Below are 57,101 nucleotides of genomic sequence, written 5' to 3'. Positions count from 1 at the left end.
GGGCACGCGACATGCCCCCGGCATTGGCAACCATCTTTTCCTACCCCCCTGCCCCGGGCAATTTCGCAGCCTCCCTATTGGTGACGCAACCTGACGCAACACAGACGCAGTGTTGAAGCACTGCGGCGAGCTGCTGACGTTATTCGTATAACCCCCGATGAAAAACATGTAAGCCCCATTGACTTAGGGATTCGGAGTGATAGGTTAAATAAGCGGTTATACGTATAACCTAACAATCACACCCAACGTAAAGAGGTGATCAACCGTGAGTCGAGTCTTGTATCTATTCGGTGGCTGGCCCGGCCATTTCCCCTACGAAATTGCGGCATGGGCGCGCACCGTTTTCCAGGAACTGGATTTCGAGGTCGAAGAGTCCACCGACATCTTCACACTGGACAGGGACTTGACCGGTTATGACCTGATCGTGATCGGCTGGAACAACGCCGTCACTACCGAGACGCTCACCGCGTCCCAGGAAAACCGCCTGCTGCAAGCCATCGAAAGCGGCACCGGCCTGGTGGGTTGGCACGGCGCAGGCGCGGCGTTTCGCGCCAGCCTCAAATATCACTGGGTGCTCGGCGGCTCATTCCTCGAACATCCGATGGGCGAAGGCTTTCCCCACCCGTACCAGGTCAACGTCATCGACCACAGCCACGAGGTGACCCAGGGCGTCGAGGATTTCGAGGTACGGTCCGAGCAGTACTACATGCAGGTCGACCCGAACATTCATGTGCTGGCTGAAACCACCTTCGACGGCAACCCCTTCCCCTGGCTCAACGGCCATCGCAGCCCGGTGGCCTGGGTGCGTCAGTGGGGCCAGGGGCGGGTGTTCTATCACTCCATCGGGCACGACACCAGCAACCTCGCCGACCCGAATATCCGCCGCCTGACCAAGCAAGGCCTGAACTGGGCGACACGCGGGCGTGCAGCCAGTACCGCCGAGGCAACCCCCTCCGTTTCATCAACCCAAGGAGTCCTGTCATGACTAAATTGACCGGCAGCCAGATCGTGGCTCAAACCCTGAAAAACTATGGCGTCGAATACGTCGCCGGTATTCCCGGCCACGGTATCTGGACCCTGACCGACGCCTTCCTCGAAGAAGACTCCAAGCTCAAGTTCATCCAGGTGTTCCATGAGCAGAGCGCGGTGCATCTCGCCGACGGTTACTACCGGGTGAGCGGCAAGCCGATGGCGGCAGTGACGTCCATCGGTGCCGGCGCCGCCAACACGGTAATCGGCATGGCCACCGCGTTTACCGACTCCACCAGCCTGATGCTGATCACCGGCGGGCCACCCACTCACATGCGTGGCCATGGCTTGCTGCAGGAGCTGGAGCGCTACACCGACAACGACTTCCCGAAAATCGCCGAGGCCGTGACCAAGCGTCATTGGGTGGCGACCCGTGTTGAAGAGTTGCCGTTTATGATGCACCGCGCCTGGAGCGCAATGGTCACCGGACGCCCGGGGCCGGTGCACCTGGAAATCCCGATGGATGTGCAGGCCGAGGCCGCTGAAGTGACCCTGCATGCCCTCGAAGAGCGCACCCCGATCGGCAAATGCTTCCCGGACCCGGCAGCCACCGCTCGCGCAGTGGAAGAGCTGAAACTGAGCAAGCGCCCGGTGCTGGTGATCGGCGGCGGCGTGATTACCGGCGAAGCCAGCGCGGAATTGTTCGCCCTGGCCGAAGCCTGGAAGATCCCGGTGGTCACCACCTGGAACGGCAAGAGCGGCTTCCCGGAAGATCACCCGTTGTTCGCCGGCAGTGTCGGCCAGACCGGCACCCTGTGCGGCAATAAAGTCGCGTCCACCGCAGACGTGATCATCGCCGTGGGCTGCCGTTTCACCGACTGGTCGTCGTCCAGCTACGCCAAGGGCGTGACCTTCGCGATCCCGCCGTCGAAGCTGATCCACATCGACATCGACCCGCATGAAATCGGCAAGAACTACCCGGTGACCGTGGGCATTTGTGCCGACGCCAAATACGCCCTCGCCGCCATTGTCGAAAGCCTGAAAGGCGAGACGGTTGAGCGCGAAGAGTACCTGAGCGACCTGCGCGGTTATCAGGAAGAATGGGAAACCAAACTGGCGGGCCGTCGTGACTCCGATCGCTTTCCGTTCACCTCGCAACGCCCCCTCGGCGCGCTGCGCAAAGTGTTCCCGCGGGACACCATCGTGGTGGTTGGCTCGGGCAACACCCAGGGCGCGGTCAAGCAGACTTTCCCGGTCTATACGCCACGTACCCACCTGACCTCCGGCGGCTTCTCGTCCATGGGCTGGGCCGTACCTGCGGCCATCGGTGCGAAGCTGGCGGCGCCTGACCAGCCGGTGGTGTGCATCCTCGGGGATGGCGATTTCCTGATGACCTCCCAGGAAATTGCGATCTGCGTGACCAACAATATCCCTGTGGTGTTCCTGATCCAGAACAACGCCGGCTACATGTCGATTCGCGGTGGCCAGCGCAAGCAGACCAGCCGCCATATCGGCACTGAATTCAACCACCCGGACGGCACACCCTACAGCCCGGACTTCAAGGCGGTGGGCGAAGCCTTCGGCCTCAAATCCTACCGTGTGGAGCGCCCGGAAGACCTTGAGCCTATCCTGCAGGAAGCGCTGGATTTGAATGTGCCGGTGCTGATCGAAGTACCCACCGACCGCGATGCGGCTGGCCCTTGGGTGCCCGGCTGGTGGGACTTCCCGATTCCGGAATACATCACCGACGAACGCCAGGATGAGTACTGGCAAATCCGTAATTCCGAACAACACCTGTAAATGCCGGAGCGGCTCACATGAGTGATGCATTGATTTCGCATCATGCAGAGCTGAATCCACAACCGGGGGCGCCGCGCGAACCGCGCGCCCTCGACGTGGTGACACCTGATGCAGATGGCACGATCAACTGTGACGTGGTGATTATCGGCTCGGGCATGGGCGGTTCGACCTTCGCCCATGCCCTGCGTGACAGCGGGCTGGATATTGTGATCGTCGAACGAGGGGATTTCCTGCCCCGGGAAATCCAGAACTGGAGCGCTGAAGCGGTGTTCGGCCAAGGACGCTATCGCAATGCCGAACCGTGGCTGGACCAGGCCAACCAAGCATTTTCGCCGGGGGTGTTTTATTACGTCGGCGGCAACACCAAATTCTACGGCGCCATGCTGCCACGGTTTCGCGAGGCGGACTTTGGCGAGATCCAGCATGCCGAGGGCGTGTCGCCTGCGTGGCCCGTCAGCTACGCCGAGTTTGAACCCTGGTACGCCGAAGCGGAAAAGCTCTACCGCGTGCATGGCCAGGCCGGCATTGACCCCAGCGAACCCTGGCGTTCAGGACCCTTCCCGCAACCGGCACTCAAGCACGACCCGGCCCTGGTTGCGCTGGAACAAAGCATGCAGCGTGCCGGACTCAAGCCGTTCGTGATGCCGGCGGCGGTGGACTATGGCGATGGCGGCGATTGCGTATTGTGCTCAACCTGCGATGGCTATCCGTGCCTGGTGGAGGCCAAGGCCGACGCCGAAGTTTCTGCGCTCAGGCCCGCCCTGCGCAGTGGCAGCATTCGGCTGATGACTCGCACCACGATCCGGCAGCTGAACACCGATAACGATGGCAAAACCGTGACTCAAGCGCGGGGTCTGTTCGATGGACGCGAGGTGACACTGCGTGCCAAACGCTTCGTGCTGGCGTGCGGCGCAGTCAACAGTGCGGCATTGCTGTTCAAGTCTGCGAACGCTCAACATCCTCATGGCCTGGGCAATAGCTCTGGGCAGTTGGGGCGTAACTACATGGTGCACAACAGCACCTTCATGCTGGCGGTGGACCCGCGACGCAAGAACAACGTGACCTTCCAGAAAACCCTGGCCATCAACGACTGGTACAGCGCCAGCCCGCACAACGCATTCCCCTTGGGTAACGTGCAGATGCTGGGGAAAATCCGCGAGCCGATGATCAGTGCCATGCGGCCCTGGCTGCCGAAATTCGCTTCACGCTATATCACTGACCACAGCGTCGACCTGTACCTGACCTCGGAAGATCTGCCGACCCAGGACAACCGCGTCACCTACGACACGCAGCGCGGTGCGATCAAGGTTCACTGGACGCCGAACAACCTCAAGGCCCATGAAGGACTGGTGAGCAAGGCCACCCAAACCATGCGTGATGCAGGGTATCCGCTGATCCTCAAGGCGCGCATGGGCATCGCGACGAACTCCCACCAGTGCGGCACTGCCGTGATGGGCAAGGACCCAACCACCAGCGTGCTGGACCTGAACTGCAAGCTGCATGACCTGGAGAATGTATGGGTGGTGGACAGCTCGTTCTTCCCGTCGTCGGCGGCGGTTAATCCGGCACTGACCATCGCGGCGAATGCCCTCAGAGTAGCGGCACACTTCAAGGGGCAGCCCGGGTAAAGGTGGGAGCTGGCTTGCCTGCGATGCAGTCGACTCGGTCTGTCAGTGGTATTGAGTCGATGCCATCGCAGGCAAGCCAGCTCCTACAGCGATCCCTTAACAACGGGATCAGGCGTCTGCCTGCTGGATACTGCGGGTCGAGGTACGCACCACCAGCTTGGTGGCGAAAATCTTTTGCTCGGGCGCCAGCGGCGCATCAGCCGGGGCATTCAATTGCTCGGTCAGCATGCGTGCGGCGTACACGCCCTTCTCCACCATGGGTTGGGCAATGGTGGTCAACCCGAGCTGCACCGCCTCGGGAATATCGTCGAAGCCGATCACCGAAAGCGTCTGCGGCACTTGGCGACTGAGGGCGTGGGCGGTTTTCATGCAGGCAATCGCCATCACATCCGAGCACGCCACCACTGCCGTGACGTCGTTGGAGGTCAGCAATGTGAACGCTGCAGCCTGGCCGGACGTGGAATCCAGCCCACCGGCCTCGATCACGCTCAGGTCTTCAAACGCCAGGCCCGCGGCGGTGGCCGCCTCCACGTAACCGGTGAGGCGTTCGCGGACAATCCGCTCACTGGCACTTTTGAAGCGTTGCAGGTCAATCGGGCCGCGGTAACCATCCGGGTTGAGGCGGTCAATGATGACGCCGATCTTGCGGTGGCCCAGGTCCAGCAGATGCTGCATTTGCGTGCGAGCCGCACCGCGATCGTCGATGCCGACAAAAAACGAATTCTCGACCAGCGGCGAGTCGATCACCACGAACGGAATACTGTGCTTCACCACCGCCAGCACCGCCGGGTGATCATCGGGCAGGGTCGAGATAATCAGGCCATCCACCAGCCCGCGCAGGGCCAGGCTGCCGTGGCTAGCCGCCGGGCCCCGGCCTACCAGGCGGTTGTTGTTGAGCGGAAACAGTGTCAGTGCGACATTTTCCAACTCGCCCACTTCACTGATGCCGCGCAGCATGGCGATGGTGCACGGGTCGGCAAAGGCCAGGGACAACTTGTCCATCATCATCAACCCGATGGCGCCGATCTTGCCCGAGCGCAGGCTGCGGCCCAGCACATTGGGGCCCGGGTAGCCCAATGAAGCGGCCACCTCGAGGATATGCTCGCGCTGGGCCGGGGACAGTTTGGAAGGTCGGTTGTAGGCGTAAGACACCGCAGGCTGGGACACCCCTGCCGCCAGTGCTACGTCTTTCATTGAAACGGCCATCGCTTGCTTCCCAATCCTTTTGAAACCTCATGCGAGGTCATGAAAAAACAGGCGCTCAGTGTACCCGTTGAGGGGAAACCTTCGGAACCAGTCGTGTGGCACTGAACATGATTGCGACCATCAGCGAGGCAACCGCCAGCAGCGCCCAGGATAGATTCGTCGCGTGGGCGAACAAGCCGATCACCGCCGGGCCCATCAGGATACCCAGATAACCGAGGCTGGTGGCAGCGGCAATCGCCAGTTCCCCCGGCATGGTCTTTTGCGCGCCCGCCAGCGACAGGTACACCGGCGCGATGTTGGCCAAACCGATGCCGATGACCGCAAACCCCACCAGGTTCACCTGCCAGTTCGTCGCGAGCACCACCGTGAGAAAGCCCAGGATTACAATCAGGCCACCGCCCACCAGTACCAGCCGGGCGCCGAGCCTGAGCAGAATCCGGTCGCCACTCAAGCGCCCCAACGCCATCATCACGGCGAAGCAGGCGTAGCCCAGGCCTGCAATGGAAGGCTCGACATCACGCACCTGGGTCAGGAACACCGCGCTCCAGTCGAGAATCGCACCTTCGGCCAGAAACGCGAACAGGCACAGCACCCCCAGCACCAGGACTTTACGCGTGGGCCGCACAAAGATCGGGCTGCCCTCTTCGCCGCTGCGCCCGAGCATCTGGCGCCCGTAACTCAGGACAAACGCAGCCAGTGCCGCCATCACCGCGCTGCTGGCCAGCAACGGCGTGGCGCCCAGCCAGAGCAGCGCGGTGATCCCCGCCGCACTGACAATCGTGCCCAGGCTGAACAAGCCATGAAAACCCGACATCAAGGACCACCCGGTCGCACGCTCAACCATCACGCCCTGTACGTTCATCGTCACATCCACTGCGCCGCACCCTGCACCGAACACGGTCAGGGCAAACATCAAGCCCAAGAATGAATGTGTGGTCGCCAGCAGAGGCAGCGTCAGAAACACCAGGGCGATGCCGATGTGCATGGTAAAGCGGCAACCTTTGCGGGCGTTCAGGATGCCCGCCAGCGGCATCATCACCAGTGAGCCGAGGCCCAGGCACAGCAACAGGATGCCCAATGCGCCGTCGTCCACCCCGGCCCGGCTGCGCGCATAGGGAACCAGCGGCGCCCAGGCGCCCATGCACAGGCCGGACAGCAGAAACGTCAAGCGGTAGGCCGACATATGCGGCGTGGAGCACGGCAAAAACAACTCTTGAGACGACACGGAAACCCCAATACCTGAACAGTTGGAGTTATACGTATAACTTAAAACTCAAGCGCCAGCCACTGCCTTGTTACTGTTACATATTCTGGATTGATAAAGCATTGACAGCCCACAGGGTGCAGGTTTTACTTCCGCAAGGTTATTCGTATAACCCAAAATTGCATAACCACCCCACAAAAACAAAAGGGACCATGCAGCGTGATAAGCACTTTCCAGAAAACCCCGATCCCCCCGCGTATTCGCAAGGCACGTATCGCCACCTTTCTCGGCTTCATGATGATCGGCGCCATGATGTACATCTGGTCCACCGGTGTAAGCGTGTTCAGGACCCAGCTTGGCCTGACGGGAGAACTCGGGGACTCGAGTTTCGGCCTGATTGCCCTCGGGGTCGGGGTCGGCTCCGCAGCCGGTGCGCTGCTGGTCGGGCGGCTGCTGGACACCTTCGGCGCCAAGCCGGTAATTACCCTTGGCGCCCTCGCCTATCCCCTTTCGATTATCCCGCTGGGCTTCGTCAACGGTTTCTGGTTTGCGCTGTGTTTCGGCTCTGTGCTGGGGCTGTTGCGCGGCGCCCTGGATACCGCCTTGAATGCCCACGGCGTGCAGGTTGAACGGTTTTATCGACGCTCGATCATGTCCGGCTTCCATGCCTTCTATTCCCTGGGCGGCTTCCTGCTGGGCATGGCATGCAGTTGGCTGACCCGGTTCTACACCGACAGCGTGCTGGTGCCTTACACCGTACTGGGCCTGGCGATGTTCATTCTGGGCTGTGTGTTCAGCCGATGGTTGCTGGGCAAGCATGATGTGCCCGACGCCCAGCTCGACGACTGGCAAGCCGGCACCCAGTCCCGGGACGAAACCGGCAAGGGCCCTTCGGCCAAGACACTGCTGGTGATGATCGCTCTCGGCACCTTGCTGCTGGGCAGCATGATGGGCGAAAACGCAATTGCCGACTGGGGCCAGGAATACATTCGCCGGGAGTTCGCGACCACCACCTCGACCGCAGGCATGGCGGTCTCACTGTTCGTCGGTGCGTCATTCGTGGGGCGCCTTTTTGGCGACCGCCTGGCCGCTGCGTTCGGTAATGCGCAGGTGGTGTTTGGATGCGGTACGTTGTGCGTCCTCGGCATGATCACCACGATATTGGGCGGTACGGCCGTGACCGGCGTTGTCGGCTTCGCGTTGTTTGGCCTCGGCCTTTCGTGCATCGCACCGTTGATGATCTCCGCCGCCGGGCGCCGGGACCCGGCACATGCCGGGCGCAATATCGGCATCGTCAACTGCATCGGATTTTCCGGGATGCTGGTGGGCCCCGCCGTCATCACCGTCATCGTCAGCAACTTCGGCCTGAGCAAGCTGATGTTCTTCCCGCTGGTGATGCTCGGTTTGCTCGCGACGTTCGGCCCACTGCTGATGCGCGCGCCGAAGAAAACCGTTGCCCGCGGCAAAGCGCAAACCGAGGGGTGAGGGAGGCCCGCATCGTCACTGCACCGGCAGGAAATTCATCAGCAGCAAGCTTTGCGCGTAGTTGAGCCCGATGCGCCGGTAGCGTTCGTCGAGCATCTGGGTCAACAGGTCGAGGCGCGCGACGATCTTGCCGAACTCCACGGCAAAGCTGAGGTTGCTGCCCGCCTCCGAGATCTCGTTGGAGAACAGCAACAGCGAGCCATTGGCATCCTGGCGCTGACTGAGCAGCCAGGTGGCCTTCTCGATATTGCGCGCGGCATTGCTGACGAACTGCGGGTTGATCGAGTCCGTTATATAAAACTCGGTGCGCCCGCCGTGTGCCGTCACCAGCATGCTGCCGATCGCGTAGATGAAGGCGCCTACCCGGTCGCCGCGAAACTCCGGGCTCAGGGAATAGCTCAGCGCCGCCAGGTCGCGACGATCCCCCAGGGCAGGCAGCGGTTGCCGAAGTTCGATGGCCTGGCGGATTTGCCGGGCGGCGGTCACCGCGTCGGTGTAACCCGATTGACGCCACTGGTTGGGGTTGCGCAGGTAGAGCTTGCTCATCAGCAGATACAGGCTTTGCAGGTTGTCGCGCATGCTCAGGGTGGCCATGCGATCAACGCTGGTCTGGAAGAATTCATCGGGCTTGCCGTTGCTGAACTGCGTGGCAATATCGCGCCCCTGCTGCTGGCTGCAACCATTGGCGCAAAGCATCAAAACCGCAGCCAGCCACAGCGGCTGACGCATCCATCGGGTGATAAAAACAGGTAACGTGCGATCCATCGGCACCAGGTCTGGGTCTGCTGTCCACGCCGGAAATTAGTGTGGTCGGGACAGAGATAGATCGGAAGAACGGGAAAAAGTGCAGTGAGGGCGGCAAACCAATAATTTTTCCAGAGGTGCATCCACTTTGATCCTTGGTACGTAGATTCAATACCCTCACCCGGAGGGCACAAGCACCAAGGAGATACATTATGCACGCCATCTACAAAAAAATTGCTGCCGTTGCCTGCTTTACGATCCTCTCCGTCACCACATCCCTAAGTTTTGCCGCCGACACCGTAATGGTGGGCGGCGCGGCGATGTATCCGACGAAAACCATCGTCGAAAACGCAGTCAACTCAAAGGACCACACCACTCTGGTGGCGGCGGTCAAGGCAGCCGGACTGGTGGATACCCTTAACAGCAAAGGCCCGTTCACCGTATTCGCACCGACCAACGAAGCTTTCGCCAAGCTCCCCGCAGGCACCGTGGATACGCTTGTGAAACCTGAGCACAAAGCCGATCTCACAAAAATCCTGACCTATCACGTGGTGGCTGGCACTCATACCTCTGCACAACTGATGGCCGACGCCAAGAAGAACGGCGGTACCGTGATGTTGAAAACCGTGCAGGGTGAGTCGCTGACGATCAAGCTGCATGACGGCAAATTGTGGGTGGTGGATGCCAAGGGGGGCAAGGCCAGCATCAGCATTGCGGATGTGATGCAGTCCAATGGCGTGATTCATGTGGTTGACTCGGTGCTGATGCCGTAATCGTCGCTTGACACCGAAAAGCCCGAAGCAGTGTGCGTCGGGCTGATTCGGATGCTTCAGTTGTCGGGGTGTTCACTCGCGACAGAATCAGCCGTATCCACATCCGACATATCCTCTTCCAGAGGGGCGTCATCGTCCGGCGGTAGAGGCGCTTCAGGTTGATCGCGCCGAGGATCATGCCCGGTTTCATTGTCTGTACCGCGCGTTACGCCCTGCTGGGATACGTTTCCAGGGGCCTTCTCGTCAATTTCCATGCTGGCTCTCCGTTCTAGCGCGGGATGTCCGTGCTTGAACATGAGAAACGGTGCAGTGTCGCGAGTGCCGGACGATGGACGAACGGTGGGGATCAATTTCATAACGGCCCTAACGCTCCGAGAGACTCTATCCACCGCAGGATCGCGGGTTTCTCTGCTGGTTTTTCGCCAATGCAACACACCTCGGGGTCGGTGAGAGAACACCAGACAGACACCGGGTCTCCCACTCGCAAGCCATACGAGGCTTTACGAAGCGCCGTCGTTGACCAAGCGTCAACCGTCTCGTTGAGAGACTTGTGAAAGTGCTGCCCATTGACGCTATAGCTGAAGCTCATGAACTGGCGTCCGGCCCACGATGCCTCACGCCCGACGAAGGTTACGTAGCCAGGCACCACTTGCCCCGCGTCCATGGCGCTCATGAGTTCTCTCCTGAAAACAGCCCGGAAACACGTTTGTTTTTTGTGCTTTTACACTGTTATAGCTCAGAGGCCCGCAGCGCGACAGGTCCTTGGTCGCCGCCTACGGTGAGGCCTGAAACTGACTACCCTTTATATCTGACACACATTGACATATCGATAATTCTCGATATGATCGCGCCATGGACTTACTCGAAATATTCAAAGCCCTCTCAAACCAGACACGCCTCGAAATCCTGAAAGGTTTGAAGGACCCCGAGAAGAACTTCCCTGCACAAGATGAAGGGGACGTTCACACGGTGGGCGTGTGCGTCAGCAGTATTCAGGAAGGCATCGGGCTCTCGCAGTCGACGGTGTCCGGTTACCTGGCAACGCTGCAACGGGTGGGCCTGGTCGAAGTCAGGCGCATCGGCCAGTGGACTTACTACAAGCGCAATGAAGCCACCATCCGCAGGCTTGCCGAGATCATAGGGAAAGATTTGTAGTTTTTTTACCACAGAATATCGAGATTTCGCGATATCCCTTTTTGTCGAAACGAGGAAATGCAATGAAGGCGTTGATACTCAAGTCATTTGGCGGCCCGGAATCATTTGAACTTCGCGACGTTCCCAAGCCCGTTCCGCACACGGGGCAAGTCCTGGTCCGCGTACACGCAACCTCCATCAACCCGCTGGATTACCAGGTCCGACGTGGCGACTACGCTGACCTGGTGCCGCTACCGGCGATTACCGGGCATGACGTATCGGGGGTCGTTGAGGAAGTCGGGCCGGGGGTTACGTCCTTCGCGCCAGGCGACGAAGTCTGGTACACCCCGCAAATATTTGACGGACCCGGCAGCTATGCCGAATACCACGTGGCGGCCGAAGGCATTATCGGGAAGAAGCCCCCTGCCCTGAGTCACCTTGAAGCGGCAAGCCTGAGTCTGGTCGGCGGCACCGCCTGGGAAGCGCTGGTGGTGCGTGCAGCCCTCAGGGTGGGAGAAAGCATCCTGGTGCACGGCGGCGCGGGCGGCGTCGGCCATGTGGCGATCCAACTGGCGAAAGCCATTGGCGCCCAGGTGTTCACCACCGTACGCGACGTCAATGTCGAGTTCGCGCGAAGCCTGGGCGCGGACGTAATCATCGACTACGAAAAGGAAGATTACGTCGACGCCATCCTGCGGGAAACGGGTGGCCGTGGCGTTGATGTGGTGTTCGATACCATCGGCGGCACCACATTGTCCCGTAGCCCGGACGCGCTTGCGCAACTGGGTCGCGTGGTCACGATTGTGGACACGGCGCACCCCCAGAACCTCGTCCAGGCCTGGGGCAGGAACGCGAGTTATCACTTCGTTTTCACACGACAGAACCGCGGTAAGCTGGATGAAATGAGCGCACTGATAGCAAACGGTCAACTGCGGCCATACGTCGGCGCGGTCTATTCCCTTGCTGACATCCCGCTCGCCCATTCCCGCCTTGAAAGCCCCAACAACGGCATTCAAGGGAAAATCGCGATTGCCGTGTTTGCCGGCTTACAGGAGGATTGGCGCAACGGTGCCTGAGCTGATCGCACTGAACCACTTTTTTGGAGAGCACGGGTAAATGGCAGAACTGATGGAAAGGCTCGACGGCCCAAGGACCGCACAGCAGGAACTGTTCTACGACCTCGAAGATGCGACGGCCGTTATCGCCTGGTCGGTCAATCAATTGGCCACTATCGCCGGGGTCGCCAAATCACCCGACGAAGCAGTCGCCCTGATGAAGATGGGTGCACTGCTCGCGGCTCAGCAGGAAAAGCTCAGCGGGTACGCGGATGAGGTGAAGGCCGGAAGGATTGTGCGAGGAGAGGATCACTCGTGATAAATACGCTACGCACCCAACAGCCTTTCACATCCCTTTCACACTCGAGCGCTTATCGTCACTCCAGCTCCTAAGTGAACACCTTTAAGCCCGCACTCCCCATCGCGGGCTTTTCTTTGCCTGGAATTTGGTAAAAGGGATATCAAAACCTTCATCCAGTTTCATTTGTTGATGGCCTGGGCTGTCGCCTTAATGCTCCCACACGAACTCGTGCACAGGAGCAAAATATAATGAAAAAACGTCAACCGTTACTTCAGCTCAACACCTTGGCCGTGGCGCTGGCATTTGCCTTGCCGGCCATGAGCTATGCCAGCGATCAGTCCGACTCCAAGGGCTTTGTCGCCGACAGCAGCTTGAATATCCTCAACCGCAACCTGTTCTGGAACCAGAACGGCAACGGCGCCCACACCCGTGACTGGAGCCAGGCGCTGATGGCAACCTACAGCTCGGGCTTCACTCAAGGCACCATTGGCATCGGCATTGATGCGTTTGCCGACCTGGCGTTGCGCATCGACGGGGACACCGACCGCGCCGGTGGCCCGAACATACCGTCCGACGCCAATGGCAATCCGGATCATGGCTTCGCGAAGGCCGGTGGTGACGTCAAGTTCCGTATTTCCAATACCACGCTCAAGGTCGGCGACCTGCAGCCTACGTCGCCGGTGTTCGCCACCGCCGATAACTACCTGATGCCACAGACCGCAACAGGCTTCCAGATCGACAGCCATGAAATCACCGGCCTGAACCTGGAGGCCGGCCATTACACCTCCGGCACCGGTACCACCACCACCTCGCGCAGCGGCGACATTCTCGCCAGCTATGCGGGCGTGGAAGCGTCGTCGGCCAGCTTCGCGGGCGGCAAATACCAGTTCAGCAAGGAATTCACCGCGTCGCTGTACGGAGCACACCTGGAAGACGTGTGGAATCAGTACTACGTCAACCTGAACCTTGTTCATCCACTGACCGATGACCAGTCCGTCGCGCTGGACTTCAACCTCTATCGCACACTGGACGACGGCAGCGCCAAGGCCGGGACCATCGACACCACCGCAGCCTCGCTGGCGGCTGCCTACACCCTGGGTGCACAGACCTTCACCCTGGCCGGGCAGAAAGTGCATGGTGACGAGCCGTTCGACTACGTCGGCTTTGGGGAGACCAATGCCGGCGTCGGTGCCGGGCGCTACGGCAACTCGATCAACCTGGCTGACTCGGTGCAATACTCCGACTTCAACGGCCCGGGCGAGCGGTCCTGGCAGATGCGCTATGACCTGGACATGGGAGCCTTTGGCGCCCCCGGCCTGAGCTTCATGGCCCGCCATATTCGCGGCGCTGGCATCGACGGTACGCATACCCCCGGCAATTCGGCCTACACCGGGTTCTATGGCGCCAACGACCAGGAACACGAAACCGACGCCGAAGTGAAATACGTCGTGCAGAGTGGCCCGGCCAAGAAGCTGTCCTTCCGCCTGAGGGAAGCCTGGCACGATGGTGATGCGTCCACCGGGGGGCATCTGGTGCAGACACGCCTGATTACCGAGTACCCGTTGAATATCTTCTAAACAGGCGGGAGTACCCGGTTGATGGATCTACCGGGTACTCTGCGTAGCCAGGTATTGATCGGTAGGCGTTTTGATTCCACACACAAAAAAAGGCGCTACCAAGAGCGCCTTTTTTGTTACCGCTGACTTATTGCAAACTAACCTGACGCAGTTCGGGCTCTTTCCCGCTGCCAATCGTGATGCGCTTGGGCTTGGCCTCTTCAGGAACCACGCGCAGCAAGTCGATGCTTAACAGCCCGTTGTTCATCGAAGCACCGCGCACCTCGATATGATCTGCCAGCCGGAACGACAGCCGAAATGCTCGTTGCGCGATGCCCTGGTGCAGATAAGTGACTGCTTTCTCGGTTTCACGCTTGTCGCCAACGACTGTCAAAACGCCCTTCTCGACCTGAATATCCAAATCCGCTTCAGTAAGCCCAGCGACAGCAATGACAATGCGATATTCGTCATCACCGTGCTTTTCCACATTGTGAGGCGGATAAGTGTTCGGAGCCTCGCTGCGAAGCGCCGACTCAAACAGGTCATTGAAGCGATCGAAGCCCACGGATTGACGGAACAAAGGGGCCAACGAAAGGGTAGTAGCCATCTCAAAATCTCCTGATTAAATCCAAGTGATTAAGTGCGCGACCCGCATTCGGCGTCGCGTGATGAAAATTTATGTTCGCCGGGAAAATTTTCAAGAGGCCAGATAAAAATTTTTACATTTGAGTGCCAGCCGGGAACGGCTTGCTCGGTTGGATAGACAGGCCGCCCTCAGGCTGCGATGCATAGTCAGCCCACCTTTCTCTTGAGTGCTTGCCTGGGTCGGGTTCAGCAAGCGGTGGCTTCTTGGAACTCTCTGGCATGTTCGCCATTACTCGCGGCATGTCTTAAAATATCCGGTTGCCGAAGAACCGCCATGACATATCCATGAAGGGCTTCAATCCTTTACAAATAAGTGTGGTCAAGATGAACAAGCCTTTCATTTCGCTGTGCCCTGAAATTACGCGGGCGCACGCGCTGACGTTGATGGATTGGTTAGAGGATGAGCGCATCACCTGCTATCTGAGCGATTCGCGTCATGTCTCCCGCTCCATTGAGCAAGTCATTGATCGGACTCAGTTGCCGATCCTGACTCATCTATTCAACCAGGGCGGCAGATTCTTTATGGCCTATGACCGGCATGACGCCCCGGTGGGCTTTGTCCGTCTCATCAAGACCGGCTCAAATTGCGAGATTGTCCTGGTCATCGGAGACAGCGACAAATGGGGCCGGAACCTGGGCGCCAGCACGATCCGCGAAGGCATGAAACTGGCCTTCCTCGACATGCGGGCCGAGAAGCTCATCGCCAAGATTCACCCGGACAACTCGCGCTCGCTGAAAGCCTTTCTGCGCAGCGGCTTTATGCTGGAGAGCGAAACGCCGACATTGACGTCATTTTCCATGACGGCGGCGAGCTATTTCCAGTTCTTGCGCGAAGGTGCCGGTGGCGACTCCACCAGGATCTACATCACTGAAATCGACAAGGCCAGGCTCGAGGATCTGATCGCGTTCGAGCAAGGCCCGGCGGTTGTTGAACTCGAACATGAGCTTGAGCGGGCCATTGTCGTCAAGCCGCAGCAGGTGGCGTGCAATGTCATCACGATGAACTCCAGGGCCTTGCTGCAACTGGACGATGAAGAGTTCGAAGTGGCCTTGGTCTACCCTGAAGACGCGGACAGCAACGCAGCAAAGCATTCCGTGTATTCCGACATAGGCACCGCCATCCTTGGCTATCAGGAGGGAGACGCCATCGACTGGCGAATTGCTGACCGGACCCGCCGGATTGAGATCAAGAAAGTGCTTTACCAGCCGGAGGCTGCGGGCGACTTCCACCTGTAATTGCGCCTTTTCTCAGTCACGAATCACGCCAGTCAGCGCGCCCGGCTTGGGTGCCTGACTTCTCCAGCGTGAACTGATAACCGAGACGGTTATCGGCGCGTGGGTGAAATAGTGAACCCTACCCGTTGACGCCCACTTTTTGCAGAGTTGCGAAAACTGCCTGAAATGATGCGGAAACGATTGGAGGTGTATTCCTGAACCCCAGAAACGCAAAAGCCCCGCAATAGCGGGGCTCTTGAGTAAATCTTGGCGGGAAACCAGGGATTCGAACCCTGGAGACGCTATTAACGTCCGCCGGTTTTCAAGACCGGTGCATTCAACCACTCTGCCAATTTCCCTTGTGCAACACAGGATTAGCATAGCCCATCCTGTCTCAGCGGGCGCAATAATACCCGAATGAAACACACTGTCAAACTCTCGCCATAGCTTGTTACAGAGCGTCTGTTATGATCCTTGCGACTGAATGTTTCAAAACTGAAGGAGTGTCGCCATGCGCGAACAAAATTACGCAGTGAATGGAAACGCGCAGGCTGAGCAGCTAGAAGTTAGCCGCGTCCTGCGCAATACGTACGGCTTGCTCGCTCTCACCCTCGCGTTCAGCGGCGTGATGGCCTTCGTAGCCCAGCAAATGCGCGTCGGCTACCCGAATATCTTCGTCGTGCTGATCGGCTTCTACGGTCTGTTCTTCCTGACCAACAAGCTGCGCGACTCGGCCTGGGGCCTGGTGTCGGCGTTTGCCCTGACCGGTTTCATGGGCTTTATCCTCGGCCCGATCCTTAACCGTTACCTCGGCATGGCCGGCGGCGCGGAAGTGGTCAGCTCGGCATTTGCCATGACTGCCCTGGTATTTGGCGGCCTGTCGGCCTACGTGCTGATTTCCCGCAAGGACATGAGCTTCCTGGGTGGTTTCATCACCGCCGGTTTCTTCGTGTTGCTGGCTGCGGTACTGGCAGGCATGTTCTTCCAGATCAGCGGCCTGCAACTGGCGATCAGCGCAGGTTTCGTGCTGTTCTCCTCGGCCTGCATCCTGTTCCAGACCAGCGCAATCATCCAGGGTGGCGAGCGTAACTACATCATGGCCACCATCAGCCTGTATGTATCGATCTACAACCTGTTTATCAGCCTGTTGCAGATCTTCGGCATCATGGGCCGCGACGACTGATCGCAGCCGCATGCAAAAAGCCCGCTTCGGCGGGCTTTTTGTTGCCTGCGGCTTTATCATTGCCACAGGTTTTGCCTTCAGAGTGTTCCATGAAGTTCGCGATTGCGCTTTTTTCCGCCGCCCATGCGCCCTCCTCGCGCCGTGCCTTGCTGTTCGCCCAGGCGGCGCTGGCGGGTGGGCATGAGATTGTGCGGCTGTTTTTTTATCAGGATGGCGTCTACAGCGCGTCCACCAACATTGTTGCGCCGCAGGACGAGCAGGATATTGCCCGTCAGTGGCGCGAGTTTGTCAGCGAGCATCAGCTTGATGGCGTGGTGTGCATCGCCGCGGCCCTGCGCCGTGGCGTGCTGAATGCCGAAGAGGCCACCCGTTATCAGCGCAGCGCGGTGAACCTGGACGCGCCTTGGGCATTGTCCGGGCTTGGGCAGTTGCATGACGCCGCCCAGTCCGCTGACCGCTTGATCTGCTTCGGAGGGCCGTGACATGTCGAAATCCTTGCTGGTGATCAGCCGACAGGCGCCGTGGTCCGGCCCCAGCGCCCGTGAAGCGCTGGATATCGTATTGGCTGGCGGCGCGTTTGATTTGCCGATTGGCCTGTTGTTTCTGGATGACGGCGTGTTTCAACTGGCCGCGAGCCAGGACGCCAGGGCCGTGCAACAGAAAGACCTGAGCGCCAACCTCCAGGCCCTGGAATTATTTGGCGTCGAAGAGGTGTTTGCCTGCAGCCATAGCCTCGCCGTGCGCGGGCTGGCCACCTCCGGCAACGCACAGCCGCTGAGCAGTGAACAAATTTCACAGATGATTGACCGTTACGACCAGGTGATTACCCTCTGATGTCGACCTTGCATGTGGTATCCCACTCGCCTTTTACCGACAGCCGGCTGGACAGCTGCCTGCGCCTCTGTGGCACCCAGGATGCGATCCTGCTGTGCGGCGACGGCGCCTATGCCCTGCAACCCGCCAGCGCGCCTTGCCAGGCCCTGCAGGCCAGGGGCGTGAAAGTGTTTGTACTGGCCGAAGACAGCCAGGCGCGTAACCTCGCCGTGCCTGAATGGGCCGGCAGTGTCGATTACCCGGCGGTCGTCCAGCTGTCGATCGACTATGACAAGGTCAATACCTGGCTATGAACACTTTGACCGTAGGTGAACGCACCCTCGAACTGGACAAGGACGGCTACCTCGTCGACCTGACCGAGTGGTCCAGCGACGTGGCCAACGCCCTCGCCACCGCCGAAGCGCTGGAGCTGACCCCGGAACACTGGGAAATCCTCGAACTGCTGCGCGGCTTTTATACCGAATTCCAGCTGTCGCCCGCCACCCGCCCGCTGATCAAGTACACCGCCTTGAAGCTGGGCCCGGAAAAGGGCAACAGCCTGCACCTCAACCGACTGTTCAAAGGCACTCCCGCCAAACTCGCCGCCAAGCTGGCGGGCCTGCCCAGGCCGACGAATTGCTTATGACTGATTTTGCCCCGTTGATCACTGAAACCCCTGCCGAACATCCGTTCGCGCCGTTCGTGCGCATCCTCGGCAAAGGCAAGCGCGGCGCCCGCAACCTCACCCGTGAGGAAGCCCGGGAAGCCATGGGCATGCTGCTGGACGAGAAGGTCGAAGACACCCAGCTCGGCGCCTTCCTCATGCTGCTGCGGCACAAGGAAGAAAGCCCGGAGGAACTCGCCGGTTTCACCGAAGCCGTGCGCGAGCGCCTGAATGCACCGTCGCTCAATGTGGATGTCGACTGGCCGACCTACGCCGGTAAAAAACGCCACCTGCCGTGGTACCTGCTGGCAGCCAAGTGCCTGGCACAGAACGGCGTGCGTATCCTGATGCACGGCGGCGGCGCGCATACGGCAGGCCGGCTCTACACCGAGCAGTTGCTGGATGGCTTGCAGATTCCGTTGTGCCGCAATTGGCAACAGGTGGAAGCGGCCCTTGAACAGGGCAACCTGGCGTTTATTCCCCTGGGGGACTGGGCGCCGCAACTGCAGCGCATGATCGACCTGCGCAACACCCTGGGCCTGCGCTCGCCGATCCATTCACTGGCGCGCATCCTCAACCCGTTGAGCGCCCGCTGCGGCCTGCAAAGCATCTTCCACCCGGGCTACCAGGGCGTACACCGCGATGCCAGCGGCCTGCTTGGCGATAACAGCATCGTGGTCAAGGGCGACGGCGGCGAGATCGAGATCAACCCGGACACCATCAGCCACCTGTACGGCACTACCGGCGGCGAAAGCTGGGATGAAGAGTGGCCCGCCCTCTCCGCCCAGCGCCACGTCAAGCCTGCGGCCCTGGAGCCCGAGCATTTGAAGGCGCTATGGCGCGGTGAGGTGCAGGACAGCTACCCGCAACTGGCACTGATCGCCACCATGGCCCTGGCCTTGCGCGGCCTCGGCCACCCGCGGGAACAGGCGTTCGAACTGGCCCAACAGTACTGGGATGCCCGGGACAAATCGATTTAGTCGATCATTAACCCCCAGCCTTTGCGCTTTTTGTTCGAACTCAGACCTTTAGACTGCACTCCAACGCTTATTAGCCAAGGAGTCAGTCATGGGTTTGCTGATCGAAGGACGCTGGCATGACCAGTGGTACGAAAGTAGCGCAGACGGCGCCTTCCAACGGGAGCAGGCGCAACGCCGCAACTGGGTGACCGCCGATGGTGAACCCGGCCCGACCGGCGAAGGCGGTTTCGCGGCTGAAGCCGGTCGTTACCATTTATACGTATCCCTCGCCTGCCCCTGGGCGCACCGCACATTGATCCTGCGCAAGCTCAAAGGCTTGGAAAGCCTGATCGACGTGTCGGTGGTCAGTTGGCTGATGCTGGAAAACGGCTGGACCTTCGACAAGGCCCATGGCTCCAGCGGCGACAAGCTTGACGACTTCACCTTCATGCACCAACGCTACACCGCCGACACCGCCAGCTACACCGGGCGGGTCACAGTGCCGGTGTTGTGGGACAAGAAGCTCAAGCGGATTGTCAGCAATGAGTCGGCGGAGATTATTCGCATGTTCAACAGTGCGTTTAATGAACTGACCGGCAATCAACTGGATTTCTATCCCGAAGCCCAGCGCTCGACCATTGATGCACTGAACGATCGAATCTATCCCGCCGTGAACAACGGTGTGTACCGCGCAGGCTTTGCCACGTCACAAAAGGCTTATGAGGCCGCATTTGATGATGTGTTTGCCGAACTGGATCACCTTGAGCAGCACTTGGGTGAGCATCGTTACCTGGCGGGAGAATACCTGACTGAAGCCGATGTAAGGCTTTTCACCACGGCGATTCGGTTTGATGCGGTGTACTACAGCCACTTCAAATGCAACCTGCGGCGAATTGCGGATTATCCGAACCTGTCGAATTGGCTAAGGGAGTTGTATCAGTGGCCGGGGATTGCCGAGACGGTGGATTTTGCTCACATCAAGGGGCATTACTACGCCAGTCACCGCACGATTAATCCGACGGGGATTGTGCCGAAGGGGCCGTTGCAGACGTTTGAGGCGGAGCATGACCGGGAGCGGTTGAGCGGGAAAGGGATTTGGAGTTGATCCAAGCCCTGTAGGAGCAAGCTTGCTCGCGAAGGTCGTCAACGATAACGCGCTCATGCTGAATGAACGCGGTGACCTTGAGTTTTTCGCGAGCAAGCTCGCTCCTACAGTTGAACATCTGTCGCGGTTATCAGACTTGCGACTGAGCGCCTTCAAACCACTTCAGCTTCTCACGCAACTGCACCACTTCTCCCACAATCACCAGTGTCGGCGCATGAACCTCATGTTCCGCCACCATGCGTGGCAGGTCAGCCAGGGTACCGGTAAACACCCGCTGGTTGGACGTGGTGCCCTGCTGGATCAACGCCGCCGGCGTATCCGCCGAACGACCATGCTTGATCAGCTGTTCGCAGATGATCGGCAACCCGATCAAGCCCATGTAGAACACCAGGGTCTGCGAAGGGCCCACCAGGTCACTCCACGGCAGGTCCGAAGTCCCGTCCTTCAAGTGCCCGGTAATGAAGCGAACCGATTGCGCATAGTCGCGGTGGGTCAGCGGAATACCGGCATACGCCGCGCAACCACTGGCCGCGGTAATACCCGGCACCACCTGGAACGGGATGCCATGGGCCGCCAGCTCTTCGATCTCTTCACCGCCACGCCCAAAGATGAACGGATCGCCACCCTTGAGCCGCAGCACGCGCTTGCCTTGCCTGGCCAGGTCCACCAGTTGCTGGTTGATCTGGTCCTGCGGCACCGCATGGTCGGCGCGACGCTTGCCGACATACACCCGCTCGGCATCGCGACGGCACAATTCAAGAATCGCCGGCGCCACCAGGCGGTCGTACAGCACCACGTCGGCCTGTTGCATCAAGCGCAAGGCGCGGAACGTCAGCAGGTCCGGATCACCCGGGCCTGCGCCCACCAGGTAGACTTCGCCCGGTGCGTGGGGCGGCGCGCCGTTGATTTTCTCCACCAGCAGACGCTCGGCTTCATCGCCCTGCCCGGCCAGTTGCCGATCAGCAATCGGGCCCTGGAAGACATCTTCCCAGAACGCGCGACGTTGCTGCACATCCGGGAACAAGCCTTTGACCTGGCTGCGAAACCGCGCCGCCAGCCCGGCCAACTGGCCGTAAGTCGACGGAATCCAGGTTTCCAGCTTGGCGCGGATCAAGCGTGCAAGCACCGGCGCATCGCCGCCGCTGGACACTGCGATCACCAACGGCGAACGGTCGACAATCGCCGGGAAGATCACGCTGCACAAGGCCGGCGCATCCACCACATTGACCGGTACGCAACGACGCCGGGCATCGCTGGACACTTGCGCGTTCAGCGGCTCGTCGTCGGTCGCCGCGATGATCAGGGTGCAACCGTCGAGGTCGGCCTCCTGATAACCACGCAAAATCAGTTCACCGCCACTGCCCTGCACCAGTTCACGCAACTGGTCTTCAATCTGGGGAGCAACCACCCGCAACAACGCGCCGGCGTCGGCCAGCAGCCGGGATTTGCGCAAGGCAATCTCCCCGCCACCGACGACCAACACACGACTGCCGCGCAGGTTATGAAACAGCGGCAGAAATTCCATTTAGCCGATGACCTCAACGCCCGCCATGTACGGCTTGAGCACTTCAGGTACGCGGATCGAACCGTCAGCCTGCTGGTAGTTTTCCAGCACGGCCACCAGGGTACGGCCTACTGCCAGGCCCGAACCGTTGAGGGTGTGGACCAGCTCGGGCTTGCCGGTTTCCGGGTTACGGAAACGCGCCTGCATGCGACGGGCCTGGAAATCACCGCAGTTGGAGCACGACGAAATCTCGCGGTATTTGTCCTGGCTCGGCACCCACACTTCCAGGTCGTAAGTCTTCACGGCGCTGAAACCCATGTCGCCGGTGCACAGCGCCAGAACGCGGTACGGCAGCTCCAGCAGTTGCAGGACGCGTTCGGCGTTGGCGGTCAGGCCTTCCAGCGCTTCCATGGAAGTCGACGGCTCGACAACCTGCACCATCTCGACCTTGTCGAACTGGTGCTGGCGAATCATGCCGCGGGTGTCGCGGCCCGATGCACCGGCTTCGCTGCGAAAGCACGGCGAGTGGGCGACAAACTTGATCGGCAGCTGCTTGGCGTCGAGGATTTCCCCGGCCACGATATTGGTCAGCGACACTTCGGCGGTCGGGATCAGGTACAAGTCGGCTTCGCCGTCGCGGCTGATCTTGAACAGGTCTTCCTCGAATTTCGGCAGCTGGCTGGTGCCCATCAGCGCCGGAGCCTGGACCAGGTACGGGGTGTAAGCCTCTTCGTAGCCGTGCTCGCCGGTGTGCAGGTTGATCATGAACTGCGCCAGGGCGCGGTGCATGCGTGCAATCGGGCCACGCAGCAAGGCAAAGCGCGCGCCGGACATTTTGGCCGCCGTTTCGAAGTCCAGGCCACCGGTCAGTTCGCCCAGGGCGACGTGGTCCTTGATCTCGAAATCGAAGGCTTTTGGCGTGCCCCAGCGACGGACTTCGACGTTGCCGTCTTCGTCTTCGCCGATCGGCACGGATTCGTGCGGCAGGTTCGGGATGCCCAGCAGGATCGAGTCCAGTTCGGTCTGGATAACGTCCAGCTCGACTTTGCCGGAAGCCAACTCGCCAGCCATACGCTCGACGTCCGCCATCAACGGCGCGATGTCTTCGCCGCGCTGCTTGGCCTGACCGATGGATTTGGAACGCGCATTACGCTCAGCCTGCAGTGCTTCGGTGCGGGTCTGGACGGTCTTGCGCTGTTCTTCCAGCGCTTCGATGCGCGCAACATCCAAGGCAAAGCCACGGGATGCCAGGCGGTCCGCTACGTCCTGAAGGTTGCTACGTAACAGTTTGGAATCGAGCATGTCGGTCTCTCGTTTATCAAAGTTTGGTCAAGGACAGGCCAGCCCAGGTGGCGAGCAGCCCGCCGAACACGCTGACGGCCAGGTACCCGAAGGCGACCGGTGCCTGCCCGCTTTCCAGCAGGCGTAGCGTGTCCAGTGAAAAGGATGAAAAGGTCGTCAGACCGCCTACAAAACCGACAATCAAGCCGGCACGAATCTCAATCGGCACTTCCGGGCGAAGCAGAAACCACCCGTACAACAAGCCGATGATCAAACAGCCCACCAGGTTGACCGCCAGGGTCGCCGCATAAAAATGCTTCGGCCAATTGGCGCTGACCCAGGTGCTGGTGGCGAAACGCAATAATGTACCAGCGATGCCGGCCACGGACACGGCAAGAATCGTTCTGAGCACTACTTTCTCCGCTGTTTCGGACTGAGCCGGTCAAGTTGGGCAAGGTGATTGAGCTTTTCGCCGATCTTCAGCTCCAGGCCACGGGGCACCGGCTGGTAGAACGGCTGCGGCTCAAGGTCATCCGGGAAGTAATCTTCGCCAGCCGCATAGGCGTCCGGCTCATCGTGGGCGTAGCGGTATTCATCGCCGTAGCCGAGTTGCTTCATCAGCTTGGTCGGCGCATTGCGCAAGTGCAGCGGCACTTCCAGGGAACCATGCTCGGCGGCAGCACGCAGGGCGGACTTGAAGCCCATGTACACCGCGTTGCTCTTCGGTGCGCAGGCCAGATAGGTGATGGCCTGGGCCACCGCCAACTCGCCTTCCGGGCTGCCCAGGCGTTCCTGCACTTCCCAGGCGGCCAGGCACAGGCTCAGCGCACGCGGGTCGGCATTGCCGATATCTTCACTGGCCATGCGCACCACGCGCCGGGCCAGGTACAGCGGGTCGCAACCGCCGTCGATCATCCGCGCAAACCAGTACAGCGCGCCGTCTGGGTTTGAGCCGCGCACAGACTTGTGCAACGCGGAAATCTGGTCGTAGAACGCTTCGCCGCCCTTGTCGAAACGCCGGCGGGTGTCGCCCAACAGGCTCTGCAGCAAGTCGACGCCGATTTCGCTGCCATCCTCGGCCAGGTCGGAAGCGTTTTCCAGCAGATTGAGAAAACGTCGACCGTCGCCATCCGCAGCAGTCAGCAGGATCTTGAAGCCTTCCTCACTGACACTCAACTGGCGCTTGCCCAGGCCCTTGTCTTCGTTCAGCGCACGCTGCAAGAGCTTCTGCATCGCGGCTTCGTCGAGGCTCTTGAGCACATAGACACGCGCCCGGGACAGCAAGGCATTGTTCAGTTCAAAAGACGGGTTTTCGGTGGTGGCACCAATAAAGATCAGCGTGCCGTCTTCGACATACGGCAAGAACGCATCCTGCTGCGACTTGTTGAAGCGATGCACTTCGTCGACGAACAGGATGGTGCGCTTGCCGTACTGCCCGGCCTGCTGCTTGGCGACTTCCACCGCCTGGCGGATCTCCTTGACCCCGGCCAGCACCGCCGAGACCGTCTCAAAGTGTGCATCCGAGACTTTTGCCAGGAGCCGCGCCAGGGTGGTTTTACCCACGCCCGGCGGCCCCCAGAAAATCATCGAGTGCAGCGCACCCTGCTCAAGGGCCTCGCGCAAAGGCTTGCCGCGGGCGAGCAGGTGTTCCTGCCCGACGTACTCGTCCAGGTTGGTCGAGCGCAGGCGCGCCGCCAGAGGCTGAGCAATCGGGTCACTTCGAAACAGGTCCATGGGCAGCGTTTGAAACCTCTGGGCAGTTTATTCCTGGATCACGTCGGCACCCTTCGGGATGTCGAACTTGAACTTGGATGCCGGTACCGGCTGGTTGGCCTTGACCCCGGAGAACAGGATATCGGTGCGCTGGCCGACGCTGTCAATCAGACGCATGTTGTTGATCACGCCGTTGCCAAACGACAGGGACAGCGTGTCAAAGAGCGTGTCCTTGGATTTCGGCTTAAGGGTGAATTCAATCACGTTGCTGGTCTGCTTGGAGGTAATGTCGAAGCTGTCGTTGATCTTCGACACATCGCCCGACAGCAACAGCGCTGGCGTCTGGTTCAGGCGCGGGTCGAGCTTCTTGATGGTCGCCTGCTCCAGGTCCGGGTCCCACAGGGTGACTTTTTGGCCGTCAGAGACGATGGTCTGCTCGGCCTTGCCTTCTGTGTGCCAGTAGAACAGCCCTGGACGCTGTACAGCCATCTCGCCGGCGGTTTCCTGCAACTGGGTGCCACCGGCATCCAGCGTGAGCTGGGAGAAGCGCGCGGTCAGGGTCTGGGATTTGTCCAACAGGTTTTTCAGGCTGGCGACGGAAGCCGGGTCAGCATGAGCCGAAACAGCAGTCAGGGCCAATGCAGGCAACAACAGCATGCGGATAAGACGCATGGGAGTCCTCTTAGATTCGGTTGCAAGGCGTGCCGCGTGTTGCCACGCGGCACGTAATCAGTCACGCATCTGCGCTGGCGCAATCACTTCGCGCGAGCCGTTGGTGTTCATCGAGGTGACCACGCCGGCCATTTCCATGGCTTCGATCATGCGGGCAGCGCGGTTGTAGCCAATCTTCAGCTTGCGCTGTACGGCGGAGATCGAGGCGCGGCGGCTTTCAAGCACGAACTGCACCGCTTCGTCGTAGAGAGCATCGGTCTCGGCATCATCGTCGCCACCGCCGCTGCCACCGTCGAAGCCGCTGCCGGCCTCTTCGACGCCGGCGAGGATGTCGTCGTTGTATTCCGGGGCGCCACGCAGCTTCCAGGCTTCCACCACACGGTGCACCTCATCGTCGGAGACGAACGCGCCGTGGACACGGATCGGCAAACTGGTGCCCGGCGGCATGTAGAGCATGTCACCGTGGCCCAGCAGTTGCTCGGCGCCGCCCTGGTCGATGATGGTCCGGGAATCGATCTTGCTCGACACCTGGAACGCCATGCGGGTCGGGATGTTGGCCTTGATCAGGCCGGTGATCACGTCCACCGACGGACGCTGGGTCGCGAGGATCAAGTGGATCCCGGCGGCCCGCGCCTTCTGGGCGATACGGGCGATCAGCTCTTCGACCTTCTTGCCGACGATCATCATCATGTCGGCAAATTCGTCGACCACCACCACGATGGTCGGCAATTTGGTCAACAGCGGCGCTTCGTCGTGGATGCTTTCACGCTTGTACAACGGGTCGGTCAGCGGCGTGCCGGCGTCCTGGGCTTCCTTGACCTTGGCGTTGAAGCCCGACAGGTTACGCACGCCCATCTTCGCCATCAGCTTGTAGCGCCGTTCCATCTCGGCAACGCTCCAGCGCAGGGCGTTCGCCGCATCCTTCATGTCGGTCACCACCGGGCACAGCAAGTGCGGAATGCCTTCGTAGATGGACAGCTCAAGCATTTTCGGGTCGATCATGATCAGCTTGGCGTCATCCGGGCCCGACTTGAACAGGATCGACAGGATCATCGCGTTCACACCCACCGACTTACCGGAACCGGTGGTACCGGCAACCAGCAAGTGAGGCATTTTCGCCAGGTCGGTGATCACCGGCTTGCCGCCGATGTCGTGGCCCAGGGCCAGGGTGACCGGCGACTTGAAGTTGTCGTATTCCGGGGTCGACAGCACTTCGGAGAAGCGCACGATCTGCCGGTCTTCGTTGGGAATCTCGATACCGACGGTGGTCTTGCCCGGAATCACTTCCACCACCCGCACGCTGGTCACGGCCAGCGAACGCGCCAGATCCTTGGCCAGGTTGGAAATGCGGCTGACCTTGACGCCGGCAGCCGGCTGGATTTCGTAGCGGGTAATCACCGGGCCCGGGTGGATCGAATCCACCGAGACTTCGACGCCGAATTCCTTGAGCTTGATTTCCAGCAGGTGGCCGACGGCCGCCAGGGATTCAGGGGAGTAATTGAGCTGTTTCTTTTCCGCAGGATCAAGAATCGAGATCGGCGGCAAGGTGCCTTCCACGGCGCTGTCGACAAACAACGGCGCCTGTTTCTCTTTCTGCACGCGGTGGCTTGGCTCGGGGGCCTTCGGCGGCGCAGGGGCAATCACCGGCGGCACTTGCTTCTCGCGGTCCGACATGTGCTTGGTCAGGGCCTGCTCGCGTTCGATCAGGCGTTCCTTGACCTTGGCCTGCTCACGCCGGTCCGGCGTGCTCGGGGCTACCACCTCGTTGACGCGGGTATCCACCTCGCGCAGTTGCGCAACCATGCGTTTGCGGTCCACCCGGGCCGACCACCAGCGATTCGCGGCGCCCTGGAACAGTTCGAGCAGGTCGAGGGTGATCTTGCCGGTCACGTCCATGACCTTGAACCAGGACAGGTCGGTAAACACGGTGAGGCCGAACAGGAACAGCGCAATAAACATCAGGGTGCTGCCCTGGATGTTCAGGGTCCTGCGGGCCAGGTCGCCGAGGCTTTCGCCCAGAGCGCCGCCGGCACCGGCCGGCAGACCGGTAGGTGCATGGAAATGGATATGGGCCAGGGCCGCGCCGGACAACACCAGGAACACCAGGCCGATCAGGCGCCAGGAGAACAGCCAGCCGCTCCATTGCCACGGCTCGTGACGCTGGCGGAAGATCTGCCAGGTCTTGATGGCCAGCAGCAACGGGAAGATGTAAGCGAAGTAACCCAGCACCATGAACAGGATGTCGGCGCTGTAGGAGCCGGCCGGACCACCGAAGTTCTGCACGTCTTCGATCTTGCTGTTGTGGCTCCAGCCTGGATCGTCCTTGCCATAGGTGAGCAAGGCCATCATCAGGAACAGGCACAGCGCGCCGATGGCGATTAGTGCACCTTCCTTGAGTCGGTAGTGCAGGTGCTGGCGCCAGGCGGGCACGACTGCGGCTTTAGGTGTTGCGGCGGATTTCTTCAAAACGGGTCTTTTCCTGCGCCTTTAGCGCGTCCATCTGTTGAATGACTGCAAAACACTGCCCAATCCGGGCAGGTAAAAAATGAACGAGTGCCAGTGGAGCTACTTTTAACACCCTGCTACTGATTCATGAAACGGCGATAACGCCCCAATGGCCGCATTGTACGGGTTTGTGTGCGCGATGCCACGCACTTGGCCCTACGTTACACAGCATAGCCAATGTTCAATTTCATAACGTTCAATTTGAGCATGCATTGTCTTTACTGACAAAGGCTTATGAGCTGTTTTTGCCAATCCAGGCTAGCTTGCCGACCGACGTACGCGATTACGACCACGCCCCCGGCATAGAGTTGCAGAAACACCCGTTCATGCTTATCTGCACCGATCCCATGTTCGGGGTAGCCCCAGAGCGTTTCGTCGACAATAATCACAGCTCTTGCAACGGACAACATCGCCGTTTCCGCCCTCCCCTTCCGTAAGCCTGGATGCCATGCTGACCTGGTTACAACGCAACACCCTGACCTTCCCACCGCTGGCCAAGGCCATGCGCGAACCCAATGGCCTGCTCGCGGCCGGTGGCGACCTGTCGGCCGACCGCCTGATCCAGGCCTACCGTCACGGCTGTTTTCCCTGGTTCTCGGAAGGCCAGCCCATCCTCTGGTGGTCGCCCGACCCGCGCACCGTACTGTTCCCCGATGAGCTGCACGTTTCCCGCAGCCTCGGCAAATTGTTGCGCCAGCAGCGTTACACAGTGACCTTCGACCAGGACTTCGCTGCGGTCATCCAGGCGTGCGCGGCGCCGCGCAGTTATGCCGATGGCACCTGGATCACCGAAGCCATGCAGAACGCCTACCTGCAACTGCACCAGCGCGGTTATGCGCATTCGGTGGAGGTGTGGGACGCGGGCGAACTGGTGGGCGGCCTGTACGGCCTGGCGATGGGCCAGTTGTTTTTCGGCGAGTCCATGTTCAGTCGCGCCGACAACGCCTCGAAATACGGCTTCGCCACCCTGGTTCGGCAACTACAGGCCTGGGGCTTTGTGCTGATCGACTGCCAGATGCCCACCGATCACCTGCACAGCCTCGGCGCCCGCGCCATTCCCCGCAGCGACTTCGCCAACTACCTGCGCGACCATTTGGACCAAACCAGCTCTGCTCCGTGGGTTTCCTAGGCGACTTCCCCACACCTGGCTTACACTTATTTCAAAGCTTATCCGAGGGTTGATCATGACCGAGTTGGCGCGTTTGAAGTTTTATGCCACTCAACCCCACTCATGCAGCTATCTGCCCGATGAGCAGGCCACCACGCTGTTCCTCGACCCCAGCCAGCCGATGGACGTGCATGTGTATGCCGATTTGTCGGAAATGGGCTTCCGGCGCAGCGGCGACCACCTTTACCGGCCGCACTGCCAGAACTGCAACGCCTGCGTACCGGCGCGCATCCCGGTGGCGCAGTTCCTTCCGGACCGCAACCAGAAACGCATCCTGAAGCGCAACGCCGACCTGACCGTCACCGCCACCAAACCCGGCTTCAGCGAAGAATATTTCGACCTTTACCAACGCTACATCGAACAGCGCCACGCCGACGGCGACATGTTCCCGCCCAGCCGCGACCAGTTTTCCACCTTCCTGGTGCGCGACCTGCCCTTCTCGCGCTTCTATGAGTTTCGGCTGGAGGGACGACTGGTGGCGGTCGCCGTGACTGACCTGCTGCCCAATGGCCTGTCGGCGGTCTACACCTTTTATGAGCCCGCCGAGGAACGGCGCAGCCTGGGACGCTTTGCGATCCTGTGGCAGATCGGTGAAGCCTTGCGCCTGGAATTGGAGGCGGTGTACCTCGGATACTGGATCAAAAACTGCAAAAAGATGAACTACAAGACCCAATATCGGCCCATTGAACTGCTAATTAACCAAAGATGGGTCACGCTGAACTAGAACCTCTTGGCTTAAACACCCTTTTTCGGGCACAATGCACGCCGCTTTTGCCTGGCGCAGTTGCACCGGGCCATTCACTGGATACCGAGGGCTTTACTGCATGTCGAAAGAAGACAGCTTCGAAATGGAAGGCACTGTCGTCGACACCCTGCCCAACACCATGTTTCGTGTGGAGTTGGAAAATGGGCACGTCGTAACCGCGCATATCTCCGGCAAGATGCGCAAGAACTACATTCGTATTCTTACCGGTGACAAAGTGCGCGTCGAACTGACGCCCTATGACCTGAGCAAAGGGCGCATCACTTACCGCGCCCGTTAATCAAGTCAATACAAAACGCCCGGTTATGCCGGGCGTTTTTGTGTGTGCGCTATTTACCTGAAACCAGAAATCCCTTGTGGGAGCGGGCTTGCTCGCGAATGCGGCGTATCAGTCACTGATTGTGTCGACTGGCACACCGCATTCGCGAGCAAGCCCGCTCCCACATTTGATCTGCATCGGTTTCAAGACAGCAAAAAGGCGCCTCTCGGCGCCTTTTTGTTTTGTTGCGTCAGCTATCAGGCCATTTCAGCCGTGGTTTCGAAGTCGAAGGTCAACTCGCCGTCCTTCAGATCGATATGCACCACGCCACCATGGTCTGCCAGTTCGCCGAACAGGATCTCTTCCGCCAGTGGGCGCTTGATCTTGTCCTGGATCAGGCGAGCCATTGGCCGAGCGCCCATTGCCGCGTCGTAGCCACCTTCCGCCAGCCAGTTGCGCGCCGCGTCCGAGACTTCCAGCTGCACGCGCTTGTCTTCCAACTGCGCCTGGAGCTCGGTGAGGAACTTGTCCACAACGCTTTTGATGACCTCATGGCTGAGGCGACCAAACTGGATGATGGTGTCCAGGCGGTTGCGGAATTCCGGCGTGAAACTCTTCTTGATCACTTCCATGGCGTCGGAAGAGTGATCCTGATGAGTAAAGCCAATGGAAGCCCGCGCGGCTGTTTCGGCACCGGCGTTGGTGGTCATGATCACGATCACGTTGCGGAAGTCCGCCTTGCGCCCGTTGTTGTCGGTCAGGGTGCCGTGGTCCATGACCTGCAACAGCAGGTTGAAGACTTCCGGGTGCGCCTTCTCGATTTCATCGAGCAGCAGTACGCAATGTGGCTGCTTGGTGATCGCCTCGGTCAACAGGCCGCCCTGGTCGAAGCCGACATAGCCCGGAGGCGCACCGATCAGGCGCGACACGGTGTGACGCTCCATGTACTCGGACATGTCGAAACGCACCAGCTCGATCCCCATGGCCTTGGCCAATTGCCGCGCCGCTTCGGTCTTGCCGACGCCGGTAGGCCCGGCGAACAGGAACGAACCGACCGGCTTGTCCGGCGACTTGAGGCCAGCGCGGGACAGCTTGATCGCGGTGGACAGCGAGTCGATCGCCGCATCCTGACCAAACACGGTCAGCTTGAGGTCGCGCTCCAGGTTACGCAGCAGCTCCCGATCGGAGGTGTTGACGTGTTTTGGCGGAATCCGCGCGATCTTCGCCACGATATCCTCGACCTGAGGCACGTCGATGCGTTTCACACGCTTCTCTACCGGCTGCAGGCGCTGGTAGGCACCCGCCTCGTCGATCACGTCGATGGCCTTGTCCGGCATGTGCCGGTCATTGATGTAGCGCGATGCCAGCTCGGCGGCTGCACGCAGCGCCTCATCGGTGTACTCGATGCCATGGTGCGCTTCAAAGCGCCCCTTGAGCCCGCGCAGGATGCCAATGGTATCTTCTACCGAAGGCTCGGACACATCCACTTTCTGGAAGCGGCGCGCCAGGGCGCGGTCTTTTTCGAAGATCCCGCGGAATTCCTGGAACGTGGTCGAACCGATGCAACGGATATCGCCCGAAGACAGCAGCGGCTTGAGCAGGTTCGACGCATCCATCACGCCACCGGAAGCCGCACCGGCACCGATGATGGTGTGGATTTCGTCAATGAACAGGATCGCCTGCGGGCGTTTTTTCAGCTCGCCGAGCAACGCCTTGAAGCGCTTCTCGAAATCGCCACGGTACTTGGTCCCGGCGAGCAATGCGCCCAGGTCAAGGGAGTAGACGACGCTGTTGGCCAGCAGGTCGGGCACCTGGTTATCAACAATGCGTTTGGCCAGGCCTTCGGCAATCGCGGTTTTACCCACGCCTGCCTCACCGACCAACAACGGGTTGTTCTTGCGGCGACGCGCCAGGATCTGCGCCACGCGCTCAACTTCCAGCTCACGCCCCACCAGCGGATCGATCCGCCCCTGGCGCGCCAGTTCGTTGAGGTTGCTGGCATAAGCGTCCAGCGGGTTGCTCGAAGAAGAAGACTCACCGCCCTCGTCATCCTGCATATCCTGCTCACCTTCCGAGTGATCGCCATGCCCCGGCACCTTGGAAATGCCATGGGCGATGTAGTTGACGACATCAATACGGGCAACGCTTTGCTGCTTGAGCAGGAACACAGCCTGGCTTTCCTGCTCGCTGAAGATCGCCACGAGCACATTGGCCCCTGTGACTTCGCGCTTGCCGGAGCTCTGTACGTGGAAAACGGCACGCTGCAGTACCCGCTGGAAGCCCAGGGTTGGCTGGGTCTCGCGGTCCTCGTCATGAACGGGGATCAACGGCGTGGTGGAGTCGATAAACTCCTGCAGGTCATGCTTGAGTTTGTCGAGATTGGCACCACACGCACGCAGTACGGTGGCGGCAGCTTCGTTATCCAAAAGTGCCAGCAGCAGGTGTTCGACGGTCATGAATTCATGACGCTTCGAACGGGCCTCCTTGAAGGCAAGATTGAGGGTGACTTCGAGCTCGCGGTTTAACATAGCTTCACCTCATACCCAAGTGGTCGGAGTTAACCGTCCTTCTCGATTTCACAGAGTAGCGGATGCTGGCTTTCCCTGGCGTACTGGTTGACCTGCATGGCCTTTGTCTCGGCGATGTCGCGGGTAAACACTCCACATACTGCCCGTCCTTCTGTGTGAACGGCCAGCATTACCTTGGTCGCCAACTCGCGGTTCAGGTTAAAAAACACCTCGAGTACTTCGACGACGAAATCCATCGGTGTGTAGTCATCATTGAACAAAACCACCTTGTACATCGGCGGCGCCTGTAAAGCAGGCTTGGCCTCCTGGACAGCAATGCCTGCAGAACCGTCGTCGTCTTCTTGATGATCCGGGCGATCCTGATTGAATGTTAGTCGAATCTGGCTGATTGCATGCATGGAAAGAAAGGTTCGTCAGTGGTTCAAATACAGTGGTGGGGGCGACCTGTCAGAATTTCAACTCTGACCGACTGGTCGCCTTGACTATCGGCAAATCAGTGTTACAACCAATAGAACCCACAGTGGGTAAAAAAGGTCCGCGCAGTCAACCTTATTTATTCGGGTTAGGACGGATAAACTGGATGATACTCCAGTGATGGAGTCTGGTGCAGAGGGATATGGGCATGGCGAGCGGTAAGGTCAAGTGGTTCAACAATGCCAAGGGTTACGGCTTCATCAACGAAGACGGCAAGACTGACGACCTATTTGCGCATTACTCGGCTATCCAAATGGATGGCTACAAGACACTAAAGGCAGGGCAACCGGTTTCCTTCGACATCATTCAGGGACCCAAGGGCTTGCACGCAGTGAATATCAGCGCTCCAGTCAGCGCCACTACCCCCAAAGAGGGCGTCGCTCAAAAATCAAAAAGACAACTGGCCTGATCAGCCACTGAGCAAACGCTCTAAAAAAAACCGGCCCATAAGGCCGGTTTTTTTACGCCCCTGTATCAGCTTACATATGCGAAATCAGCGCATCCCCGAACGCCGACGACGACAGCAACTTGGCGCCGTCCATCAAGCGGTGGAAGTCATAGGTCACGGTCTTGGCCGAAATTGCGCCGTTGGTGCCCTTGATGATCAGGTCGGCCGCTTCGGTCCAGCCCATGTGGCGCAACATCATTTCCGCCGACAGGATCAACGAACCCGGGTTGACCTGGTCCTTGCCGGCATACTTCGGCGCAGTACCGTGGGTGGCTTCGAACATCGCCACGGTGTCGGACAGGTTGGCGCCCGGCGCAATACCGATACCGCCCACTTCCGCCGCCAGGGCGTCGGACAGATAGTCACCGTTAAGGTTAAGGGTGGCGATCACGTCGTATTCGGCCGGGCGCAGCAGGATCTGCTGGAGCATGGCGTCGGCAATGGCGTCCTTGACCACCACATTCTTGCCGGTGCGCGGGTTCTTGAATTGCATCCACGGGCCGCCATCCAACAGGGTCGCGCCGAACTCTTCGGCCGCCACTTCGTAGGCCCATTCCTTGAAGGCACCTTCGGTGAACTTCATGATGTTGCCTTTGTGCACAATGGTCAGCGAGTCGCGGTCGTTATCCACGACATACTGCAAGGCCTTGCGCGCCAGGCGCTTGGTGCCTTCCAGGGACACCGGCTTGATGCCGATCCCGCAGTTCTGGTCGAAACGGATCTTGGTGACGCCCATCTCTTCCTTCAGGAACTTGATGACCTTGATCGCTTCCGGGGAGCCGGCTTTCCACTCGATGCCGGCGTAAATATCCTCGGAGTTCTCGCGGAAGATGGTCATGTCCACATCGCCTGGCTTCTTGACCGGGCTTGGCACGCCTTCGAACCAGCGCACCGGGCGCAGGCACACATAAAGGTCGAGCTGTTGGCGCAGGGCCACGTTCAGCGAACGGATACCGCCACCGACTGGGGTGGTCAGCGGGCCCTTGATGGAAACCACGTAGTCCTTGACCGCATCCAGGGTTTCCTGGGGCAGCCAGGTGTCCTGGTCGTAAACCTGGGTGGCCTTTTCGCCGGCATACACCTCCATCCAGGAGATTTTGCGCTTGCCGCCATAAGCCTTGTTAACAGCTGCATCGACCACCTTGATCATCACCGGGCTGATGTCGACGCCAATACCGTCACCCTCGATGAAGGGGATGATCGGGTTGTCAGGAACATTGAGAGAATGGTCTGCATTGACGGTGATTTTGTCGCCGACTGCCGGAACCTGAATCTTCTTGTATCCCATGCTGAACTCCATCTATGGATTGAACATCTGGCTGCGTTCGAGCCTACTCCAGATAAATGAGGACTGAAACCTCAGGCCCTGCACATTTGCGTCGAAAACAGCACATTTAGCGGCCTACAAGCTTGAAAGCAAAGGGAAAAGCGCCAATCTTGAGCACATCATGCGACTTTAGGCGCAACCCGCTGCCTGCGACCTTTAGACCAATGGACGACACACCTTTTGTATGAAGGCTCGGCGTAAGCATAGCGACCTATGTATAATGCCGCCGCTGACCAAAGAGTCACGACGGCCGACCGCTCTAGACAGACGCCCTCCGCCAGAAAAGCCGAGCTACTACAGTAGCTCACCCGCTTGACGCTCGACTGATGCAACCCAACATCACCGCGAAGAAACTTCGACATTTCGCTCATGGATGACTTTGAACGAACGCGCTTTACCCGGCGCATCTCGAGTTTCTGCGCATGCTTTCAGCAAAGAAGAGAGTTAATCCGAATATGCCCACCCGCTCGAAGATCATCTACACCTTCACCGACGAAGCCCCAGCCCTCGCCACCTATTCACTGCTGCCTATCGTAGAGGCCTTCACCGCTTCCGCTGATATTGCCGTGGAAACCCGCGACATTTCCCTGGCCGCGCGCATCCTCGCAAGCTTCCCCGAGCAACTGGGCGCCAAGGCCGTGCCGGACCACCTCGCCGAACTGGGCGACCTGGCCGTTACCCCTGAAGCCAACATCATCAAGCTGCCGAACATCAGTGCCTCGACCCCTCAGCTGCAAGCTGCGATCAAGGAACTGCAGGCCCAGGGCTACGCCCTGCCGGACTACCCGGAAACCGTAACCACCGACGCGGAAAAAGAAACCCGTGCACGTTACGACAAGGTCAAGGGCAGCGCCGTGAACCCGGTACTGCGCGAAGGCAACTCCGACCGCCGCGCCCCGCTGTCGGTCAAGAACTACGCTCGCAAGCACCCGCACAAAATGGGCGCCTGGGCTGCCGACTCCAAGTCCCACGTTGCCCACATGAGCAACGGCGACTTCTACGGCAGCGAGAAAGCCGTTCAGATCGAAGGCGCTGATGCCGTCAAGATCGAACTGATCGCCAAGGACGGTACCGCTACCGTCCTGAAGGAAAAAACCAGCGTACAAGCTGGCGAGATCATCGACACCGCCGTGCTGAGCAAGAAAGCCCTGCGCAGCTTCATCGCCGCTGAAATCGAAGACGCCAAGAAACAAGGCGTGCTGCTGTCGGTTCACCTGAAAGCCACCATGATGAAGGTTTCCGACCCGATCATGTTCGGCCAGATCGTTGCCGAGTTCTATAAAGACGCGCTGGCCAAGCACGCTGTGGTGCTGGAGCAGATCGGCTTCAACCTGAACAACGGCATCGGCGACCTGTACGCTCGCATCAAGGCCCTGCCGGCCGATCAGCAAGCGCAGATCGAAGCCGACATCCAGGCGGTATACGCTGCTCGCCCTTCCCTGGCGATGGTCAACTCCGACAAAGGCATCACCAACCTGCACGTGCCGAGCGACGTCATCGTCGACGCATCGATGCCTGCCATGATCCGTGACTCCGGCAAGATGTGGGGCACCGACGGCCAGCTGCACGACACCAAGGCGGTGATCCCGGATCGCTGCTACGCCACTATCTACCAGGCAGTGATCGAAGACTGCAAGGCCAATGGCGCCTTCGACCCAACCACCATGGGCAGCGTGCCAAACGTTGGCCTGATGGCGAAAAAAGCCGAAGAGTACGGCTCCCACGACAAGACCTTCCAGATCAAGGCTGACGGCGTAGTCCGCGTCACCGACAGCAAGGGCAACCTGCTGATGGAACAGGCTGTTGAAGCCGGCGACATCTTCCGCATGTGCCAGACCAAAGACGCGCCGATCCAGGACTGGGTCAAACTGGCCGTCAACCGCGCCCGCGCCAGCAACACCCCGGCCATCTTCTGGCTGGACCCACAGCGCGCGCACGACGGCGTCGTGGTCGAGAAAGTTCAGGCTTACCTGAAAGACCACAACACCGAAGGCCTGGACATCCGCATCATGTCGCCGGTCGACGCGATGAAGTTCACCCTGGAGCGTACCCGCAAGGGCCTGGACACCATCTCGGTGACCGGCAACGTTCTGCGCGACTACCTGACCGACCTGTTCCCGATCATGGAACTGGGCACCAGCGCCAAGATGCTGTCGATCGTGCCGCTGATGAACGGTGGCGGCCTGTTCGAAACCGGCGCTGGCGGCTCGGCTCCGAAGCACGTGCAGCAACTGGTTGAAGAGAACTTCCTGCGCTGGGATTCCCTGGGCGAGTTCCTCGCCCTGGCCGCATCCCTCGAGCATTTGGGTGTGACGTACAACAACCCGAAAGCCCTGGTACTGTCCAAGACCCTGGACCAGGCCACCGGCCAGTTCCTCGACAACAACAAGTCGCCATCGCGCAAAGTCGGCAACATCGACAACCGCGGCAGCCACTTCTACCTGGCGCTGTACTGGGCTCAAGCCCTGGCGGCCCAGACCGAAGACACTGCATTGCAAGCGCAGTTTGGCGAACTGGCCAAGACCCTGACCGCGAATGAGGCAACCATCGTTGCCGAGCTCAACGCTGTCCAGGGCAAGCCAGTGGACATCGGTGGCTACTACGCACCGAACGCCGAGCTGACCAGCAAGGCCATGCGCCCAAGCGCCACCCTCAACGCGGCAATCGCTGCGCTGGTGTGATGCCTTGAGGTGCCGCCGCACGAGGATCGCTGACTGATCCTCGTGCGACAGGAAAATCCGGAATTCGAAAGGATTCCGGATTTTTTTTGCCTGTTTTTCAGGAACGGGCGCAGTCCTTGCTTTGTCTTCTTATTGTTCCAACCCTCAAAGAACAATAAGTAAGGACGTTCCCATGCCAAGAAACCTCCTACAGGCGCTGACCTGCTCCTCGGTCCTGGCCCTGCTGACGGCCTGCGCAGGCACTTCAAGTCCCTACCCCCACGCCCAGGAACCGATCGGCGACGTACAGACCATGTACGACGGCAAACTCAGTGAACCCGACGCTGTCAGCACCTTCCGCAACATTGATCGCCTGTTCCCGGTACGCACCATCAAGGCCGGTGGCCACCCGTTTCCACTGCCGCACAGCAGCCAACCGCTGGGGCCAGTGGCCTTCGACTATGAAGGCAAACGCTACAGCCTCGACGACTACGTCGCCCTCAACCGGGTAACAGGCCTGCTGGTGATCAAGAACGGCCAGGTCGTTACTGAACGCTACGAAAAAGGCAACACGCCGGACACCCGGTGGATGTCGATGTCGGTGGCCAAGTCGATCACCTCGACCCTCGTGGGCGCCGCGCTGCAGGACGGCTCGATCAAAAGCCTGGATGACAAAGTCACCCAATACCTGCCCGCACTCGCCGGCAGTGGTTACGACCAGGCCACCGTACGCCAGGTCCTGGCGATGCGCTCCGGGGTCAAATGGAGTGAGAAATACGCCGACCCGACGTCAGACCGGCGCATGATGCTCAAGCTGCAAACCGAACAGGTGCCCGGCTCCGCCCTCAAGTTCATGGCCAGCCTGCCCAGCGCCGCGCCGCCCGGCACCCGCACCAACTACAGTACCGGCGAGACCCAAGTGCTGGGCCAACTGGTCAGCGCCGCGACGGGCAAGCCACTTGCGCAATACCTGAGCGAGAAGATCTGGGCGCCCTACGGCATGCAAACCGACGCCAACTGGTGGCTCGATGGCCCCAATGGCAACGAAGTCGGCGGCAGCGGCATCAGTGCAACGCTGGAAGATTACGGGCGCTTCGGACAGTTCGTACTCAGCGGCGGCAAAGCCGGCGACAAACAGGTCCTGCCCCAGGGCTGGATGAGCTTCGCCAGCGCCACCACCGGCACCGACCCGGCGTACGGCGACTTTGCCTCCATGTGGTGGCCCGCCTGGACCGCCGCCTCGAAGGCGGACAAGGCCTTCACGGCTGCCGGCATTTTCGGGCAGTTTGTCTACATCAATCCCACGCAGAACGTGGTGATCGTCGTATGGCAAGCGCAAACCAAAGCCACCGACGGTGAAGTGATTGATGACATGGTCGCCTTCGACGCGATCACCAAGGCCGCGAAGTAACCGACAGGGGCGCTCTCGGCGGGCGCCCCTGTATGATGTTTCTCTGATTTCTCGAGACTCTCCCATGACCTGGCTCCCCCACATCACCGTCGCCACCATCGTCGAAGACAACGGCCGCTTCCTGATGGTCGAAGAACTCAAGGGCGGCCGCGCCGTGCTCAACCAGCCCGCCGGCCACCTCGACCCGAACGAAACCCTGACCGAGGCCGCCGTGCGCGAAACCCTCGAAGAGACCGGCTGGGACGTCGAAGCCACCGGGATTGTCGGGATTTACCTGTACACCGCTCCCAGCAATGGCGTGACCTATCAGCGCGTATGCTTCATCGCCAAGGCCCTGCAACACCACCCGGACTACCCACTGGACGACGGTATTCTGCGCGCCCGCTGGCTGACCCGTGACGAATTGATGGCCCTGCGCGAAGACTGGCGCAGCGAGCTGATCATCCGCTGCATCGACGATTATCTGGCCGGCCAGCGCCACAGCCTCGAATTGATCCGCCCTTCTCTTTAGCCTTGCAGACGCGAGCCTGCTAGAATCGCGTCCTTTTTAAAGACTCCCGTTGAAATCCTATGCGTGATCCAGCCCCTTCTGACACACAAAAGAAGCGCGTCATCGTCGGTATGTCCGGCGGCGTGGATTCTTCCGTTTCCGCCGTTCTGCTCATGGAGCAGGGTTATGAGGTGGAAGGCCTGTTCATGAAGAACTGGGAAGAAGACGATGGAACGGAATATTGCACCGCCATGGACGACTTGGCGGATGCCCAGGCCGTCTGCGACAAAATCGGCATCAAGCTGCACACCGCCAACTTCGCCGCCGAGTACTGGGACAACGTGTTCGAGCACTTCCTGGCCGAATACAAGGCCGGTCGCACGCCGAACCCGGACATCCTGTGTAACCGCGAGATCAAGTTCAAGGCGTTCCTCGACTACGCGATGATCCTCGGTGCCGACCTGATTGCTACGGGCCACTACGTGCGCCGTCGCGACATCGATGGCCGCACCGAGCTGCTCAAGGGCCTGGACGCCAACAAGGACCAGAGCTACTTCCTGCACGCCGTCGGCGGCGAACAGATCGCCAAGACCCTGTTCCCGGTGGGCGAGCTGGAAAAGCCCGAAGTGCGCGCCATTGCCGAGAAACACGGCCTGGCCACCGCCAAGAAGAAGGATTCCACCGGGATCTGCTTTATCGGCGAGCGCCGTTTCAGCGACTTCCTCAAACAGTACCTGCCGGCGCAACCGGGCGAGATCAAGACCACCGAAGGCGAGATCATCGGCCGTCACCACGGCTTGATGTACCACACCATCGGCCAGCGCCAGGGCCTGGGCATCGGCGGCCTGAAAGACGCCGGCGAAGAGCCGTGGTACGTGCTGGTCAAGGACCTGGAGCACAACGAGCTGATCGTGGGCCAGGGCAATGACCACCCATGGCTGTTCTCCCGTGCCCTGCTGGCCTCGGACATCTACTGGGTCAACCCGGTGGACCTCAGCAGCCCGCGCCGCCTGACGGCCAAAGTGCGCTATCGCCAGAGCGACCAGCCCTGCACCCTGGAAAAAACCGCCACCGGCTATCGCGCCACCTTCGACGACCCGCAGCGCGCCGTAACGCCCGGCCAATCGGTAGTGTTCTATGACGGAGAGATTTGCCTGGGGGGCGGTGTGATCGAAGTTGCCGAACCCTGGAGCAGCCAGGCATGAGCCCGACCCAGGAGCAACTGACGGCACTGGGCGGCGTGTTTCTCGCCGCGGTGCTGGTGGACAAGATCGCCAAGACCGGCCAGGTCACCGAGGCAGGCCTGACCTGCATGCTCGGCAGCCTGCTGATCCGCGACCCGAAGGACACCCTGGAAGTGTACGGCGGCGACGACCTGGCCCTGCGCGAAGGTTATCGCGCACTGGTCGGCGCCCTCGAGCGCGACCCAAGCACCTTGCAGCGCGAGCCGCTGCGCTACGCCCTGTCGATGCTCGGCCTGGAGCGTCAATTGGCCAAGCGCGACGACCTGCTGGACACCATCGGCAAGCGCCTGCCGCAGATCCAGTCCCAGGTCGAGCATTTTGGCCCGGCCCACGAAAACGTGATCGCAGCCTGTGGCGCCCTGTACCAGGACACCCTGAGCACCTTGCGCCAGCGGATCCAGGTGCACGGCGATATGCGCAACCTGCAACAACCAAACAACGCCTCGAAAATCCGCGCCCTGCTGTTGGCCGGTATTCGTTCGGCGCGGTTATGGCGCCAATTGGGCGGTCATCGCTGGCAGTTGGTGGTCAGCCGACGCAAATTGCTGAAAGAGCTTTACCCGTTGATGCGCAACGAATAAGTCGCAGCAACCGATTTTTTTATAGCCCCACGCGTAATACGCCGGTCAGTTGGCAACGGACCGGCGGATTTTTTCATGTATGATACGCGCCCCATTTCGTTGCCCGACTGTCCGAGAACACCCCATGCAGCTTTCTTCGCTCACTGCGGTTTCCCCTGTTGACGGCCGCTACGCCGGCAAAACCCAGGCCCTGCGCCCTATTTTCAGCGAATACGGCTTGATCCGTGCTCGTGTTCTGGTTGAAGTGCGCTGGCTCCAGCGCCTGGCCGCTCACCCTGGCATCAGCGAAGTGCCGGCGTTCTCTGCCGAAGCCAACGCTGTGCTGAACGCCCTGGCGGAAAACTTCGCTCTGGAGCACGCCGAGCGTGTCAAAGAGATCGAGCGCACCACCAACCACGACGTTAAAGCCATCGAATACCTGCTCAAAGAGCAAGCGGCCAAGCTGCCGGAACTGGCCAAGGTCAGCGAGTTCATCCACTTTGCCTGCACCAGCGAGGACATCAACAACCTGTCCCACGCCCTGATGCTGCGCGAAGGCCGTGATGACGTGATGCTGCCACTGATGCGCCAGACTGCCGACGCCATCCGCGAACTGGCGATCCGTTTCGCCGACGTTCCGATGCTGTCGCGCACCCACGGCCAGCCGGCTTCGCCGACCACCCTGGGTAAAGAACTGGCCAACGTGGTGTACCGCCTGGAGCGCCAGATCGCTCAAGTTGCAGCCGTACCGCTGCTGGGCAAGATCAACGGCGCCGTAGGCAACTACAACGCCCACCTGTCGGCCTATCCTGAGATCGACTGGGAAGAAAACGCCCGCGCCTTCATCGAAGACGAACTGGGCCTGGGTTTCAACCCGTACACCACGCAAATCGAACCCCACGACTACATCGCCGAGCTGTTCGACGCGATTGCGCGCTTCAACACCATCCTGATCGACTTCGATCGCGATATCTGGGGCTACATCTCCCTGGGCTACTTCAAGCAGCGCACCATTGCCGGCGAAATCGGTTCATCGACCATGCCGCACAAGGTCAACCCGATCGACTTCGAAAACTCCGAAGGCAACCTCGGGATCGCCAACGCCCTGTTCCAGCACCTGGCCAGCAAGTTGCCAATCTCCCGCTGGCAGCGCGACCTGACCGACTCCACCGTACTGCGCAACCTCGGCGTGGGCTTCGCCCACAGCGTGATCGCGTACGAAGCCAGCCTCAAAGGCATCAGCAAACTGGAGCTCAACGAGCAGAAGATCGCCGCCGACCTGGACGCTTGCTGGGAAGTCCTGGCCGAGCCGATCCAGACCGTGATGCGCCGCTATAACATCGAAAACCCGTACGAGAAGCTCAAAGAGCTGACCCGCGGCAAGGGCATCACCTCCGAAGCGCTGCAAACTTTCATTGACGGCCTGGACATGCCAGCCGCCGCCAAGGCCGAGCTGAAACTGCTCACCCCGGCCAACTACATCGGCAACGCTGTGGCTCAAGCCAAACGCATCTGATAGAAGCTTGACCCCTTGAGACGCCCGGCAGCGCCGGGCGTTTTTATTCCCGTCTGAAAAGTGCTTTTTTTCAATAGGTTACACATGAATCCTGACATTCCTCTTCAACTTCTGGGCGGCATCACGGCACGGGAATTCCTGCGCGACTACTGGCAGAAAAAACCCCTGCTGATCCGCCAGGCCATCCCTGACTTCGAAAGCCCGATCGACGCCGACGAACTGGCCGGCCTGGCGCTGGAAGAAGAAGTCGAGTCGCGCCTGATCATCGAACACGGCGAACGCCCGTGGGAGTTGCGCCGCGGCCCGTTCGCCGAAGATGCCTTCAGCACCCTGCCCGAGCGCGAGTGGACCCTGCTGGTGCAGGCGGTCGACCAGTTCGTGCCGGAAGTGGCCGAACTGCTGGAAAACTTCCGCTTCCTGCCAAGCTGGCGCATTGACGATGTGATGATCAGCTACGCCGCCCCGGGTGGCAGCGTGGGCCCGCACTTCGACAACTACGACGTGTTCCTGCTGCAAGGTTCCGGCAAGCGCAACTGGAAGATCGGCCAGATGTGCAACTCCGAAAGCCCGCTGCTGCAACACGCGGACCTGCGCATCCTCGCTGAATTCGAAGAGACCGCCGAATGGGTGCTGGAACCGGGCGACATGCTCTACCTGCCGCCCCGCCTGGCCCACTGCGGTGTGGCCGTGGATGATTGCATGACCTACTCCGTAGGCTTCCGCGCCCCGAGCGCCGCTGAAGTGCTGACCCACTTCACCGACTTCCTCAGCCAGTACCTGACTGACGAAGAGCGCTACACCGACGCCGATGCCCAGCCGGTCAGCGACCCGCACCAGATCCAGGGCGACGCCCTCGACCGCCTGAAAAGCCTGTTGGCCGAGCACATGAGCGACGAGCGCATGCTGCTGACCTGGTTCGGCCAGTTCATGACCGAGCCGCGCTACCCGGAACTGGTCGCCGGCCCGGAAGTGGAAGAAGAAGACCTGCTGGGCAGCCTGGAAAACGGCGCCGTGCTGATCCGCAACCCGAGCGCCCGCCTGGCCTGGTCCGAAGTCGACGACGACCTGCTGCTGTTCGCCAGCGGCCAGAGCCGCCTGTTGCCGGGCAAGCTGCGGGAACTGCTGAAGCTGGTGTGCGCCGCCGACGCCCTGCACATCGACAACCTCGGCCCATGGCTGGCGGATGAAGATGGCTGCGCCCTGCTGTGGGAACTGGTCAAGCAAGGAAGCCTGGGGTTTGCCGATGAATAAGATTCACGTAAGTGTCGCGGACTGGCAAAAGGATATCGCCGAGATACGGCGCATTCGTGAAGCGGTATTTATCGCTGAACAATCGGTTCCACCGGAGCTGGAATGGGATGCAGACGACGCGAGTGCCGTGCATTTCCTGGCGTTCGAAGGCGACTTTCCCATCGGTACTGCACGCCTGCTGCCTACCGGCGAGATCGGCCGCGTGTCGGTTCTCAAAGACTGGCGCGGCCTGAAGGTCGGCGACAAGCTGATGGAAGCGGTGATCGGCGTGGCCGAGAAACGCGGCCAGACCCGGCAGATCCTCAGTGCACAGGTCCATGCGGCGCCGTTTTATGAGCGCCTGGGCTTCAAGATTGTCAGCGATGAGTTCCTGGAAGTCGGGATTCCTCACGTTGATATGGTGCGCGAGGGCTGATCCGAGACCGAGTCGCTCCCTTCGCAGGCAAGCCAGCTCCCACATCCGATCCAGTACATCCTTTGGAATGAGGTCAAATGTGGGAGCTGGCTTGCTCGCGAAGGCGCCATCAGCAACACCTCAAAAGGCCCTGCCATCCTCCGATGCCAGGGCCTTTTGCCGTCCAGGATTCAACTTGCACCCAGCCAGGCCGACAAACTGGCAATATCTAGCCTAAATGACTCGCAGAGATAACGGACATGTCCCTACGCACCCTGCTCACCCTGTTGCTCCTGGCCACCAGTTTCTCGGTGATGGCCGCCACCGAAGTCGTGCCCCTGAGCAACCGCACCAGCGCCGACCTGCTGCCGGTGGCGCAGAACTTTATCGGCAAGGACGGCACCGTCAGCGCCTACGGCAACCAACTGATCGTGAACGCCGAGCCCGACAAGATCCAGGGCCTGCGCGCCCTGCTCGCGCAACTGGATACGCCTTCCAAACGCCTGTTGATCACCGTCGACACCAACGAAAACAACCAGCAGAGCAACGGCAACAATCAAACACAGGTCATCACCTACAGCACCGAAAGCCGTGACGGCGGGATCCAGCAGATCCAGGCCAGCGAAGGCGTGCCCGCGCTGATCCAGGTCGGCCAGAGCGTGCCCCTCACCACCACCCAGCCCGATGCCTACGGCCGCCCGCAGAACCAGACCCAGTATCGCAACGTAACCCAGGGTTTCTACGTGACGGCCAGCGTCACCGGCGAGACCGTTCACCTGAGCATCAGTACCAATCGTGACCGCATGAGCCAAGAACGTCCCGATGTAGTGAACGTGCAAAGTACCGACACAACTGTCAGCGGACGCCTGGGCGAGTGGATCACCCTGGCCGGGATCAACCGCCAGACCCAGGCCGACAAAAGTACTACAACCCGCAGCTACTCTACTCAAGGGCGCGATGACCTGACATTGCGGGTCAAAGTCGACACGCTGAACTGAAGCACCAAAAACTGACTGGCGAGTCGTATTAGACTAAAGATGTAGTGCTTTAAAAAAAGCACTACAAAACATTTGACGATCCAAAAAAGCATGGGCATGATGGCCTCGCTCCCGCTAATCAGGGGCCCTGGCAAGGGCCTTCGGATCGTCGCTCAAAGCCACCCACCTGAGCCGATTCGTGTCTGTACCGCCCACAAGGTGTGTTTGACGAGGTTGCGACTGGAACGAAGTTGTCCCGAGGGACGGAAGCTAACCAGGTAACCCGGCAACACACTGATGGATCGTACAAAGGCCCACGACGCCCGAAGACTGTTCGCAGTTCGCCCTTACCTGCTCAACTCCCCCTTGAGCCACTCGTTCATCCCGTCGCCTTCCCCGCCAAGCCTGACTTGACCGCCTAAGCTTCTGGTCAGCGAGCAGCCATAACCACGCACTGATTACGTGGCTGGCAAATGGAATTTTCCACCTAGACCTATGCGACGAGGTTTTTCCCCATGGCACTGACACGCGAACAGCAAATTGCAGCCCTTGAAAAAGACTGGGCTGAAAACCCACGCTGGAAAGGCGTGACCCGCGCTTATTCCGCTGCTGACGTCGTCCGCCTGCGTGGCTCGGTTCAACCTGAGCACACCTTTGCAAAACTCGGCGCCGAGAAGCTGTGGAAGCTGGTCACCCAGGGTGCCAAGCCGTCCTTCCGTCCCGAAAAAGATTTCGTCAACTGCATGGGCGCCCTGACTGGCGGCCAAGCGGTTCAACAGGTCAAAGCCGGTATCCAGGCGATCTACCTGTCTGGCTGGCAAGTGGCAGCGGACAACAACTCCGCTGAATCCATGTACCCCGACCAATCGCTGTACCCGGTGGACTCCGTGCCAACCGTGGTCAAGCGCATCAACAACTCGTTCCGCCGTGCCGACCAGATCCAGTGGAAAGCCGGTAAAGGCCCGGGCGATGAAGGCTACATCGACTACTTCGCACCGATCGTTGCAGACGCTGAAGCCGGTTTCGGTGGCGTACTGAACGCCTACGAGCTGATGAAGAGCATGATCGAGGCAGGCGCTGCCGGCGTTCACTTCGAAGACCAGCTGGCTTCGGTGAAGAAATGCGGCCACATGGGCGGCAAGGTACTGGTTCCAACCCAGGAAGCTGTTCAAAAGCTGACGGCTGCTCGTCTGGCTGCTGACGTTGCTGGCACTCCGACCATCATCCTGGCCCGTACCGATGCCAACGCGGCTGATTTGCTGACCTCGGATTGCGACCCGTACGACCAGCCGTTCGTGACTGGCGAACGTACCCAGGAAGGTTTCTATAAAGTGCGCGCCGGTCTCGACCAGGCGATCGCTCGTGGCCTGGCCTACGCGCCGTACGCCGACCTGATCTGGTGCGAAACCGCCAAGCCGGACCTGGACGAAGCTCGCCGCTTTGCCGAAGCCATCAAGAAGGAATACCCGGATCAACTGCTGTCCTACAACTGCTCGCCTTCCTTCAACTGGAAGAAGAACCTGGACGACGCGACCATCGCCAAGTTCCAGCGTGAACTGTCTGCCATGGGCTACAAGCACCAATTCATCACCCTGGCCGGCATTCACAACATGTGGCACAGCATGTTCAACCTGGCGCACGACTACGCCCGCAACGACATGACTGCCTACGTGAAGCTGCAGGAACAAGAGTTCGCTGATGCTGCCAAGGGTTACACCTTTGTGGCGCACCAGCAGGAAGTGGGCACCGGTTACTTCGACGACATGACCACCGTGATCCAGGGCGGCACCTCGTCCGTGACTGCGCTGACCGGTTCGACCGAAGAAGAGCAGTTCCACTAAGTACTGAGTACACGGCCACTGCGGCCCCACGGAAGACCTAACCGCAGTGCCGCACGATCTGACGCCCCGACTGGTTCGGGGCGTTTTTTTGCACTGATGAAACCCTGCCTGACACAACACAGATCAAAATGTGGGAGCGGGCTTGCTCGCGAATGCGGTGTATCAGTCAACAGATTCATTGGCTGACCCACTGCATTCGCGAGCAAGCCCGCTCCCACAAGGGGAATGTGTGCATTCTGAAAATTTGTGCAAAACATTGATCTAGAGCGGTATCTGCATCAACCAGATCGGTTAAAAGATCTCCGTCAGCAACTAAGCGACAATCTAGCAAGTAACGGCAACTTCCCCCGCCACACGAGAAACATTCGCTTAAACCCCACGCAAACAATATTCATTATCATTTAGAGCATGAAAACTTCTTTACCGGTTAAACAAAACACAATTCGTGAAAAGCCCGCTAATGCCCGCAGCACAAGGGCTACAGCCCCAAGAAGGTGCACTATGTCCTTATTCCAACGAATAATTTCGCTATAGGAATTTTACTTGCCCGGTGTTTAGCCATAAAATCACCGCGATTGATTGCGCTGCGACATATCGTCACTGCATCGTTACTTTTTCGAGCTCAGAGACCTTTGCTCTCTGTTAAGGATTTCCAGCATGACCGAAGCGACAGGACTCATGGCCCACAACTGGGGCTTTGCCATTTTCCTCCTCGGTGTAGTCGGCCTTTGCGCCTTCATGCTCGGCGTCTCCAGCCTCCTCGGGTCAAAAGCCTGGGGCCGCAGCAAAAACGAACCGTTCGAGTCCGGCATGCTACCTACAGGTGGCGCCCGCTTGCGGCTCTCAGCCAAATTCTATCTGGTCGCGATGCTCTTCGTGATCTTCGACATCGAAGCCCTTTTTCTCTTTGCCTGGTCTGTGTCCGTCCGCGAAAGCGGCTGGACCGGATTCGTCGAAGCCCTCGTTTTCATAGCAATTCTGTTGGCAGGCCTTGTCTACCTATTTCGAGTGGGCGCCCTTGACTGGGCTCCGGAAGCTCGTCGCAAGCGGCAAGCGAAGCTGAAACAATGAGGCTTTGGCGATGCAATACAATCTCACCAGGATCGACCCGGATGCTCCTAACGAGCAGTACCCAATCGGCGAACGGGAAACCGTTTCCGACCCGTTAGAAGACCAAGTCCACAAAAACATCTACATGGGCAAGCTGGAAGACGTGCTGAGTGGCGCGGTCAACTGGGGACGTAAAAACTCCCTGTGGCCGTACAACTTCGGTCTGTCCTGCTGCTACGTGGAAATGACCACCGCCTTCACGGCGCCCCACGACATCGCGCGCTTTGGCGCCGAAGTTATCCGGGCATCGCCGCGTCAGGCGGATTTCATGGTTATCGCCGGTACCTGCTTTATCAAGATGGCGCCGATCATTCAGCGTCTCTACGAGCAAATGCTCGAGCCAAAGTGGGTTATCTCCATGGGTTCGTGCGCCAACTCCGGTGGCATGTACGACATCTACTCCGTGGTTCAGGGGGTGGACAAGTTCCTGCCCGTGGACGTCTACGTGCCTGGCTGCCCGCCCCGCCCTGAAGCATTTCTGCAAGGCTTGATGCTGTTGCAGGAATCGATTGGCAAGGAGCGTCGTCCACTTTCCTGGGTTGTCGGAGATCAAGGCGTATACCGCGCCGAGATGCCGTCACAAAAGGAACAGCGCCGCGAACAGCGTATTCAGGTAACCAACCTGCGCAGCCCCGACGAAGTCTGATCCAGAACCGCTTCTTTTATAGAACGAAAACCTGGCTTCATTCTTTACGTTGACCGAAAGCGATAAAAAACCATGACTACAGGCAGTGCTCTGTACATCCCGCCTTATAAGGCAGACGACCAGGATGTGGTCGTCGAACTCAACAACCGTTTTGGCCCTGACGCCTTCACCGCCCAGGCCACACGCACCGGCATGCCGGTGCTGTGGGTGGCGCGTGCCAGGCTCGTCGAAGTCCTGAGCTTCCTGCGCAACCTGCCCAAGCCGTACGTCATGCTCTATGACCTGCATGGCGTGGACGAGCGCCTGCGCACCAAGCGCCAGGGGCTGCCGAGCGGCGCCGACTTCACCGTGTTCTACCACTTGATGTCGCTGGAACGTAACAGCGACGTGATGATCAAGGTGGCCCTCTCCGAGAGCGACCTGAGCGTTCCGACCGTGACCGGTATCTGGCCCAACGCCAACTGGTACGAGCGTGAAGTGTGGGACATGTTCGGCATCGATTTCCCGGGCCACCCGCACCTGTCGCGCATCATGATGCCGCCGACCTGGGAAGGTCACCCGCTGCGCAAGGACTTCCCTGCCCGCGCCACCGAATTCGATCCATTCAGCCTGACCCTCGCCAAGCAACAGCTTGAAGAAGAGGCTGCGCGCTTCCGTCCGGAAGACTGGGGCATGAAGCGCTCCGGCACCAACGAGGACTACATGTTCCTCAACCTGGGCCCGAACCACCCTTCGGCTCACGGTGCCTTCCGCATCATCCTGCAACTGGACGGCGAAGAAATCGTCGACTGCGTACCGGACATCGGCTACCACCACCGTGGTGCCGAGAAGATGGCCGAGCGTCAGTCGTGGCACAGCTTCATCCCGTACACCGACCGTATCGACTACCTCGGCGGCGTGATGAACAACCTGCCGTACGTGCTCTCGGTCGAGAAGCTGGCCGGCATCAAGGTGCCGGACAAGGTCGACACCATCCGCATCATGATGGCCGAGTTCTTCCGGATCACCAGCCACCTGCTGTTCCTGGGTACCTATATCCAGGACGTCGGCGCCATGACCCCGGTGTTCTTCACCTTCACCGACCGTCAGCGTGCGTACAAGGTCATCGAAGCCATCACCGGTTTCCGCCTGCACCCGGCCTGGTACCGCATCGGCGGCGTCGCCCACGACCTGCCACGTGGCTGGGAACGCCTGGTCAAGGAATTCATCGACTGGATGCCCAAGCGTCTGGACGAGTACCAGAAAGCCGCCCTGGACAACAGCATCCTCAAGGGCCGGACCATCGGCGTCGCCCAGTACAACACCAAAGAGGCCCTGGAATGGGGCGTCACCGGTGCTGGCCTGCGTTCCACCGGTTGCGATTTCGACCTGCGTAAAGCACGCCCGTACTCCGGCTACCAGAACTTCGAATTCGAAGTGCCGCTGGCGGCCAACGGCGATGCCTACGACCGCTGCATCGTGCGCGTCGAAGAAATGCGCCAGAGCCTGAAGATCATCGAACAGTGCATGCGCAACATGCCGGAAGGCCCGTACAAGGCGGATCACCCGCTGACCACGCCGCCGCCGAAAGAGCGCACGCTGCAACACATCGAAACCCTGATCACGCACTTCCTGCAGGTTTCGTGGGGCCCGGTAATGCCGGCCAACGAGTCCTTCCAGATGATCGAAGCGACCAAGGGTATCAACAGTTATTACCTGACGAGCGATGGCGGCACCATGAGCTACCGCACCCGGATTCGCACGCCAAGCTTCCCGCACCTGCAGCAGATCCCTTCGGTGATCAAAGGTGAAATGGTCGCGGACTTGATTGCGTACCTGGGTAGTATCGATTTCGTTATGGCCGACGTGGACCGCTAAGCATGAATAGCACGCTTATCCAGACAGACCGTTTCACCTTGAGTGAAACCGAGCGCTCGGCCATCGAGCACGAGCTGCATCACTACGAAGACCCGCGCGCGGCGTCGATCGAAGCCTTGAAGATCGTCCAGAAGGAACGTGGCTGGGTGCCGGACGGCGCCCTCTACGCCATCGGCGAGATCCTCGGCATCCCCGCCAGCGACGTTGAAGGCGTGGCGACGTTCTACAGCCAGATCTTCCGCCAGCCGGTCGGCCGCCACATCATTCGCGTGTGCGACAGCATGGTCTGCTACATCGGTGGCCACGAGTCCGTGGTCAGCGAGATCCAGAGCAAGCTGGGCATCGGCCTGGGCCAAACCACTCCGGACGGGCGCTTCACGCTGCTGCCGGTGTGCTGCCTGGGCAACTGTGACAAGGCGCCGGCGTTGATGATCGACGACGACACATTCGGCGACGTGCAGCCTGCTGGCGTCACCCAATTGCTCGAGGGCTACCCATGACCCTGACTTCCTTCGGTCCTGCCAACCGCATCAAGCGGTCGGCCGAGACTCACCCGCTGACCTGGCGCCTGCGTGACGACGGCGAGCCTGTATGGCTTGACGAGTACCAGGCCAAGAACGGTTACGCGGCCGCGCGCAAAGCCTTTGCCGACATGGCCCAGGACGACATCGTCCAGACCGTGAAGGACGCAGGCCTTAAGGGCCGCGGCGGTGCAGGCTTCCCCACGGGTGTCAAGTGGGGCCTGATGCCGAAAGACGAATCCATCAACATCCGCTACCTGCTGTGCAACGCGGATGAAATGGAGCCGAACACCTGGAAAGACCGCATGCTGATGGAGCAACTGCCCCATCTGCTGATCGAAGGCATGCTGATCAGTGCCCGCGCGCTGAAAACCTACCGCGGCTACATCTTCCTGCGTGGCGAATACACCACCGCCGCCAAGCACCTGAACCGTGCCGTGGAAGAAGCCAAGGCCGCTGGCCTGCTGGGCAAGAACATCCTTGGTTCGGGTTTCGACTTCGAACTGTTCGTGCACACCGGCGCAGGGCGTTATATCTGCGGTGAAGAAACCGCACTGATCAACTCCCTCGAAGGCCGCCGCGCCAACCCGCGTTCCAAGCCGCCCTTCCCTGCCGCCGTGGGCGTGTGGGGCAAGCCGACCTGCGTGAACAACGTTGAAACCCTGTGCAACGTGCCGGCAATCATCGGCGACGGCGTGGAGTGGTACAAATCGTTGGCCCGCGAAGGCAGCGAAGACATGGGCACCAAGCTCATGGGCTTCTCCGGCAAGGTCAAGAACCCGGGCCTGTGGGAACTGCCTTTCGGCGTGACCGCACGCGAGCTGTTCGAGGACTACGCCGGCGGCATGCGCGATGGCTACACCCTCAAGGCCTGGCAGCCAGGCGGCGCCGGTACCGGCTTCCTGTTGCCAGAACACCTGGACGCTCAAATGTACGCCGGCGGCATCGGCAAGGTGGGCACCCGTATGGGTACCGGCCTGGCCATGGCCGTGGACAACACCGTGAACATGGTGTCGTTGCTGCGCAACATGGAGCAATTCTTCTCCCGCGAATCCTGTGGCTTCTGCACCCCGTGCCGCGACGGTTTGCCATGGAGCGTCAAGCTGCTGATGGCCCTGGAAAACGGCGAAGGCCGCGAGGGCGACATCGAGACCCTGCTGGGTCTGGTCGGTTTCCTCGGCCCAGGCAAGACCTTCTGTGCTCACGCACCGGGCGCCGTGGAGCCATTGGGCAGCGCGATCAAATACTTCCGCTCGGAGTTCGAAGCCGGCATCGCGCCTACCAGCGCCGCCGTCCCGCCTCTGGCAAGGCCGATCGTAGTCGGCGCGTAACGCTTAAAAAGGCGAAGGGTCCGTGCCCTTCGCTTTCTCATGTGCTGACGCCTTCAAGGCTGTGTTGATGCACATGAATAACAAGATTCCATTAGCCACGCCCGCTGACACCGGGCCAACGAAGAACTTTGAACCATGGCCACTATCCACGTAGACGGCAAAGAGCTCGAAGTCGATGGGGCAGACAACCTGTTACAGGCGTGTCTGTCGCTAGGCCTCGACATTCCATATTTCTGCTGGCACCCCGCCCTTGGCAGCGTTGGCGCTTGCCGCCAGTGCGCGGTCAAGCAGTACACCGACGAGAACGACACCCGTGGTCGTATCGTGATGTCCTGCATGACCCCTGCCACCGACGGCAGCTGGATCTCCATCGAAGACGAAGAAGCGAAAGTGTTTCGCGCCAGCGTCGTCGAATGGCTGATGACCAACCACCCGCACGACTGCCCTGTGTGTGAGGAAGGCGGCCACTGCCACCTGCAAGACATGACCGTGATGACCGGCCACAACGAGCGCCGGTATCGCTTCACCAAGCGTACTCACCAGAACCAGCAACTGGGCCCGTTCATCTCCCACGAGATGAACCGCTGCATCGCTTGCTACCGCTGCGTGCGCTTCTATAAGGACTACGCCGGCGGTACCGACCTCGGTGTGTTTGGCGCCCACGACAACGTGTACTTCGGTCGCGTTGAAGACGGCACCCTGGAAAGTGAATTCTCCGGCAACCTCACCGAGGTCTGCCCGACCGGTGTGTTCACCGACAAGACTCACTCCGAGCGCTACAACCGCAAGTGGGACATGCAGTTCTCGCCGAGCATCTGCCATGGCTGCTCCAGCGGTTGCAACATCTCCCCGGGTGAGCGCTACGGCGAACTGCGTCGGATCGAAAACCGCTTCAACGGTTCGGTCAACCAGTACTTCCTGTGCGACCGTGGCCGTTTCGGCTATGGCTACGTCAACCGCGAAGACCGCCCACGTCAGCCACTGCTGGCCGACGGCGCCAAGTTGAGCCTCGACGAAGCACTGGATAAAGCCGCTGACCTGCTGCGCGGTCGCAACATCGTCGGTATCGGTTCGCCCCGCGCCAGCCTCGAAAGCAACTACGCGTTGCGCGAACTGGTGGGTGCCGAGCACTTCTACTCGGGTATCGAAGCCGGTGAACTGGAGCGCATCCGCCTCGTGCTGCAAGTCTTGAACGACAGCCCGCTGCCGGTTCCGAACATGCGCGACATCGAAGACCATGACGCGATCTTCGTCCTCGGTGAAGACCTGACCCAGACCGCTGCCCGTGTCGCCCTGTCCCTGCGCCAGTCGGTAAAAGGCAAGGCCGAAGACATGGCCGACGCCATGCGCGTCCAGCCTTGGCTCGACGCTGCTGTGAAAAACATCGGCCAGCACGCGCTGAACCCGCTGTTTATCGCCAGCCTGACCGCCACCAAGCTCGACGACATCGCAGAAGAATGCGTACACGCCGCGCCTGACGACCTGGCCCGCATCGGTTTCGCCGTGGCCCACGCCCTCGACGCCAGCGCGCCTGCCGTAGAAGGCCTGGACGCTGAAGCCGCTGAACTGGCCAAGCGCATCGCCGACGCCCTGCTGGCCGCCAAGCGTCCATTGATCATCGCCGGCACCTCGCTGGGTTCCAAGGCGCTGATCGAAGCCGCGGCCAACATCGCCAAAGCCTTGAAGCTGCGCGAGAAGAACGGTTCCATCAGCCTGATCGTGCCAGAGGCCAACAGCCTCGGCCTGGCCATGCTCGGTGGCGAGTCCCTGGACGCCGCCCTGCAAGCCGTGACCGACGGCAGCGCCGATGCGATCGTGGTACTGGAAAACGACCTGTACACCCGCACTGATTCGGCCAAGGTCGACGCAGCGCTGAACGCGGCCAAAGTGGTGATCGTTGCCGACCACCAGAAAACCGCCACCAGCGACCGTGCCCACCTGGTACTGCCCGCCGCCAGCTTTGCTGAAGGCGACGGTACCCTGGTCAGCCAGGAAGGCCGCGCCCAGCGCTTCTTCCAGGTGTTCGATCCGAAGTACATGGACGCCAGCATCCTGGTTCACGAAGGCTGGCGCTGGCTGCATGCCCTGCGCGCCACCCTGCTGAACCAGCCGATCGACTGGACCCAGCTCGACCACGTGACCGCTGCCGCCGCTGCCGCTGCACCGCAACTGGCACGCATCGTCGACGCTGCACCGTCCGCCGCGTTCCGCATCAAGGGCATGAAACTCGCCCGTGAACCGTTGCGTTACTCCGGCCGTACCGCCATGCGGGCTGACATCAGCGTGCATGAGCCACGTACACCGCAAGACAACGACACCGCGTTTGCCTTCTCCATGGAAGGTTACTCGGGTTCGGTCGAGCCACGTCAGCAGGTGCCATTTGCCTGGTCGCCGGGCTGGAACTCGCCGCAAGCCTGGAACAAGTTCCAGGACGAAGTCGGTGGTCACATCCGCGCTGGCGACCCGGGCACCCGCCTGATCGAAAGCACCGGCGACTCGCTGAACTGGTTCACCAGTGTTCCGCGTCCGTTCAACCCGGCCCAGGGCACTTGGCAGGTTGTGCCGTTCTTCCACCTGTTCGGCAGCGAAGAAACCTCTTCCAAAGCCGCGCCGGTACAAGAGCGCATTCCAGCCGCCTACGTGTCCGTAGCCAAGTCCGAAGCCGACCGCCTGGGCGTCAACGACGGTGCCCTGCTCAGCGTGAACGTCGCCGGCAAGACCCTGCGTCTGCCGCTGCGGATCGACGAAGAGTTGGGTGCTGGCCTGGTTGCATTGCCAAAAGGCCTCGCGGGGATTCCTCCGGCGATCTTCGGCCTCACCGTTGACGGTCTGCAGGAGGCAGCTCAATGACCTGGTTCACCCCTGAAGTGATCGACGTGATCATCGCGGTGGTCAAGGCCATCGTGATCCTGTTGGCCGTGGTCGTGGCGGGCGCCCTGCTCAGCTTCGTCGAACGTCGCCTGCTGGGCTGGTGGCAGGACCGTTACGGTCCGAACCGCGTTGGCCCGTTTGGTATGTTCCAGATCGCCGCCGACATGCTGAAAATGTTCTTCAAGGAAGACTGGACCCCGCCGTTTGCCGACAAGGTGATCTTCACCCTGGCACCGGTCGTGGCCATGAGCGCCTTGCTGATTGCCTTCGCAATCATCCCGATCACCCCGACCTGGGGCGTGGCGGACCTGAACATCGGCTTGCTGTTCTTCTTCGCCATGGCCGGCCTGTCGGTCTACGCGGTGCTGTTCGCCGGTTGGTCGAGCAACAACAAGTTCGCCCTGCTGGGCAGCTTGCGGGCTTCGGCCCAGACCGTGTCCTACGAAGTGTTCATGGGCCTCGCGCTGATGGGCATCGTGGTGCAGGTGGGCTCGTTCAACATGCGCGACATCGTCGAGTACCAGGCGCAGAACCTGTGGTTCATCATTCCGCAGTTCTTCGGCTTCTGTACGTTCTTCATCGCTGGCGTCGCCGTGACTCACCGTCACCCGTTCGACCAGCCGGAAGCGGAACAGGAACTAGCCGACGGTTACCACATTGAATACGCCGGCATGAAATGGGGCATGTTTTTCGTTGGTGAATACATCGGCATCATCTTGATCTCGGCCCTGCTGGTCACGCTGTTCTTCGGCGGCTGGCACGGTCCGTTCGGCATCCTGCCGCAGCTGGCGTTCTTCTGGTTCTTCCTGAAGACCGCGTTCTTCATCATGCTGTTCATCCTGCTGCGCGCTTCCATCCCGCGTCCACGGTATGACCAGGTGATGGATTTCAGCTGGCGATTCTGCCTGCCGCTGACCCTGATCAATTTGCTGGTGACTGCTGCCGTTGTGTTGTTGAACACGCCAGCGGGCGCGGTTCAGTGAGGATTTGACCCATGTTCAAATATATTGGCGACATCGTTAAGGGTACCGGTACCCAGTTGCGAAGCCTGGTGATGGTGTTCGGTCACGGCTTTCGCAAACGCGACACCCTGCAATACCCGGAAGAAGCGGTGTACCTGCCGCCGCGTTATCGCGGCCGCATTGTCCTGACCCGCGACCCCGACGGCGAAGAGCGCTGCGTGGCCTGCAACCTGTGCGCCGTGGCGTGCCCGGTGGGTTGCATCTCGCTGCAGAAAGCTGAAACCGAAGACGGTCGCTGGTACCCGGACTTCTTCCGCATCAACTTCTCGCGCTGCATTTTCTGCGGCCTCTGCGAGGAAGCTTGCCCGACCACCGCGA

At 60.2% G+C, this 57,101-nt stretch carries 53 protein-coding genes and 1 tRNA gene (1 of these 54 running past the window's edge); 39 read left to right on the top strand and 15 right to left on the bottom strand.

Going from position 1 to position 57,101, the window contains the following annotated elements; genetic code table 11:
- The first annotated feature begins 265 nt into the window (after positions 1 to 265).
- Genes HX869_RS06095 through HX869_RS06085 form a run of 3 tightly spaced genes read left to right on the top strand, consistent with a single transcriptional unit; the run spans position 266 to position 4,397 of the window.
- Positions 266 to 985, top strand: a complete 720-nt coding sequence (locus HX869_RS06095; protein ID WP_177068389.1) for a ThuA domain-containing protein — start codon at positions 266 to 268, stop codon at positions 983 to 985.
- Positions 982 to 2,769, top strand: a complete 1,788-nt coding sequence (locus HX869_RS06090; RefSeq protein WP_102604522.1) for a thiamine pyrophosphate-binding protein — start codon at positions 982 to 984, stop codon at positions 2,767 to 2,769. Before HX869_RS06095 ends, HX869_RS06090 begins: the two co-directional genes overlap by 4 nt.
- A 17-nt stretch (positions 2,770 to 2,786) precedes the next feature.
- A complete protein-coding gene (locus HX869_RS06085; protein WP_102369430.1) occupies positions 2,787 to 4,397 on the top strand; it encodes a GMC oxidoreductase in 1,611 nt (536 codons plus the stop codon).
- A 108-nt stretch (positions 4,398 to 4,505) separates the two neighbouring features.
- Here the strand turns inward: HX869_RS06085 and HX869_RS06080 are convergent, their stop codons facing one another.
- Positions 4,506 to 5,603 (bottom strand): LacI family DNA-binding transcriptional regulator, encoded by a 1,098-nt coding sequence (locus HX869_RS06080; RefSeq protein WP_008431528.1) that lies wholly within the window; start codon positions 5,601 to 5,603, stop codon positions 4,506 to 4,508.
- A gap of 55 nt (positions 5,604 to 5,658) precedes the next feature.
- Positions 5,659 to 6,786, bottom strand: a complete 1,128-nt coding sequence (locus tag HX869_RS06075; protein ID WP_178902865.1) for an MFS transporter — start codon at positions 6,784 to 6,786, stop codon at positions 5,659 to 5,661.
- 243 nt (positions 6,787 to 7,029) lie between these two features.
- Between HX869_RS06075 and HX869_RS06070 the strand changes: the two genes are divergently transcribed.
- The gene (locus tag HX869_RS06070; RefSeq protein ID WP_178902864.1) at positions 7,030 to 8,292 is read left to right on the top strand and encodes an MFS transporter; all 1,263 of its coding nucleotides are present in this window, start codon (positions 7,030 to 7,032) and stop codon (positions 8,290 to 8,292) included.
- A 15-nt stretch (positions 8,293 to 8,307) separates the two neighbouring features.
- On the opposite strand, the gene HX869_RS06065 is transcribed toward HX869_RS06070, so the two are convergent.
- Positions 8,308 to 9,057, bottom strand: a complete 750-nt coding sequence (locus HX869_RS06065; protein ID WP_032898777.1) for a hypothetical protein — start codon at positions 9,055 to 9,057, stop codon at positions 8,308 to 8,310.
- Positions 9,058 to 9,248: 191 nt separating this feature from the next.
- Between HX869_RS06065 and HX869_RS06060 the strand changes: the two genes are divergently transcribed.
- Complete coding sequence (locus tag HX869_RS06060; protein ID WP_003219652.1) at positions 9,249 to 9,809, top strand: fasciclin domain-containing protein; 561 nt, start codon at positions 9,249 to 9,251, stop codon at positions 9,807 to 9,809.
- 56 nt (positions 9,810 to 9,865) lie between these two features.
- On the opposite strand, the gene HX869_RS06055 is transcribed toward HX869_RS06060, so the two are convergent.
- Positions 9,866 to 10,063, bottom strand: coding sequence for a hypothetical protein (locus HX869_RS06055; protein ID WP_178902863.1), 198 nt, complete (start codon positions 10,061 to 10,063; stop codon positions 9,866 to 9,868).
- Between the two features lie 598 nt (positions 10,064 to 10,661).
- Here HX869_RS06055 and HX869_RS06050 point away from each other — a divergent pair.
- From HX869_RS06050 to HX869_RS06035, 4 genes are all read left to right on the top strand, one after another.
- Positions 10,662 to 10,964, top strand: a complete 303-nt coding sequence (locus HX869_RS06050; protein ID WP_003219649.1) for a helix-turn-helix transcriptional regulator — start codon at positions 10,662 to 10,664, stop codon at positions 10,962 to 10,964.
- A 62-nt stretch (positions 10,965 to 11,026) separates the two neighbouring features.
- On the top strand, positions 11,027 to 12,019 hold the full coding sequence (locus HX869_RS06045; protein WP_177023232.1) for a zinc-dependent alcohol dehydrogenase family protein: 993 nt from the start codon (positions 11,027 to 11,029) through the stop codon (positions 12,017 to 12,019).
- A gap of 40 nt (positions 12,020 to 12,059) precedes the next feature.
- Positions 12,060 to 12,317 carry a hypothetical protein gene (locus HX869_RS06040; RefSeq protein WP_102604527.1) on the top strand — a complete coding sequence of 86 codons (258 nt, stop codon included), beginning with the start codon at positions 12,060 to 12,062 and terminating at the stop codon, positions 12,315 to 12,317.
- Between the two features lie 230 nt (positions 12,318 to 12,547).
- Positions 12,548 to 13,876: an OprD family porin gene (locus HX869_RS06035; protein WP_003219643.1), complete on the top strand. Its 1,329-nt coding sequence runs from the start codon at positions 12,548 to 12,550 to the stop codon at positions 13,874 to 13,876.
- A gap of 127 nt (positions 13,877 to 14,003) precedes the next feature.
- Here the strand turns inward: HX869_RS06035 and HX869_RS06030 are convergent, their stop codons facing one another.
- Positions 14,004 to 14,462 (bottom strand): Hsp20 family protein, encoded by a 459-nt coding sequence (locus tag HX869_RS06030; RefSeq protein ID WP_003219642.1) that lies wholly within the window; start codon positions 14,460 to 14,462, stop codon positions 14,004 to 14,006.
- A gap of 362 nt (positions 14,463 to 14,824) precedes the next feature.
- Between HX869_RS06030 and HX869_RS06025 the strand changes: the two genes are divergently transcribed.
- Positions 14,825 to 15,736: a bifunctional GNAT family N-acetyltransferase/nucleoside diphosphate kinase regulator gene (locus HX869_RS06025; RefSeq protein WP_177116745.1), complete on the top strand. Its 912-nt coding sequence runs from the start codon at positions 14,825 to 14,827 to the stop codon at positions 15,734 to 15,736.
- Positions 15,737 to 15,983: 247 nt separating this feature from the next.
- Here HX869_RS06025 and HX869_RS06020 read toward each other — a convergent pair.
- Positions 15,984 to 16,074, bottom strand: a tRNA-Ser gene (locus tag HX869_RS06020).
- 152 nt (positions 16,075 to 16,226) lie between these two features.
- On the opposite strand from HX869_RS06020, the gene HX869_RS06015 reads away from it, so the two are divergent.
- The 7 genes from HX869_RS06015 (at position 16,227) to HX869_RS05985 (ending at position 20,439) form a co-directional block, all read left to right on the top strand.
- Positions 16,227 to 16,898 carry a Bax inhibitor-1/YccA family protein gene (locus tag HX869_RS06015; RefSeq protein ID WP_003219636.1) on the top strand — a complete coding sequence of 224 codons (672 nt, stop codon included), beginning with the start codon at positions 16,227 to 16,229 and terminating at the stop codon, positions 16,896 to 16,898.
- 89 nt (positions 16,899 to 16,987) lie between these two features.
- Positions 16,988 to 17,380 carry a sulfurtransferase complex subunit TusD gene (gene tusD, locus HX869_RS06010; protein WP_003219632.1) on the top strand — a complete coding sequence of 131 codons (393 nt, stop codon included), beginning with the start codon at positions 16,988 to 16,990 and terminating at the stop codon, positions 17,378 to 17,380.
- 1 nt (position 17,381) lies between these two features.
- Positions 17,382 to 17,732: a sulfurtransferase complex subunit TusC gene (gene tusC / locus HX869_RS06005; RefSeq protein ID WP_087693046.1), complete on the top strand. Its 351-nt coding sequence runs from the start codon at positions 17,382 to 17,384 to the stop codon at positions 17,730 to 17,732.
- Complete coding sequence (gene tusB, locus HX869_RS06000) at positions 17,732 to 18,025, top strand: sulfurtransferase complex subunit TusB (RefSeq protein WP_178902862.1); 294 nt, start codon at positions 17,732 to 17,734, stop codon at positions 18,023 to 18,025. Before tusC ends, tusB begins: the two co-directional genes overlap by 1 nt.
- A complete protein-coding gene (locus HX869_RS05995; protein ID WP_102369434.1) occupies positions 18,022 to 18,357 on the top strand; it encodes a TusE/DsrC/DsvC family sulfur relay protein in 336 nt (111 codons plus the stop codon). The genes tusB and HX869_RS05995 overlap by 4 nt, the downstream gene beginning before the upstream one ends.
- Complete coding sequence (locus HX869_RS05990; protein WP_087693048.1) at positions 18,354 to 19,355, top strand: glycosyl transferase family protein; 1,002 nt, start codon at positions 18,354 to 18,356, stop codon at positions 19,353 to 19,355. The genes HX869_RS05995 and HX869_RS05990 overlap by 4 nt, the downstream gene beginning before the upstream one ends.
- Before the next feature lie 88 nt (positions 19,356 to 19,443).
- Positions 19,444 to 20,439 carry a glutathione S-transferase family protein gene (locus HX869_RS05985; RefSeq protein WP_177080931.1) on the top strand — a complete coding sequence of 332 codons (996 nt, stop codon included), beginning with the start codon at positions 19,444 to 19,446 and terminating at the stop codon, positions 20,437 to 20,439.
- A 130-nt stretch (positions 20,440 to 20,569) separates the two neighbouring features.
- On the opposite strand, the gene cysG is transcribed toward HX869_RS05985, so the two are convergent.
- The 6 genes from cysG to ftsK are packed head-to-tail and all read right to left on the bottom strand — an operon-like array spanning position 20,570 to position 28,075.
- On the bottom strand, positions 20,570 to 21,964 hold the full coding sequence (cysG, locus tag HX869_RS05980; RefSeq protein ID WP_003219620.1) for a siroheme synthase CysG: 1,395 nt from the start codon (positions 21,962 to 21,964) through the stop codon (positions 20,570 to 20,572).
- Positions 21,965 to 23,245 (bottom strand): serine--tRNA ligase, encoded by a 1,281-nt coding sequence (serS, locus tag HX869_RS05975; RefSeq protein ID WP_003219618.1) that lies wholly within the window; start codon positions 23,243 to 23,245, stop codon positions 21,965 to 21,967. It abuts the gene before it with no gap.
- Between the two features lie 16 nt (positions 23,246 to 23,261).
- Positions 23,262 to 23,636, bottom strand: coding sequence for a fluoride efflux transporter CrcB (gene crcB / locus HX869_RS05970; protein WP_003219617.1), 375 nt, complete (start codon positions 23,634 to 23,636; stop codon positions 23,262 to 23,264).
- Positions 23,636 to 24,958, bottom strand: coding sequence for a replication-associated recombination protein A (locus HX869_RS05965; RefSeq protein ID WP_003219616.1), 1,323 nt, complete (start codon positions 24,956 to 24,958; stop codon positions 23,636 to 23,638). Before HX869_RS05965 ends, crcB begins: the two co-directional genes overlap by 1 nt.
- 27 nt (positions 24,959 to 24,985) lie before the next feature.
- The gene (lolA, locus tag HX869_RS05960) at positions 24,986 to 25,609 is read right to left on the bottom strand and encodes an outer membrane lipoprotein chaperone LolA (RefSeq protein ID WP_003219615.1); all 624 of its coding nucleotides are present in this window, start codon (positions 25,607 to 25,609) and stop codon (positions 24,986 to 24,988) included.
- A gap of 57 nt (positions 25,610 to 25,666) precedes the next feature.
- Positions 25,667 to 28,075 (bottom strand): DNA translocase FtsK, encoded by a 2,409-nt coding sequence (ftsK, locus tag HX869_RS05955; RefSeq protein WP_003219614.1) that lies wholly within the window; start codon positions 28,073 to 28,075, stop codon positions 25,667 to 25,669.
- 487 nt (positions 28,076 to 28,562) lie between these two features.
- On the opposite strand from ftsK, the gene aat reads away from it, so the two are divergent.
- From aat to infA, 3 genes are all read left to right on the top strand, one after another.
- Positions 28,563 to 29,243, top strand: a complete 681-nt coding sequence (gene aat, locus HX869_RS05950; protein ID WP_003219611.1) for a leucyl/phenylalanyl-tRNA--protein transferase — start codon at positions 28,563 to 28,565, stop codon at positions 29,241 to 29,243.
- Between the two features lie 55 nt (positions 29,244 to 29,298).
- A complete protein-coding gene (locus HX869_RS05945) occupies positions 29,299 to 30,006 on the top strand; it encodes an arginyltransferase (protein WP_003219609.1) in 708 nt (235 codons plus the stop codon).
- A gap of 100 nt (positions 30,007 to 30,106) precedes the next feature.
- Positions 30,107 to 30,325: a translation initiation factor IF-1 gene (gene infA / locus HX869_RS05940; RefSeq protein ID WP_002553999.1), complete on the top strand. Its 219-nt coding sequence runs from the start codon at positions 30,107 to 30,109 to the stop codon at positions 30,323 to 30,325.
- 236 nt (positions 30,326 to 30,561) lie between these two features.
- Here the strand turns inward: infA and clpA are convergent, their stop codons facing one another.
- The gene (gene clpA, locus HX869_RS05935) at positions 30,562 to 32,832 is read right to left on the bottom strand and encodes an ATP-dependent Clp protease ATP-binding subunit ClpA (RefSeq protein WP_003219606.1); all 2,271 of its coding nucleotides are present in this window, start codon (positions 32,830 to 32,832) and stop codon (positions 30,562 to 30,564) included.
- A 29-nt stretch (positions 32,833 to 32,861) separates the two neighbouring features.
- Entirely contained in the window at positions 32,862 to 33,230 is a 369-nt protein-coding gene (gene clpS / locus HX869_RS05930; RefSeq protein WP_003219604.1) for an ATP-dependent Clp protease adapter ClpS, read from the bottom strand.
- Between the two features lie 224 nt (positions 33,231 to 33,454).
- Between clpS and cspD the strand changes: the two genes are divergently transcribed.
- Entirely contained in the window at positions 33,455 to 33,715 is a 261-nt protein-coding gene (gene cspD / locus HX869_RS05925) for a cold shock domain-containing protein CspD (protein WP_178902861.1), read from the top strand.
- A 70-nt stretch (positions 33,716 to 33,785) separates the two neighbouring features.
- Here cspD and icd read toward each other — a convergent pair whose 3' ends face one another.
- Positions 33,786 to 35,042: an NADP-dependent isocitrate dehydrogenase gene (icd, locus tag HX869_RS05920; protein WP_003219599.1), complete on the bottom strand. Its 1,257-nt coding sequence runs from the start codon at positions 35,040 to 35,042 to the stop codon at positions 33,786 to 33,788.
- A 494-nt stretch (positions 35,043 to 35,536) separates the two neighbouring features.
- Between icd and HX869_RS05915 the strand changes: the two genes are divergently transcribed.
- From HX869_RS05915 to nuoI, 18 genes are all read left to right on the top strand, one after another.
- Positions 35,537 to 37,762, top strand: a complete 2,226-nt coding sequence (locus HX869_RS05915; protein WP_087693052.1) for an NADP-dependent isocitrate dehydrogenase — start codon at positions 35,537 to 35,539, stop codon at positions 37,760 to 37,762.
- 172 nt (positions 37,763 to 37,934) lie between these two features.
- A complete protein-coding gene (locus tag HX869_RS05910; RefSeq protein ID WP_178902860.1) occupies positions 37,935 to 39,152 on the top strand; it encodes a serine hydrolase in 1,218 nt (405 codons plus the stop codon).
- Positions 39,153 to 39,216: 64 nt separating this feature from the next.
- Entirely contained in the window at positions 39,217 to 39,663 is a 447-nt protein-coding gene (locus HX869_RS05905; RefSeq protein ID WP_008431568.1) for an NUDIX hydrolase, read from the top strand.
- A 59-nt stretch (positions 39,664 to 39,722) separates the two neighbouring features.
- Complete coding sequence (gene mnmA / locus HX869_RS05900) at positions 39,723 to 40,847, top strand: tRNA 2-thiouridine(34) synthase MnmA (protein ID WP_003219588.1); 1,125 nt, start codon at positions 39,723 to 39,725, stop codon at positions 40,845 to 40,847.
- Entirely contained in the window at positions 40,844 to 41,467 is a 624-nt protein-coding gene (hflD, locus tag HX869_RS05895) for a high frequency lysogenization protein HflD (protein ID WP_003219586.1), read from the top strand. Before mnmA ends, hflD begins: the two co-directional genes overlap by 4 nt.
- A gap of 124 nt (positions 41,468 to 41,591) precedes the next feature.
- Positions 41,592 to 42,962: an adenylosuccinate lyase gene (purB, locus tag HX869_RS05890; RefSeq protein WP_003219584.1), complete on the top strand. Its 1,371-nt coding sequence runs from the start codon at positions 41,592 to 41,594 to the stop codon at positions 42,960 to 42,962.
- An 84-nt stretch (positions 42,963 to 43,046) separates the two neighbouring features.
- On the top strand, positions 43,047 to 44,213 hold the full coding sequence (locus HX869_RS05885; RefSeq protein WP_003219582.1) for a cupin domain-containing protein: 1,167 nt from the start codon (positions 43,047 to 43,049) through the stop codon (positions 44,211 to 44,213).
- Positions 44,206 to 44,628: a GNAT family N-acetyltransferase gene (locus HX869_RS05880; protein WP_003219580.1), complete on the top strand. Its 423-nt coding sequence runs from the start codon at positions 44,206 to 44,208 to the stop codon at positions 44,626 to 44,628. Before HX869_RS05885 ends, HX869_RS05880 begins: the two co-directional genes overlap by 8 nt.
- A gap of 239 nt (positions 44,629 to 44,867) precedes the next feature.
- Positions 44,868 to 45,605 (top strand): secretin N-terminal domain-containing protein, encoded by a 738-nt coding sequence (locus HX869_RS05875; protein WP_003219578.1) that lies wholly within the window; start codon positions 44,868 to 44,870, stop codon positions 45,603 to 45,605.
- A 494-nt stretch (positions 45,606 to 46,099) separates the two neighbouring features.
- Complete coding sequence (gene aceA / locus HX869_RS05870; protein ID WP_003219577.1) at positions 46,100 to 47,425, top strand: isocitrate lyase; 1,326 nt, start codon at positions 46,100 to 46,102, stop codon at positions 47,423 to 47,425.
- 657 nt (positions 47,426 to 48,082) lie between these two features.
- Positions 48,083 to 48,496 (top strand): NADH-quinone oxidoreductase subunit A, encoded by a 414-nt coding sequence (locus HX869_RS05865; protein ID WP_003219575.1) that lies wholly within the window; start codon positions 48,083 to 48,085, stop codon positions 48,494 to 48,496.
- A gap of 10 nt (positions 48,497 to 48,506) precedes the next feature.
- Positions 48,507 to 49,181 carry an NADH-quinone oxidoreductase subunit B family protein gene (locus tag HX869_RS05860; RefSeq protein WP_003219572.1) on the top strand — a complete coding sequence of 225 codons (675 nt, stop codon included), beginning with the start codon at positions 48,507 to 48,509 and terminating at the stop codon, positions 49,179 to 49,181.
- 72 nt (positions 49,182 to 49,253) lie between these two features.
- Complete coding sequence (nuoC, locus tag HX869_RS05855; protein ID WP_003219570.1) at positions 49,254 to 51,038, top strand: NADH-quinone oxidoreductase subunit C/D; 1,785 nt, start codon at positions 49,254 to 49,256, stop codon at positions 51,036 to 51,038.
- Positions 51,039 to 51,040: 2 nt separating this feature from the next.
- A complete protein-coding gene (gene nuoE / locus HX869_RS05850) occupies positions 51,041 to 51,538 on the top strand; it encodes an NADH-quinone oxidoreductase subunit NuoE (RefSeq protein ID WP_003219568.1) in 498 nt (165 codons plus the stop codon).
- On the top strand, positions 51,535 to 52,890 hold the full coding sequence (gene nuoF / locus HX869_RS05845; protein WP_003219566.1) for an NADH-quinone oxidoreductase subunit NuoF: 1,356 nt from the start codon (positions 51,535 to 51,537) through the stop codon (positions 52,888 to 52,890). The genes nuoE and nuoF overlap by 4 nt, the downstream gene beginning before the upstream one ends.
- Positions 52,891 to 53,025: 135 nt before the next feature.
- Complete coding sequence (gene nuoG / locus HX869_RS05840; protein WP_178902859.1) at positions 53,026 to 55,740, top strand: NADH-quinone oxidoreductase subunit NuoG; 2,715 nt, start codon at positions 53,026 to 53,028, stop codon at positions 55,738 to 55,740.
- Positions 55,737 to 56,744: an NADH-quinone oxidoreductase subunit NuoH gene (gene nuoH / locus HX869_RS05835; protein WP_003219563.1), complete on the top strand. Its 1,008-nt coding sequence runs from the start codon at positions 55,737 to 55,739 to the stop codon at positions 56,742 to 56,744. The genes nuoG and nuoH overlap by 4 nt, the downstream gene beginning before the upstream one ends.
- A gap of 11 nt (positions 56,745 to 56,755) precedes the next feature.
- Positions 56,756 to 57,101 carry the 5' portion of an NADH-quinone oxidoreductase subunit NuoI gene (gene nuoI / locus HX869_RS05830; protein ID WP_003174725.1) on the top strand. 203 nt of this gene lie beyond the right edge of the window, so the window shows 346 of its 549 coding nt (coding positions 1-346); the start codon lies at positions 56,756 to 56,758; its stop codon lies beyond the right edge, outside the window.

This window comes from Pseudomonas sp. P7779, from assembly GCF_013386315.1.
Lineage (GTDB): Bacteria > Pseudomonadota > Gammaproteobacteria > Pseudomonadales > Pseudomonadaceae > Aquipseudomonas.
Note: the sequence above shows the minus strand (reverse complement) of the source record. Positions and strands in the feature narration are given on the sequence as shown.

What these genes read in the sequence shown, in the direction of transcription:
- HX869_RS06090 (WP_102604522.1), top strand. Translation starts at nt 982, where the DNA reads ATGACTAAATTGACCGGCAGCCAGATCGTGGCTCAAACCCTGAAAAAC.
- HX869_RS06085 (WP_102369430.1), top strand. Translation starts at nt 2,787, where the DNA reads ATGAGTGATGCATTGATTTCGCATCATGCAGAGCTGAATCCACAACCG.
- HX869_RS06080 (WP_008431528.1), bottom strand. Translation starts at nt 5,603, where the DNA reads ATGGCCGTTTCAATGAAAGACGTAGCACTGGCGGCAGGGGTGTCCCAG.
- HX869_RS06075 (WP_178902865.1), bottom strand. Translation starts at nt 6,786, where the DNA reads ATGTCGGCCTACCGCTTGACGTTTCTGCTGTCCGGCCTGTGCATGGGC.
- HX869_RS06065 (WP_032898777.1), bottom strand. Translation starts at nt 9,057, where the DNA reads ATGGATCGCACGTTACCTGTTTTTATCACCCGATGGATGCGTCAGCCG.
- HX869_RS06060 (WP_003219652.1), top strand. Translation starts at nt 9,249, where the DNA reads ATGCACGCCATCTACAAAAAAATTGCTGCCGTTGCCTGCTTTACGATC.
- HX869_RS06055 (WP_178902863.1), bottom strand. Translation starts at nt 10,063, where the DNA reads ATGGAAATTGACGAGAAGGCCCCTGGAAACGTATCCCAGCAGGGCGTA.
- HX869_RS06050 (WP_003219649.1), top strand. Translation starts at nt 10,662, where the DNA reads ATGGACTTACTCGAAATATTCAAAGCCCTCTCAAACCAGACACGCCTC.
- HX869_RS06045 (WP_177023232.1), top strand. Translation starts at nt 11,027, where the DNA reads ATGAAGGCGTTGATACTCAAGTCATTTGGCGGCCCGGAATCATTTGAA.
- HX869_RS06040 (WP_102604527.1), top strand. Translation starts at nt 12,060, where the DNA reads ATGGCAGAACTGATGGAAAGGCTCGACGGCCCAAGGACCGCACAGCAG.
- HX869_RS06035 (WP_003219643.1), top strand. Translation starts at nt 12,548, where the DNA reads ATGAAAAAACGTCAACCGTTACTTCAGCTCAACACCTTGGCCGTGGCG.
- HX869_RS06030 (WP_003219642.1), bottom strand. Translation starts at nt 14,462, where the DNA reads ATGGCTACTACCCTTTCGTTGGCCCCTTTGTTCCGTCAATCCGTGGGC.
- HX869_RS06025 (WP_177116745.1), top strand. Translation starts at nt 14,825, where the DNA reads ATGAACAAGCCTTTCATTTCGCTGTGCCCTGAAATTACGCGGGCGCAC.
- HX869_RS06015 (WP_003219636.1), top strand. Translation starts at nt 16,227, where the DNA reads ATGCGCGAACAAAATTACGCAGTGAATGGAAACGCGCAGGCTGAGCAG.
- tusD (WP_003219632.1), top strand. Translation starts at nt 16,988, where the DNA reads ATGAAGTTCGCGATTGCGCTTTTTTCCGCCGCCCATGCGCCCTCCTCG.
- tusC (WP_087693046.1), top strand. Translation starts at nt 17,382, where the DNA reads ATGTCGAAATCCTTGCTGGTGATCAGCCGACAGGCGCCGTGGTCCGGC.
- tusB (WP_178902862.1), top strand. Translation starts at nt 17,732, where the DNA reads ATGTCGACCTTGCATGTGGTATCCCACTCGCCTTTTACCGACAGCCGG.
- HX869_RS05995 (WP_102369434.1), top strand. Translation starts at nt 18,022, where the DNA reads ATGAACACTTTGACCGTAGGTGAACGCACCCTCGAACTGGACAAGGAC.
- HX869_RS05990 (WP_087693048.1), top strand. Translation starts at nt 18,354, where the DNA reads ATGACTGATTTTGCCCCGTTGATCACTGAAACCCCTGCCGAACATCCG.
- HX869_RS05985 (WP_177080931.1), top strand. Translation starts at nt 19,444, where the DNA reads ATGGGTTTGCTGATCGAAGGACGCTGGCATGACCAGTGGTACGAAAGT.
- cysG (WP_003219620.1), bottom strand. Translation starts at nt 21,964, where the DNA reads ATGGAATTTCTGCCGCTGTTTCATAACCTGCGCGGCAGTCGTGTGTTG.
- serS (WP_003219618.1), bottom strand. Translation starts at nt 23,245, where the DNA reads ATGCTCGATTCCAAACTGTTACGTAGCAACCTTCAGGACGTAGCGGAC.
- HX869_RS05965 (WP_003219616.1), bottom strand. Translation starts at nt 24,958, where the DNA reads ATGGACCTGTTTCGAAGTGACCCGATTGCTCAGCCTCTGGCGGCGCGC.
- lolA (WP_003219615.1), bottom strand. Translation starts at nt 25,609, where the DNA reads ATGCGTCTTATCCGCATGCTGTTGTTGCCTGCATTGGCCCTGACTGCT.
- aat (WP_003219611.1), top strand. Translation starts at nt 28,563, where the DNA reads ATGCTGACCTGGTTACAACGCAACACCCTGACCTTCCCACCGCTGGCC.
- HX869_RS05945 (WP_003219609.1), top strand. Translation starts at nt 29,299, where the DNA reads ATGACCGAGTTGGCGCGTTTGAAGTTTTATGCCACTCAACCCCACTCA.
- infA (WP_002553999.1), top strand. Translation starts at nt 30,107, where the DNA reads ATGTCGAAAGAAGACAGCTTCGAAATGGAAGGCACTGTCGTCGACACC.
- clpA (WP_003219606.1), bottom strand. Translation starts at nt 32,832, where the DNA reads ATGTTAAACCGCGAGCTCGAAGTCACCCTCAATCTTGCCTTCAAGGAG.
- clpS (WP_003219604.1), bottom strand. Translation starts at nt 33,230, where the DNA reads ATGCATGCAATCAGCCAGATTCGACTAACATTCAATCAGGATCGCCCG.
- cspD (WP_178902861.1), top strand. Translation starts at nt 33,455, where the DNA reads ATGGCGAGCGGTAAGGTCAAGTGGTTCAACAATGCCAAGGGTTACGGC.
- icd (WP_003219599.1), bottom strand. Translation starts at nt 35,042, where the DNA reads ATGGGATACAAGAAGATTCAGGTTCCGGCAGTCGGCGACAAAATCACC.
- HX869_RS05915 (WP_087693052.1), top strand. Translation starts at nt 35,537, where the DNA reads ATGCCCACCCGCTCGAAGATCATCTACACCTTCACCGACGAAGCCCCA.
- HX869_RS05910 (WP_178902860.1), top strand. Translation starts at nt 37,935, where the DNA reads ATGCCAAGAAACCTCCTACAGGCGCTGACCTGCTCCTCGGTCCTGGCC.
- HX869_RS05905 (WP_008431568.1), top strand. Translation starts at nt 39,217, where the DNA reads ATGACCTGGCTCCCCCACATCACCGTCGCCACCATCGTCGAAGACAAC.
- mnmA (WP_003219588.1), top strand. Translation starts at nt 39,723, where the DNA reads ATGCGTGATCCAGCCCCTTCTGACACACAAAAGAAGCGCGTCATCGTC.
- hflD (WP_003219586.1), top strand. Translation starts at nt 40,844, where the DNA reads ATGAGCCCGACCCAGGAGCAACTGACGGCACTGGGCGGCGTGTTTCTC.
- purB (WP_003219584.1), top strand. Translation starts at nt 41,592, where the DNA reads ATGCAGCTTTCTTCGCTCACTGCGGTTTCCCCTGTTGACGGCCGCTAC.
- HX869_RS05885 (WP_003219582.1), top strand. Translation starts at nt 43,047, where the DNA reads ATGAATCCTGACATTCCTCTTCAACTTCTGGGCGGCATCACGGCACGG.
- HX869_RS05880 (WP_003219580.1), top strand. Translation starts at nt 44,206, where the DNA reads ATGAATAAGATTCACGTAAGTGTCGCGGACTGGCAAAAGGATATCGCC.
- HX869_RS05875 (WP_003219578.1), top strand. Translation starts at nt 44,868, where the DNA reads ATGTCCCTACGCACCCTGCTCACCCTGTTGCTCCTGGCCACCAGTTTC.
- aceA (WP_003219577.1), top strand. Translation starts at nt 46,100, where the DNA reads ATGGCACTGACACGCGAACAGCAAATTGCAGCCCTTGAAAAAGACTGG.
- HX869_RS05865 (WP_003219575.1), top strand. Translation starts at nt 48,083, where the DNA reads ATGACCGAAGCGACAGGACTCATGGCCCACAACTGGGGCTTTGCCATT.
- HX869_RS05860 (WP_003219572.1), top strand. Translation starts at nt 48,507, where the DNA reads ATGCAATACAATCTCACCAGGATCGACCCGGATGCTCCTAACGAGCAG.
- nuoC (WP_003219570.1), top strand. Translation starts at nt 49,254, where the DNA reads ATGACTACAGGCAGTGCTCTGTACATCCCGCCTTATAAGGCAGACGAC.
- nuoE (WP_003219568.1), top strand. Translation starts at nt 51,041, where the DNA reads ATGAATAGCACGCTTATCCAGACAGACCGTTTCACCTTGAGTGAAACC.
- nuoF (WP_003219566.1), top strand. Translation starts at nt 51,535, where the DNA reads ATGACCCTGACTTCCTTCGGTCCTGCCAACCGCATCAAGCGGTCGGCC.
- nuoG (WP_178902859.1), top strand. Translation starts at nt 53,026, where the DNA reads ATGGCCACTATCCACGTAGACGGCAAAGAGCTCGAAGTCGATGGGGCA.
- nuoH (WP_003219563.1), top strand. Translation starts at nt 55,737, where the DNA reads ATGACCTGGTTCACCCCTGAAGTGATCGACGTGATCATCGCGGTGGTC.